Below are 57,671 nucleotides of genomic sequence, written 5' to 3' on the forward strand. Positions count from 1 at the left end.
CGGTTTAATTGACGGGATCTAAGTCCCACGGGGGCGGACGTTCTACCCTGGCTACTGTTATAATAAGGCCATATAAAAAATGGTCAACCAGAAAAATCTAACATTCTGGTTAACCTTATAATACGAAAGGGGGCGATTGCAGCACAGTGATTCGCCTTTTATATTATCGAAGTAAGCATTTCAGGAGTTAATTTATTGATAACATTAGACGGTAATAGTACATAAATGGGGGGTAACAATGAATATCCGAATAGTGAAAGGGTCAGATTATTATACCTTAGCACCACTTATAAATGAGTGGTGGGGTGGAAGGAATATGTCTGATATGTTACCAAAATTATTTTTTGACCATTTTAAAAATACAAGTTTTATTGCGGAAAAAAATGGGGAAATTGTAGGCTTTCTAATAGGATTTCTATCCCAATCTCAACCTAAGGAGTCCTATATTCACTTTGTAGGAGTTCATCCTGAATTTAGAAAACACAATATTGGGAAAGAACTATATAATCAATTCATTAATGTAGTAAAACAAAATGGACGTAACATTGTCCGGTGTGTAACATCTCCTGTTAACAAAGTTTCGATTGCTTATCACACTAAGATGGGATTCGAGATTGAAGAAGGCGATAAAAAAATTGATGGCGTCTACGTTAATACTAATTATGATGGATTAAATCAAGACAGGGTATTATTTATAAAACATCTGGAATAATTATGATTTCTTCTTCAACTATTGGGGGCCATAACTTAAGATAAGCAAATTGATCCGGCAGTTACCCTTCTTCAATTATTGGGCAGGTTAATGGAATAAGACAGTATTTAAAAAGGGGGAAAATAATTGTTTAATATATTCAACTTTATATAACCGTTAATAAGGGGTCCGCCCTCCAGAAGTGAAGCTAATTATACTCACTAATAAATCATAAATGGAGGTCATTTAATATGAATGGACAAAGAAGCAAAGAATTAGATAAGGTATTAGATTTCTTAGAACAAAATAGGCTATTTAATGGAGTTGTGCTTTTATCCGAGGAAGGCAAACCATTTTACAAGAGAGCGTTAGGGAAGAGAACTATCTCAGAACAACATTCCCATAATTCGGTCTTTGAAATCGCCTCAATTTCAAAGAGCTTTACAGCAATGGCAATTATGATACTAATTGAAGAAGAAAAACTAAAATTAGACGATAATCTAAAAGCGTTTTTCCCTTATCTTCCATACCAAAACATCACAATTAAAAATATGCTAAATCACACCTCTGGATTGCCTGATTATATGGAATGGTTTGAGACAGAGGGTAACTGGGACCAAACAAAAATTGCAACAAATATAGATGTAATTAAATTCTTAAAAGACGAAGAGCCTGATGTATTGTTTCAAGTAAATGAAAAGTGGGAGTATTGTAATACAGGGTATGTATTGCTGGCAGAAATCATAGAAATGGTTTCAAAAATGGAGTATGGAGAATTCTTAAAGACAAGAATATTCGAACCGTTAAATATGATGAATACATCAACACATTCTCAATTCCTAGATGATGAAATTGAATATTTTTCGTTAGGGTATATCTACGATTGGGAACAGGATTTGTATAGACTTCCGAATGAAATCGAAGAGCATAAATATGTGTATTTCCTCGACGGAGTTAAAGGGGATGGAGGTATAAAATCAACCGTTGATGATTTACTAAAGTGGGAGCATTCTATATATAATAATGAGTTGGTATCAGAACAATCAAAGGAAATTATTATTAACCCAAATTATCTTAACGGAGATGCTTCCATTAAATATTGTCCTGGTTTGCACAAGGACTTGGGAGGATATGGTCTTGGATGGAAAATTGAAGACCATCCTCAATATAAAAAGATTGTACTTCACGATGGATATTGGGCAGGGTATTGTTCAGGTTTAATTAGTTACAAAGATTGTGACAAAGCTATCATTATGCTAAGCAACCTTGATTTTACCACTGATGAATTAAACAAGATTCCGCATTTGTTAACCCTCACCTTAGAGAAAGTTTTGTTTGGTGGAGAAGCAGAACTGCAAGAGTTTGAGCAATTAATTAAACCTACTTATGTAGAATAAGCGAGAGCGATATTCCGTTAAAGGGGGCTTTAATGGAATAGAGCTACAAAAAAGGCCAAGAGCAATTTATAATGCTCTTGGCCTCTTTTCATATACTTTTTCATCAAGCCACACTTAAGTTGTCTCGGAACAACGACTATTTTTAAGTTGTTTTTTTACCTATCAAAAATTTTAAGTTTGAATTTTTGAATAAAAATAACTCCGGACTAATACCGGAGTTATTGAAAGGAGTAATTATCCTGATGTTGGGACTATAATAACCAAATAACATTTTAATTATTTATGTTATAACTTAAATACGCATGTCATAACTTTAATAGCCTTTAACAGGAACACAACAAGAGGAGGATAGTCTCTAAATATAGCAATTTATCTATGCGTGAAATAGTAATTAACGCAACTAACTAGATAAATAAAAAACGCCAAGGATGCCTTAAAGGAAGGGATCCTTGGCGTTTTTCGTTATTACACATGTTACCCAGTAAATTCCCATTAACGACAAAATAGTTGACATTCAAACTCACGGCTTTAATTACGATTTTGATCGGAAACATTTTCACGACGCCCATTATCAAAACGATTAATACACTTTGCATCTACATCTTTATTACCTTAAGGAAAATACGCATTAACAAAAACTAGTTGAGTTTTTTCTGAAACGTATTTTCATCTTGATTATAAAATTATTCTAATCAAACTTTTTTTCAAACATAAAGCATTGTCCAATTATTATCACAAAATTATAAAATGAATTTCCAGTAATTTATTATGTCTTCTATCCCTTGGCATCATAAGCAATTAGACGCACAACTCATACATGATGAATAACCATATAGAATAACCTATAAAATTAATCTGAATATTTTTCATTATTTCAGTATTGCATTTCAGGTTGACATCTTACGAATTATTGGTATTATTGTATTCGAATTCCAAGTTAAATTTTTGAAATTAAATTCCTGTTCTATTCTGTTAATTTACTTATCAATATTTTTATCTTGAATGAATTAATAGAATTGAATAAAAAGGTAAAAATCAATGGAGGTTAAATTATGTATGAGGAAATTATTAACGAAAAGTTAAATAGTTTAAAGAAGAGTGGACAGTATCGTGACTTTATCACTATTAATCGTATGAGTGGCCAATATCCTTTAGCCCAATTAAACGGAAATGAGAATGGTAAACCTGTAGTTGTTTGGTGTAGTAACGACTATCTAGGAATGTCCCAACATCCTGCAGTAACTGAGGCTATGCATGATGCAATTAAGATGTATGGTGCTGGTTCAGGTGGATCTCGTAATATTGGAGGGACGCATTATCAATATGCCCAACTAGAATCGGCTCTAGCTGAATGGCATGGCAAAGAATCGGCTCTTGTTTTCCCTACTGGTTATGGTTCAAATGATGCAACGTTACAATGCTTATTAAGACTATTTCCCAATTGTATCGTTTTTTCAGATGAACGTAATCATGCCTCTATTATTAATGGAATTCGAAGTACTAAAGTTGAGAGATCTGTATTTAAACATAATAATGTGGAGCATTTAAAAGAATTACTAGCTGCCCAGCCACTTGACCGTCCAAAAATAATTGCTTTTGAATCAGTTTACTCAATGGATGGAGATATTTCACCAATTGAAGAAATTGTAACTCTTGCTAAAAAGTATAATGCTCTTACTTTTCTAGATGAGGTACATGCAATTGGCATGTATGGACCTAGAGGAGCAGGTATTGCTGCAGAACTAGGCATTGCTGACAAAGTAGATTTTATTCAAGGTACTATGGCCAAATCGATTGGAATAATAGGTGGGTATATTACTGCTTCAGCTTCACTAATTGATGCTGTTCGTTCTTTTGCATCAGGATTTATTTTCACCACTTCATTACCTCCAGCAGTGGTAGCTGCTTGTCATGCTAGTGTTGAGCATTTGAAGTCATCTGATCAAGAGAGAATCGCTTTACAAGACAAGACAAAAGATTTAAGAGAAAATCTTACTAAATCAGGTATTCCAATAATGGATTCTAGTGAAACACACATTCTTCCAATTTTAATCGGAGATGCAAAGAAATGTAAAAAAGCTGCTAAAAGATTACTCGAGGAACATCATATATACATACAACCTATTAATTCTCCAACAGTAGATGTTGGTACAGAGCGTTTTAGAGTTAATGTTACACCTAACCATACTGAGGAACAGATACTACATTTAACAGATGCTTTAAAAGAAGTTTTCACTCATTTTGATATTCCTTTTTCAGATAGAAAAGAATTATCATACTTATGACAATCTTAATGTACATTTTTTGTTTATTAGTTTGGGGACTTAATTTTATTGCCGTAAAGATTCAAGGTACACCTGTAAGTTTAGAGTTATCTTTAACATACCGTTTAATTATGACAGCTATTCTATTTACTATTCTGGTGTGTTTTCTTAGACCTAAAGGAAAACCTTTGAAAAAAGATGTTCCATTTATTATTGTGTTTGGTGTATGTAATTTTGCATTAAGCTATTTATGTCTCTATTATGCGACCATTTTAAGTTCAGCAGCGATAGTTACATTAATATTTTCATTGAAAGTTATTTTAACACCGATTGCTCTTCGGATTTTTTTGAAAGAACAATTACATTTACGAATCTTAATTGGCGGAATACTTGGTGTGCTAGGTGTTATTGTTGTTATTTATCCAAGTTTAGATAATATTCATGGATTTAATGATGTAAAAGGAATTCTGATTGCAGTTCTTGGTACCATCATTACTGCCATAGGTGATGCTAGTTCAGCAAGAAATGCGAAGAAAAAAGTAAACCCAATCTATGCAAATGCGATTGGGTTTATAGCAGGAGGAATTCTCTTAGGAGCGGTTGTGTACTTTCAAGGACAAGAAGTTAGTCTACCGACATCTATTTCATACTTATCTGCTCTTCTATACCTAACAATATTGGCTTCCTTTGGAGCGTGGCTCTTCTACTTAAAACTTGTAGAGAAAATTGGTGGAGCAAAAAGTGGATACATGGTTGCTCTTTTCCCTGCTATTGGAGGAGTAGCTTCAGTAATAATAGGCGAATCTAAAGGATCCATTTACTTGGTAATTGGTTGCTTGTTTAGTTGTATAGGTGCTGCTATTGCATTAGGTTTAGGCACGTATTTTCGAAAGGTAATCTTGAATGAGAAAAATTCGGTTAATGTTTAATTAAAACAAAAGTCTAATTGTTACAAAAGAGTTGCACCATTTCGGAATCAAAAGCACTCAAAAATGAGCGTACATTATGCTTATTATGTACACTCATTTTTTTAAAATTAAACAATCTAATAGAAATAAATATATTATTATTAAATTGTCTACTATAGGGAGATAAGCGAAATGGAAATCTTTAAAGGTACGATTCTATTAATAATCGTTTTAGTTTTTTTCACATTGTTCAGTTATAGAGCTCCAAAAGGAATGAAAGCAATGGGAGCTCTTGCAAGTGCAGCAGTAGCTGCGTTTTTAGTAGAGGCCTTTCAATTGTATGTTGGTGGGGATTTATTAGGCATAGGATTTCTTGGCGAAGTTGGAACCGCTGCTGGGGGTATGGGTGGTGTCGCAGCTGCAGCCCTTGTAGCCCTTGCATTAGGTGTATCTCCTGTGTATGCGTTGATGCTAGGAATATCTTGTGCTGGTATGGGATTATTACCAGGCTTCATTGCAGGCTATCTCGTATCTTTTATAGTGAAAAAAATTGAAAGTAAGGTGCCAGCTGGTCTTGATCTTATTGTTACAATCATCGTTGCGGCACCGCTTGTACGATTAATTGCTGTGAATGTAAGTCCTATAGTAGATGCAACGTTACTCAATATTGGGGGCATAATTGCTGAGACAGCGAACAGTAATCCAATAATAATGGGAATAATTCTTGGTGGGGTGATCACAGTTGTAGCGACTGCACCTTTGAGCTCTATGGCACTTACAGCTATGCTTGGGTTAACAGGTCTACCGATGGCAATTGGCGCTTTAGCAGTTTTCGGATCTTCTTTCATGAACTATGTTTTATTTGATCGAATGAAATTTGGTAATAGAAGAACGACGATTTCGGTTGCAATTGAACCCTTAACACAGGCGGATATCATTTCCGCAAACCCTATACCTGTTTATGTAACAAACTTTATTGGTGGAGCAGCAGCAGGGATTGTTGTAGCATCGGCCGGCTTAATTAATAATGCACCAGGAACGGCAACACCTATTGCAGGTCTTGCTGTGATGTATGGATTTAATGATCCTCTGAAAGTAACGATTACAGCCTTTATTTGTGCAACAGTAGGTGCGCTAAGCGGACTTCTTGGGTCCATTATTTTTAAAAAATTTAAAATTCGGACTGTATCAGATTTAGAGAAGAAAAATTCGCAACAGGCTAAAGAAGTAGCTTAAACGTCCTATTTTGTTGTAAAACTTGATTCTTTCCAATATAGAAAAAAGAGTGTTGAAGAAGGTTAACGGGTGCGTGAACTCACACTTTGTTTCTTGTTATAAAGTCAATGGGTTTACTATTTTTATTTTTAATTTTTATACAAAACATATAGGATTCCCTTTACGGAGACAGCTCTTAATTTCAAAGCTATATTCGAACGAATATAGCTTTGAAATTACAAGTATAATACTATGTGATATGAATCTTGCAACTGTCCATCAGCAGATAAAACTGACTTAAAAACACGATAGCTCATTTCAAAGTATAACTAACACAGTAAAAATCATCACAATGTAAACAGGTATTTAAGTTGTAACATAAACTAACTTTTAATCATCAATATACCGCTCGTTAGTTCAAGTCTATAGGAAATATAGTTGTGATATCAGTGATAGCAGAATTAAATTCAATCCCGAAGTAACAACTCATGTTATAACATTAATTCAGATATTACAACTTTAATTCCTTTACACACACAATTAAAGGGGAGCTTTCTCCTTTTTTATAAAACTTTTTAATCTATGCGTGAAATAGTAATTAACGAAACTAACTAAATATATGAAAAACGCCAAGGATCCTTGATAGGGAGGGAACCTTGGCGTTTTTCGTTCTTACATACGTTACCCTGAAAATTCCCATTAACGAAAAAATCTATTCTCCTTAAATATTTTTAGAAGGGTTTTGGTAATTATATGGTAAACTAAATATTAGGAGAGTTCGGATATCAAATAACCAATTTAAACTTAACTAACTGAGTTTCGTCTAATTATGGAGGATATTACTGGAGAAGTTGTCAAGTTTGAAATATTAGGTATTCCAATTAAAAGGCGCTTGTAGAATAAATACGGATTTAAACATGTTCAAGTAAAGGGCAACCTTTTTTTGTGAAAGTTTTACTTGAGTTTGGCAGTTATTTTTAAAATCATTGTTATTAAGATAAAGTTTTGGATGGTGTGTTTCAATAATAGAGTCTTATCATCTAATAGGAGGATAAAATGCTCAAAAAATTCGCAAGACTTTTTCCAATACTCTTTTTTTTATCTACGAGTGTTATCCTCGTATGTCACTTACCTGCACTAATATTTAAAGATATACCTCCACCCGAGGATAAACCAATGATGCAATTACAAAAATCCATAGGATTTTACCCAGGTAACTTCTATTCGGAGATAAGAAATACATTGGTTGAAATCATTAATTGGAAAGAAATTTCCTACATTGCACAGGGAACCAATGTCGAGAGAAATGTTTTTCCTTACATAATTGAAACCTATACGTACTCTCTTACTCTTTTGTTTGTTTCGTTGTTAATAGCTTTACTGTTTGCTATTACCCTAACAACTTCCACTTTTTATTTCTCCAGCAAGGCTCAAAAGGCAGTTAAATTTGTTCTAAATTTACTTGAAGCCCTGCCGGATGTGTTTGTTGTTTTTTCGTTACAATTGGGTGCCATTTGGATCTTCAAGAACACTAGTTTGCTCATTACAGAGCCTTACGCTTTATCAGGTCAAAAAATTTATTTCCTTCCCATCCTTACTCTATCATTGATTCCAACGATTTATTTATATAAATCCACGTTAATGATGTATGAGCAGGAATTGAACAAACCTTATGTAGAACTTGGAATTGCTAAAGGATTAGACAAGCTATACATATTACTGCGTCACATTTTTCCTAATGTATTACTTTCCTTTTTCTATAACCTAAAGTATATCTACCTTATGATGATATCCAACGTGATAATTTTGGAATACATGTATAACATTTTCGGCTTATTAAAATTCATGATCAATCACCCAACCTACGAAATAATAACAGTGGGCATTCTTCTACTAACTATTCCACTGTTTGTTGCCTTTTTCTTAATCGACGCTTTGCTACCCAAAGGAGTGGTTTATTATGATCAAAAAGCTGTTCTATAACCTTAGTTTTATAAGCGGAGTAATTCTCCTACTTATAATAATTTCAACCAGCATCATCAATACTCAATATTATGATCAAAATACAATGGGAACACCTCAGAAAGAATCGGAATATGATAAGCCGGCCCCGCCCTCCTTAGAACATCTCTTCGGAACTAACGAAGGAGGGGAAGATATGTTTGACCGCATCTTAAGAAAGACAGTCCCCACATTAAAAATGGCTATATTTGTAACGATTGGACGAATGGGAATAGGTATATTAATAGGCTCACTTTATGGCATGTTTCAAAATTTAAAATCAATTGATATATTAATTGAAGGGTTTAACTTTGTCCCATCAACTTTGCTAGCATTCATTATTCTTAATGGCTTGCACTTTGTAGACTTTAAGTTTTTTATGGAAAACCCCGATTTTAGATGGAATTTCACAGCATATACTTTAATAATAGTAGGCATCCCCTCTCTAATGCAATTGGTTGGGAAAGAAACAAGGTTAGTCCTTCAAAACGAATTCATTACAAGCTCCAAAGTTTTAGGCGGCCGAAGATTTCATATTCTAAGTAAGCATGTTATTCCAAGTGTGAGAGGTAGGCTTGTATTACTATTCAATAGCCAATTAATTTCTGTCTTAACTTTAATGATGCATGTATCTATCCTTGGTTTTTTTATCTCAGGATGGACAGATACGATAGGAAAAAATTACTTTGAATTAATACTTTCACCGTGGCTCGTTTTCTTCCCAGTCCTTTTATTTGCTTTGTTAATTATTTCTATAACATTGATTTCCGGTGGAATAAGAGCTATATATGAAGGTGAATATCTAAGAAGAAAGGCTTCGAATTTTTAGAAACCGTCAAAAATAAGGACTAAAATGATAAGAATTAAAAAACCAGAAGTTGACCGAACTAGTCAATTTCTGGTTTTTTATTAAAAGTAAATAATCGATAGGAGTATGCAACTTAATACAACAATATTAAAAATTTTCAATAAATTGATTATAAGTATTGGTCTTAGTTAAGTTTTCCCAAGATTGTAACTGTATTGCTTCTTCGATAACTCCTTGTTTATTTATTAAAATTGCTCTTGGAACTCCTGAAAGTTGATATTTAGAAAATAAAAATGGTGAATGTAAATAGGAGTATTCAGACTCTTGTATTTTTTCTTTGTATAAAGGATCAAGATCTGAATTACTGATGAAGATCAAATTTCCTATATTTGACCTTAGGTTGTTCAATAAATATTTACACCCAGGGCAAGTAGCTGATACAAAAATCAAAATAATAGGGGAGGTCATGTTGGGACCAACTCTTATAGTTTTTTTTGATTGATCGATAGTTTTAAAAACTGGAGCAACAGTCCCGACCGGAATCCCTTTATTAAATACCACCCCTTTAGCCATTTGAATTCGGTTAGCAAAATTATTTAATCTTTTACTTAAGCAGTAAATCAACAACCCTTCGAGTATTACAATTATACATAACATTAAGTAACTATAAATAATCAATTTAGGCATTACTATTATTCCCAATTCTTTCAATTCGTTTTAAAAATCCACTTAAAGAACTCACGAAGAAATACAAAATTATTCCCTCAATTGTAACTGCTAGCCATAAAATCAAGTAACTAATAATCCAAAACTTCTCCACATTCAACACTCTCCTCACTATAGGGTTTTCAAGAATTTCCGTGTTTCAAAGACTTTTATTCCTAAACTATATAAAATTAATATTAATAAGATAAGGGAATTGATAACTATGTATTGATAATTTAGGTTGAATACAAAAAATCCTTTAGGCGCATTTTCAGATAATAAGGCCCACAATCCAGACCATAGTAAGATAGTTATCAAAGTTACATTACGAATTACCAGGTAATAAGAGATTTTATGATTTCCTAATACACCTGAGCATCCACAGTCGATTTCTGTTCTGCCTTTTCTTAGGTTAACTAGAATAGCTAGTGTATATATCATCAATAATATTGAAGAAATTACGAGTGATATTTTTAGAAAAGTTCCAGTTATAAGTAATATACCTAACAAAATTTCTAGTGTTATATCCATCCAACTAAAAAAGATCACATATTTAAGAGGGATGACTTGATAGGCATAAACACTTGAAATATGCTCCTGTTTTTTATACAACTTTGATAATCCAGTGGATACAAAAATATAACCAAATATTAAGCAAACAATTTTAAAAACTAAAAGTTCCATGATGTTTAACCTCCTCATTTGAAGAATCCATATTATTGAACATATTTGCTTGTAAGTTGTATAGACGGCGATATTCACTATCCCAGTTAAATAACTCCTTATGAGTGCCATCTTCAACAATCTCTCCATTTTTCATAACGATTATCCGATCTGCAAATTGACAGGCATACATTCTGTGAGAGATAAAAATCGTTGTTTTTTTAGAAGCAATCTCATTGAATTTTTGATATAAAAAAGCTTCCGTCAGGGGGTCAAGAGAGGCTGTGGGTTCATCAAGTATGAGTAGCTTAGCTTTCTTAATAAACGCTCTCGCTAATGCAATCCTTTGCCATTGGCCACCGGAAAGGTCGTAACTGTCTTTAAATATCCGGCCTAACCTGGTGTCATAGCTCTTTGGCAATTCGTTGATAAAAGAGTCCGCATCTGCCAACATTGCAGCGTTTTTAATATCGTTTTCTTCACTTTCTATATTTCCTAACTGGATATTTTCACGAACCGAAAAGAAATATTGAATAAAATCTTGAAAGATTACAGCTAGGTTTTTATAAAGGTCCTTTTTACTTATGTCCTTATTAGATATTTCATCGAAATATATTTGCCCTTTATCAACTTCGTAGAGACCTACAAGACATTTTATTAAGGTTGATTTCCCGGAACCGTTTTCACCTACTACAATTACTTTTTCGTTTGGATTAATTTGAAGATTAATATTTTTTAAAGTTTCTATTTTGCTCTGCGGGTAACTGAAAGTTAAGTTTTCTACTTTTATTCCTTTAGTTAGTGGGGGAAATGGCAACAATTTGTTTTCACTATTACTAGGTTCTTCTTCGAAATCTAAAAGTTTAATATAATCTTCGATAAATAATTTTTCACTACCTATTTTCGCTAGTAGTAGCGCTACCATGTTCATTGTTGTTTGCGATCTTTGAACGGATTGAAAAATGGCAACAAATCCACCAATTGCCAAAGAAAGTGCAACTGCTCTGTTTATGACGACTACTATCGATACAGCAAATAGCAGTGAAGAGATGATATTTACTATTAAATTACTTTTCAACTGAGAATAAATTAGGGATAAGAAATCGGTTGTATTTCCTTTAAACAACTTGGACCACTTTTTGAATAAAAAATCATATGTACTATTAATTCTAATCTCTTTGTTAGACTCTCTTGCTGTAAGTAGTGAGTATATGTATTGATGTTCTCGAGCAGAAGGAGTTTGATACCTCAACAGGTGAAATTGTTGCTTACCAAATTTCAAATGAAATAGGAAAGTGGGTACTACCGAGCATAAAATGATTAGTGATATGATCCAATCAAAGCTAATTATGTAAATAATCAATGAGAAAAGAGTTATGCAATGCCTAAAAAGCTGAAGTGAATTATTTACCGGTCTAACAAATCTATTTCCTAGATCCCCTTGAGTTCTGCTTAAATAATTATAAAAATTATGATCTTCAAAACTTGAGTATTTCACATTTTGAATTTTATCCATTAACCTCTCTCTCAATACATAGTCAACATTCACCTCTAATTTCCTATTTAAATATTCATCCACTTTATCACATGATACTGTCGAAATTATGACAACAAACTGGAGAAATAAATAATAAATAACATTTTGATAACTACTTCCTGTACCAGTTATGTATTGCTCAACTGCATTAATTAATCTTGCAAAGACAAATATCGATAGTAAAGGGGAAAAACCTTGAAAAATTTTAATCAATAACGATTTAAAAAAAGTATTTTTTTCTGTTTTCAAAATGAGGGATAAAGAATAGAAGACACTGTTCAGCATAAAAGACACCTTCCTGAAAAAATTACAAATTTTGAGTTAATTTATAATTTTATGACAATTTTACAAAATTTATGATATCATTAAATAGAGAAAAATGGAAGGGGGTGCGATTATTGAAAGGAATTCAACTTTACCCAATTTATTGTGATTGTGAGCGAATGAGCTGTGATTTTGGTGGATGTCCCGATGACAATGCATATGGTAACGCCTACCTAACTGCATATGATTGTAGAAATGGAGAAGTATGCGGAACAGTTAAACAAGAATGCGCATGCTAAATTTAAGGATACTTAGCGAAAAAGAAGTTAGTAGTTTACTAACTTCTTTTTTTGGTAGTAGGGGGAATTCAATGATGATTTTAGCTCTAGGAATTGTAAACTTGCTTTTATTATTAGGAGTATATAAAGAGTTAACTAGACTACAAAAAAAAACAAACAATATATCCACTTTTAAAAAAAATATCCAGTCAAGCGGTCCTGCGGTAGGAACCACTGTGGCTAAACTCAAATTAGAATCCATAAACGGAGAAAGTATAACAATTGGTGATAAGGATACTGTTTTATTAGTCGTGGATGTAAGATGTTCTTATTGCAGTCCAGACATTGATCAATTTATTAGCGCGTCATTTAATAATAAAAATATTAATTTTATGTTAGTAGTAAATGGATCACAAGAGGAAATAAAAAAATTAGCACCTACAAATGTACCAGATTCTTTTAATACATTGATTGCATCCAAAACTTTTTTAATGGACTATAAGGTTAAACTTTTCCCTACATTTATAGTCTTATCCTCTTCTGGAAAAGTAATGGGGCTTCCAAAGATTACTTCACAACTGGAAAATATGATTTCAACAAAAATGGTCAATTTCTTACAATAGCCGATTTTCCGCTTTTTCAAAACCTTTTGAGACATGAGAAGAGTTTGATGTTTACTACCAAGGGCTTGTTTGGCCACATCAAACCCTCACCAATGGGGCTGAATACTGGAATAACAGAAATAGAAACAGTATTGAACCCTGGGAAAACGGAAAAATAATTGAGATCAGAGAGTAATGCCCAAGCAATCATAGCCACTCCACTAATGACGGTATTCTCAGGAGACCGTTTTTTGTTAGATTCCGATACTTCACTTTTATTTTCAGTTGTGGATCGAGAAAAATGAATCGATCATTCTCATCCACAACGAAGTCTCTATATTGCTTGTAAAGCTCTTGGCGGCTGTGTGGGGTCATAAATTCCACTAATCCAGCGTATTTTCGTTCTTCAAAGTTTAGCCGTAATCCGAAATCACCTTTTCTTAACCCCGATATATAGACATTTTCATACTTGTAATTTATCACTTTCAACCAGTCTTGGGAGCGTTTATTAATTTGATATTTGAGTCTGCCTTTTTCATAACGATGCCCTCCTAATCATGCTGCTTGAATAATTCAAAGTATTGAACTCCTTTTCCCCCAATCCATTGGAATTTATTGAGTAAAGAAGTATCTTCAGCTATAACATAACGTCTTCAAGAACCTCTTTACTTTCTACTAACGGCAAGTTGGTGATCTTTTCCCTATTGAAATAGAGTATACGAAATGGTATGTGCGAACTTCTTTGACTTAAAGCGCTCCATTACGGCTTCGAAGTCTGGCCAAGTCCCACGGGGGCGGACGTTCTACCCTGGCTACTGTTATAATAAGACCATATAAAAAAAGGTCAACCAGAAATATCTAGAATTCTGGTTAACCTTATAATACGAATGGGCAGGATTAAGGAATAAACGGATAAGGAGGTAACTTGACTTTAAGATGGGGTGGTTTTATTTCAATTTCGCTAATAAAATTATGTTTTTTTCTTCACTCTTAGTTTTATAGAGAACCCTCAAGAAGGTGATAAACATGTTGCTGTACAGTCAAAGATAGCAGCAATTGTTTGTCTTGGGTTATCCCTTTTTATTCTTTTCTTATAATTGCATATGAACTCTAAATACAATCTTTTGCTTATGAGGACTTATCAGGAACGGGATGAGTTTTTTTAGTTTCAAATATTTTTTGAGACCACTGCTTGATTTTGAAATAATTTTTATTAAGCTAAATTGCAGATTAATAAAGCTTTTAAACAATAGTTAACCATTTCCTTTCCTTCTGTTAATTCCAAAGCTTGAGATAAGGTATTTATTGCAGTCTCACTTTTCGTGAACTTCAAAAAGGCAAATCCCTTTATGCCAACGAACATATTGCATTAGATTTATATCATTCAAATAAAATAGCCTACTTTCAAGGGACAGTACTAAACTATACAATTTGTCGTATCTTTGATTCGTTCTTAAAGAGTCCATCTCGTCTATTGATTCTTGAACATAGTCTAAATTTGGTGTATAGGGAACGAAGGATCCGCTTGTCCACAAGAGGATCGAGCGAATTAGGTCAACCCGTCGTGGCACAACCCAGGCGTAAAGCCTCAACGCGAAACCGTTCTGAAAGCGTCCCGCAGAGACCGAGTATTGGGCCCCGTGTGTCAACACGCTCTAAGGATAACGCCATCCGTACAACCACTGATTCACCGGCAGTGCGCCCGTCTACCCGACCGCAAAATTCAACATCCAGCCGTACCGAGGTGTATGGGGAGCGGAGGGAAGCCAAGAAGCTCACAGCTCCCATTCAGTTCGTCCTGGTGATGTTTATTGTGGTAGTCGTCTCGGTATTTGCGTTCGGGTTGTTAAGGGGAGACCCTACGGCCCAACGACCTGATCGTCCGGATCAGGAGCGCGGGGCAGGGACGGAGGTTTTCTATGAAAAAGAGGGAACAACCAGTACAAACACTGGTATTCTCCGCGGTCACTGATCTAACAGTACCAAAGATAAAAAGCACAGGGCTTATAGTTCTGTGCTTTAGGTGATTATATAATGATTAATTATTGGACTGGTTAATCGAACTAAATAAAATATTGTATTTAATTTCTCCAAGTATCCCCTCGTATGCCACCCCCCCTGTAGTAAACTTTCTAGAATAATTTTGTTTCCTATGAAACTTTTTACGAGTTTTTTTAGTCTAACGGTTAGAAAAGAGGTGAACATCTTGATTGAACAAATAATTAAAAAGGCGAGATCCGGAGATGAAAAAGCGTTTGAAGAATTACTTCGAATAGAGAGAGAGAGACTTTATCGTATGGCATACCTCTACGTGAAGAATGAAGATGATGCCCTCGATATTGTTCAGGAGACCGCATGCAGGGCTTTTACGTCTATTAAGAGATTAAAAAGACCTGAATACTTTTCAACTTGGCTGACCAGGATACTGATAAACTCTGCTCTCGATTTTATAAAAAAGAAGAAGAATGTAATCCCATTCGACGATATTAGCATCTTCCCCGAGGAGGAGGATACCTCCCTGGAGGATAATATGGACTTAGTAGAAGCCATTAATCGATTAGATGACCACTATAAAACAGTTGTCATTTTAAGATACCAACAAGACTTACCCTTAAAAGAAATATCATCCATTTTAAAGTGTCCGGAAGGAACAGTAAAAACTAGAATTCGCAGGGCTCTTAATCAACTAAAAAATGAATTAAAAAGGGGTGTCCCGGATGGACAATCTATCTAAAGATGTAAAAAAGGTGATGGAGCAAATAAACATACCTGAAGAGAAATTGAATCAATCTATTAAAGTCGGAGTCCAAAAAGCAAAAAGAGAAAAGAAGTTAAGAATTAAAAAATGGTCTTATGTTTGTAGTGTAGCTGTTCTGATATTTGGGCTTTTTCTTGGTTCGGCATCAGTCTCCCCTACAATGGCAAAAATTGCGTCTAAAATCCCTATATTGGGACAAATATTTTATTCCGATGCTGATGTAGGTTACCTCATTTCCGATAAACTTGAAGAAAACGGATATAAAAGTTCTATTCAGATTTCGAGTTCTAATAAAGAAATTAACATAAGAATAGAAGACCCTATGGACGATGAACAAAAACGAAAAAAGGTAGCAGGTATCGCTCAGAGCATCTTAGATGCCAAACAATATGACGCCTATTCAGTAACGGTTGCTAGTGACACAAACGCGCCTACAGAGGAGCCTATTAAGGACGAAGCTGTACAAAAAGAAAGCGCAAGATTTCAATCGATTGATGCAGAGCTACGAGAAGAATTAAAGCAAAGAAATATTGAAGTATGGAGCATTATGTCAATGAATAATTCTAATACTCTTGTTTTAAACATTCCTGATACAGAAACTAGAACAGAGGAGATAAAACAAATCGCAAACGAAATCTTCGAAAAAAATCAGATAACATCTATCTCACTTGATATAAAGAAAGTTAAATTAGATAAGAAAGAGCAAGAAAGTAGATGGGCTGAAATAGTACGTTTAATTCAGGGCGATTTAAAAGGGAAAAAAGAGTATAAAGTAAGAACTGTAGGTTTCACTGTAAATCCCAAGCCTACAATACTAGTGGATTTGTCTATTTCCAATGTAGATGATCGAGCAAAAAGATTTGCTAAGGAGCTCGAAACGGTTATCAATGATTCCTTGGATTCTGAACAGATTCAGCCAAAAGTTAAAAACGATAACTATAAAATAGAAATATACAATTCAAAAGGAAAAAAACTAAATTAAATTCATTTCTTAAAAGCTGAAAATCTAAATAGTGATTTCAGCTTTTTTTCTGTTTTTAAAATGAAACATGGCACAGATCGACAAAAATAGTAAAAATGACTCATATTATTATAAATTATACCAATTTAGTAAACAGAATGGTATATTGATAGGTGGATTTAACAATAAAAAGGGGGAAACGAAATGAAAAAAGCTTTAAGCACTATTGCAATCGTTACAGGTTTATTTGTCTCTACTTCCATGACATCACTAGCCGCACAAGGGGAGGAGAGTATTGCTGTTAAGCCTAGCGTAATGCCCGAAAACAATGAAGCTGTTCAAGTAATAGATTTAGAAACGATGGGGTTGTCAAAGGACACTCTGAATAGAATTGCTGTAAATGGTGATACACAAAGTACCATCCAAAGGGCGGCAGGGTGGCAATTGCTGGACCCATCACATACAGTGTGGCCAAATGCTGATAATGGAACTTGGAACACTACAAATTGGGATTACATATCACAATCGTACACTTCAGTAGATGGAGGAAATATTGGCTGGTCGGTTAGTAATTTATCTGGTGTTTGGCAAGGTGGAGGATACCTTCCTCCTACAGCAGCAAAGATTGAAGTTATGGTGTATGAAGATGACGGAATATGGTCAGACGATGACTATATTTCGAAGTTTAATGTATACCCATTTGATGGCGATCAACAAAAAATGTTTAGTGTGCCCGTTGGCGGATGGGCCGATGGGGCAAATGCTAAAGCAGAAGTTGAATTTCGATATACTTACAATTTCACAGCAGCTAATACCGAAGGTATTGGTCATGTCTGGGATTGATAACAGATCATATTAGTAATTAGACTTGGGTCACCGAAAGGCTTAGAGAAATAAAAATTCTCTAAGCCTATTTATTTTACGGTAGTCAATTTCATATCCTCACAGGGGATTTTTGCTCTTCACCTACGTATAGTATTTCTACTTTAGGGGGCCTTTTACTCGCCCTTTTAATCCAATGTTTATTTTCGTGCAGTTGTTCTCCAGCTTTCTCTTTGAACATTTAAATAGACATTTTTCAACAAACGGGGGCATTAGTTGAAGATGAGATCAACATAAGACCACACACTTTAGATATGTCTAATATGTGTTGGTCTATTAATACCAAGCGTTAAAGTCCTCTAACCTAAATATAACATTGGCTTTATAAGTATATGGATGATCGAGATGGTGATGGACTAGTAGGTGAGTAAACAGTTGCTATGTAATACAAATATAATGTCATATATGGTATTCCGTCTGAAAAATGCCAAGGATCCTTGTTATAAAAAGGATTTTGGCATTTTTCATTGTGTCATAAGTTACTCATAAAATCCCCATTAACGACGAAGCAGAAGATATTCTAGAGGTCAGTAAGCTAAGATTCTTATTCTTCCGTTAAAGGGCCATTTAATGGGTGAGAAATGTTCTTGGCTTAAATGAAATGTGGTCACACAATTTCGGTAAAGGTCAGGCAGTTTTAGTCTTCTAAAACTGAAGGGTTAAATCAAAGAGTCGAATGAGGAAGTAACGTTCTGAAAGGCTCTCCCTGCGTCGAGTAGCACACTGATTAGTAAGAAATAGTGTGTTATAAGCTCGGCTAATAGGCATGAGAATTCACCGTAACAGTTTTGCTGACGAAAGCCTACCCGAGGGGGAGGTGTGAATCATGGTGCTTGGGTTGAACAAATATGGTGAGAATGCAATGTAAATACAATAAGATACTGTATTGCTGACGAACTTCCGAATGTACGGGTCTAGAATGGCAGTACACAGAAATGTGTATATCACCAAATGTGAGGTTAGCTTTGGATGAGTAAGAATCTATTATATAAAAGTCCATCTTGTGTTACAGGCACATGCGATGCTAACAGGCTTATAGGAAGCACCTAAGTTTGTTCCATAATAGATATAACTCAACATTGTAAGCTGATAACGTGGAGAGCTTACTCTCGGTGAAGCGTTGGAAAGGAAAATAGTCGTGAGACTAGTGATTGTATAACTTTTCTTCATATCAGTGAAAGTGGTGGCACAGTACCGGTGAAGCGTGTAATGAACGCAGAGGGATAGCCACTAGACTAATAAAAGATTCATTCTCCATGTAAGGCAGTTCTTAAACGATTAATAAGGTTCTTGTAAGACTAATAGAGGTTCAGTTCCAAAAGGAGCTACCGACTTGTTAAAACGAAAGAAGCTGAGGCACAACGAGTATTATGACATGCAATCTCATTTTGATTCTTTGTAAGGGTCTAGAGTTAAAGCATAAGGAAACTTATGTCCCATCTTACGATGGGGTGAGTGGTGTAGAGTAAAATTCTGCCCTCTGAAATACGCTATACCGGACTACGGCGGTATCAAGCTCACAGGCTTAAAGGAAGCACCTGTTTCTAGTATGTATAGCTATGTTGAAAGGTACTTGGAAAACAAGGAACGTTGAAAGAAGAGCTGTCACTCTAAACGTTTGCTATAAGAGTCTCGAAAAGCATTTATCCTTGTGAGGGTAGGGGAACGACTGAAGAAGCTTTTGTAATGAAAGTGGAGGAACAGCCCCAAGTCTACTGAATGAAACGATTATTTTCCTATACGTGAATGGTGCCGGTCGGGTAAGAATGTGGGGACATCACTTCTATAAGGAGGGATGCCACAGTGCCAACACTGCGATACTGGGATTACTACAATATGACGGGGACATTCACGGAACTATATGAGAAAGCCCAGGAAGGAAACAGCTTTTCCTTCCTTTATAACGTCATCACTTCGAGAGAAAACATCTTACTCGCTTATCGTACCATCAAATCCAACAAGGGTTCAAATACACCTGGGACCGATGGAAAAACGATATCGGATATCAAGGAATTATCCGAAGATGAACTCGTCTTGAAGGTGCGTACAATACTGAAAAGCTATCAACCTAAGAAAGTCAGAAGAAAATGGATTGAAAAGGATAATGGGAAACGAAGACCGCTAGGTATTCCCTGTATTTTGGACAGAATTATCCAACAGAGTTTCAAGCAAGTTCTCGAACCCATTGCGGAGGCACATTATTATAAGCACAGCTATGGCTTTAGACCTCTACGGTCTGCCCATCATGCGATGGCAAGGACTCAATATTTGATTAGTCAAGCCTCACTTCATTTTGTTGTTGATATTGATATCAAAAGTTTCTTTGATAATGTAAACCACACACGTTTAATGAAGCAGCTTTGGAACTTAGGAATACAGGATAGGAAAGTATTAGCTTGTATTTCTAAAATGATAAAAGCAGAAATAGATGGAGAAGGAATCCCTGACAAAGGGACACCTCAAGGTGGAATTTTATCTCCCCTCCTCTCTAATATCGTGTTGAATGATTTAGATCAGTGGATTGCTGATCAATGGGAGTTCTTTCCCCTGCACAAATCATACAAATCAAAAGTTGGTGAACGATACGCAAAGAAACGAACTAATCTGAAGGAAGGATACCTCGTCCGCTATGCGGACGACTTCAAAATTCTTTGCCGGGATGGAAAGACTGCTCAAAAGTGGTATCATGCGGTCCGTCGTTATTTAAGGGAACGGCTCAATCTTGATATCTCGCCAGAGAAATCTAAAATCCTTAACCTACGCAAACAGGAGTCTGAATTTCTAGGATTTACGATACAAGCGAACAAAAAAGGGAAGAAACGAGTAGCCCATACCGGTGTTATTCAAAAGAAACAGAAACAAATCAAACAAGAAGCTAAAAGGCTAATCCGTCGGATTAAAGCTTCACCAACTTCCCAAAACGTTCTGCGGTTTAACAGTTTTGTATTGGGCATCCATAATTATTTTAAGCGAGCGACACATGTGAACCCGGTGTTCTCACGTCTGGCCTACGACTTAAAGCCGTTCATATACAATCGACTACAACCGGTTGGGAAGCAAGAACACCCAAGTAACCCGCCGCCTCTGTTTAAAAGATTCTATAGTGTAACCATGAAGACTTTTAAAGTAGCTGAAGTCTACCTTTTCCAACTAGGAATTGTTAAAACGGTTAACTCGTTAAACTTCAGTCCAAAGGTAACACCATATACGGAGGAAGGTCGGAACACGTTATATAAAAAACTTCGTCCTGATATCCAAAAGGAAATCAGTAAACTATTGAATTCCCACCTTCCTAACCGGTCAATTGAATACGCGGATAATAGAATAAGCCGATACAGTATGAAAATGGGGAAATGTGAAATCACAGGCTGGGATTTACAGGCATTTGAAGTGCATTGTCATCACTATCTCCCAAAGTCACAAGGAGGAAATGATAAGTTTCATAACCTGCGAATTCTTCACCAGGATATTCACCGGTTAATCCACCTAACAGACATGGAGAAGATAGAGTCAATCCTTAAAAAGCTCAACATCTCAAAGCCCATTTTGAACAAAATCAACCAATACCGGAAGGTATGTGAACAGGAAAACATCGTATTATCCTAATCGTCAATGTAACGAGGAACTTATAATCTAGTACATATCAGTAGATGGACCGCGAAGTGCTGGGAAACTAGCATGCTTCGTGCGGAGCAGGGGAAAAGCCGGAGATAACTTCAAACGCTTACCTATTGCTAACTTTAGTTCAAGAAGGACAACCGAATAAGAAATGAAATAAATTTAAAAAATTTGGGAAAATGGGAGGTTTTTTATGAATGAAGAGTTTGTAAAATCTTTATACAAAACCGTAATTGATGAAAATATTGAACTATACAAAGAATTATTTGAAACAACCAATCCTACTGGCTTAACTGATGAATACTTTGAAGAAGCTTTAGGGTTATATCAATCCCTTAATAAAGAGCACAAAGAGGTTTTCTTCAAAGTCATCGAACAAACAATGATTGATACAGTTTCAAATATACTTGGAGTAATTGACGGAAGTTCTACACTTCTAGAAAGTGCATTAGAGCCGAGATTACTTCTCGATTCAAAGGATACTGAAGGAGAACTTCAAGACTGTTTTCTTGAGTTCATTGAAAAGAATGAGTTAAATAAATAGTATTTATCACTTGTAAGCTTATTCAGTTAAAGAAGGCAATAGCTGAAGATCAGGGGGATTTTAAGTGGAAATATTAATGTCTATAGTAATTGGAATTATTATTATGTCTACGGTTTATTTAATCCTTTCTAAGAGTCTTCTTAGAATAATTATCGGCACAGGACTTCTAAGTCACGGGGTTCATCTTATGCTTATAACAATGGGAGGATTGCCAAAGGGAGCAGAAGCACCTCCTCTACTCGGTGCATAAATGATTAACAAGCAATACAATTAGAAGGTATGTACTGGGTAAGATATGAGTTCATATAAAAAAGGAGGGCTATTCAGAATGGAATTCAAATTTAGTGACTTTTCTATTGTTCTCCCTCCTTTCCATATTACAATCATTGCAATAATTATTATTTACTTATTAGTAAGATGGAGTAAGCAATTAGAAACACGTCGTTATACCGTTTTTATTTACTTTTTGATTAGCACAAGCATTGGTCCAATTTTTTCTCTAGGTACAAAAGAAGGGGTCTTTGAGCTATGGGTTCCTTTAGGATTTATAGTAGTTTTCATATACTTACTTCTTAGTAAAAGAAAACACCCATCCAAAATGAAAGCTAGTATTTTAGGACTTTGCGTAGCATTGTATCAGTTAATTCTCCATTACGTTGGTTAGTTTTTTTGTATTCAACTAAAGGGGGCTTTAATGGAAGAACGAACCTAAGTCAGTAAGAGTAAAAGAGTCGTCAATTGACGGCTCTTTTAAAATATTTCATTAAAAACCGGATCAAATAAAATCTTGTAGATACATCTTCACAAGCGCTCGGTACGATAATGTTTTGGATGGTATGATAAATCTTAAGGGAGTTAAAGTGCTCATTTTTGGATTTATACAAAACATTTCAAAGGGAGGGAATTTTTTGAGTCAAGACAAAAAAAATGACTTAAAAGAAACTGGAAAAGGACTTGCGCTGGAAACTGTTTTAAGCGTCGGCACGAAGGCTGCGGGTGACGCAGCCAAAGATTCGATCACAAGCATTGTAGGAGATTTACTTGTAGATACGGCAAGTTCGCTGGTCCCTGGAGTATCCGGAGCTGTTCAAGGTTATAAAAGGGCCCGTTTTGAAAGAAACATAACAACTTTTACGGATGAACTTCATACAAGGATAGAAGGCATTAGAGTTAATTTGGAAGAGAAAACCGATCAACAGAAGGAACAGATTGATCGACTGTTTCATTATGTTATGGACTACGTTATTGACGAACAACAGGAAGACAAAATTCACTATATGGTAAATGGTTTCGTTACTATTACTGAGCATGAGCAAATATCCGATGATTTTGTACTGACCTATTACGATGTGCTTAAAGAGCTCAGAGTAGTCGATATATCAGTTCTAAGGCTCATGTATTCCTCTCGGTACATATTTGACCAAGAGACGCGGGAAACGTTTCAGGATGTAATGGAGAGGCATGGAATTAGCTTTGAACAATATGAATCCGTAAGAAGGAATTTATTGAGAATAGGTCTGCTGACCACAAAAACTGATTTGAATATTACGGATGACCTCGAAGAGATCGTGAAGAAGTTCAAGGAATTGTATGCATACCTAGACAAAATGACAGACCCGAAAAATAAAAGATCGTTACCGAAATTAAAGGTGCCGAAGTTGAAATCCAAGGAAAATTTCGAACTGTCGAAGTTTGGGCGGGATTTTGTTAAATTTTTTGTAGGCTTGGATAAAGAATAAATAATGGCTGCCTTAACAGAATAGGAAGTCAACGACGAGGGATACTAAAAGAATACAGAGATAAGTTGATATTAGTTGAGGAAGTTTTGTTTATTAATATGTGCACTTATCCTTTTCTGTAGTATTCACTCTCCAACCATCAGTGCTGCACCGGAGCTATCTCCGGAGTGTCAAAAGAAGTTGGACGAGAGAATGGATGATTTCACCGACCTGATCATGGAGGACATCATTTCAAGTTTCGATTTGGATATTAATCAAAATAAACGTAGTGGTCGTTTTTTAGAAGTTCGGTTGGAGGATTTACATGCCGGCCATATGGTGTACGGTGGGAAATTAGATGATTCATACTACAATTCTCTTGAGAAACACTTTATGGGGGCTTTTCGAGGAGAACCGAGGCTTTTTGTTACAGCAAAAGAAGCTTACTTGTTATATAAAAAGCAAGACAACACAAACGTCATGATTCATTTGAAGTTAAAGGGCAATGAATGGAAAGAAGTAGACAGGAAAAAGAAAAAAGGCAATGAAGTAAAGTTACCACTATTAAAATGCTATGAGAAATACCTAAAAGAGAAGCATAAAAACAGTCGTTGAGACCATCTCAACGACTGTTTTTTATTTAATTTTATCAACTTCAAAAACTTATAAGACAAGCCCATAACTGCATATGTTAGTTGTGGAAAAAATTACGCATGAGTGAAAAAAAATAATCATGAGGAGAGTAAAGAAGACAAAGAAAAAAACACATCTTTTTAAATAACATATCCCATATCTTCAAGAACGGGTGCGTTAATCGAATAGCGCCGAAAAAAAGTCAAGAGCAATTTAAAATGCTCTTGGCCTTTTCATATACTTTTTCATCAAGTCACAGGTAAGTTGTTTGAGTCACACTTAAGTTGTTTATGTCATAACCGAGTTGTTAATGTCACACTTAAGTTGTCTCAGAACAGGTAGTCTTTTTTTTTATGGAGAAACGGAGTTAGGGGAGAGAAGCACGGACTCCACTCCGTTTCCTTATTAATGGTGATGCTGTAAATAAAAAATTCCTCCATTGATAATATCAATTGAAATGTTAGGTTCGTACTGTTCTTTTAATGCTTGCTGTTCCAAGAAATAGGATTCCGGCTTTTCTTCCTGGTCTCCATAAAAATGATTCAGTAATTGTAGGTCTTCCTGCCAGGTCTTTCTCGCCTGTTCCGCCCACTCAACTGGTTCTTTTTTGATTTCTTCATATAAAAAGGTTTGGATGCGGTTCACTCCACTCTTAGGTTTAATGATGGGTGTTAAAGTAAAAGAGAAATCCGGTATCTTCGGAGTGAGATTTCTGGCCAATAATGACGAATGAAAGTTTTCTTCGATGACTCCATTGATCAAGTTCAATCCGATGCTTCGTATGTTGTCTTTTTTGCGATTGGATTGATACGATATTTTAATATTTAACCCTAGCCAGGGATGAAGCGGGATTTGTTGACCACTTGGTATGTGTTGGTTTTCATATAACCGGATATAACCAGCCAAATTTCGTGTGGAATGAAAAATCTGGTGGAGCCGTGGTGATCCGAAGTGAATGGGCTCACCTTTGATATCTTCCGGTGCTTTATCTGGATTGGTGACGAGAGATAAAGTCATGGGATTTGGTGTTCCACCGGTTTTCTCAAGATAGTGCCAATAAAACGGACGATTCATTAGTTCTTTGTCCAAGTCAATGGTTAGCTGAACGGTCATATATCCATTTCCGTTCGCAACCAGGTCACACCCGTTGGCGACAAAGTATCGTTCAAGAAATCGATGAATTTCGTGCTGCTGCATTGGATTTTTCCTCCTTTAGTTGTTCAGCAAATTGAATCATGCTCGTTAAATTTTCCATTTTAATTTTCATTTCCCCTTCCGTCCTTGACGAAGAGAGGATATCTGTTACATGATCTTCGAAGTCTTTGAAATCGAGGCGGGTCAGGATTTCATCCAATTGACCGATCACTCGCTCAAAGAGATTAATTTTTTCATATAGAAGTTTCAGGATATGCTCTTCTACTGTGTTTTTAGTTGCGAAGTTATAGATATGAACATCCTCCGTCTGTCCAAGGCGGTGGACACGGCCGATCCGTTGTTCTAATCTCATCGGATTCCAAGGCAGGTCAAAGTTGATCACATGGTGGCAAAATTGAAGATTGATTCCTTCTCCTCCTGCTTCAGTGGCAATCAATACCTGCGCATGTTTTTGGAATAGCTCTCGCATCCAGTCTTTTTTCCCCCGTTTGAATCCTCCTCTGAATGGGACCGAACTGATTCCATGTTGTTTCAGAAACCATTGTAGATATAACTGTGTCGCGCGATATTCTGTGAAAATGATTACTTTATCATTTATCGATTGGACGATTTCCAGTGCTTTCTGTGCCTTGGAGTTCATGGTCACGTTTTCTACTTTCTTCATTAGAGTGCTGATCGTTTGTTCAAATGCAACTGAAGGAGATTCCTTCTTTTCCAGCATGTTTTTTAGTGTGTAAAATACAGCTTCGCGGGAACTGCACGCTTCTCTTTGCAAGGTCAATAGCGAGAAGGAACTGGAATTTGCCCAGTCATCATATCGTCCTTTTAAGAGGTCGATGCTGTTATATAAATCTCTCTCGGTTTCATTAAACTCAATCAATACGGTTTTTACATGCCGTTTAGTCCATTCAATTCCCGTATCTCCACGTCTATTACGAATCATCACTTTATTGATGAGGCTTTTTAGGTGTTCATCCTCCTGGAGGGTTCGATCCCCCTTTTTATATCTGTCTGAAAACCCTGATTCATTGCCGAGGTGTCCCGGCTTGAGAAGGGAAACAAGATGGAAAATTTCTTCTACCCGATTTTGGATAGGGGTCGCCGTCAGCAGTAAGCAGAATTTCTTTTTTAGGTTTTGGACAAATTCATAGTTTTTTGTTTTGTGATTCTTTAGTTTGTGAGCTTCGTCTATTATGACCAAATCATAGTCCTGGTCGTATACCTTTTCTCTATGGGGACTCCGTTTAGCCGTATCCATTGAAGACACTACGATATCACATTGATCCCATACATAGCTCTTACGCTGGGGTACGGCTGGAATGAAGAATTTACTGTTCAATTCGTAAGCCCACTGAGAAACAAGGGAAGAGGGGACCAGTATCAATACTTTCTTCACCAATCCTCTTATCATGTATTCTTTCAAGATGAGTCCAGCTTCGATTGTTTTACCCAATCCTACTTCATCAGCAAGAATCGCTTTCCCGTTCATGGTCTCCACAACTTGTCTTGCGGCCTCCAGTTGGTGGGGAAGCGGAGTGACATTTGCCAAATGTTTTGGAGCTTGTAGACCCTCAAAGTTCGGAATTGCAAGATGTTGTTCAAATTCGATGGCAAGCTTATATAGCTCCCAATTCCCCCATGGGCCATCGTTGGCGATTAAATTATCCAGTCCTTCTGCCCACTCTTCATCAAATAAAACCTCAACATTCATCTGAAAAACATCTCCTTATTTCTAATAAAAATGATTGCTCAAATCTCGTATTTAATGGTAGGATGAAAATAGATTTTCAAATGTTTTAAAAACTCGAAAATCCGAACATTCACATTTACAACATTTCTTCTGTATATTTCTAGTATGACCAATTGTTTCAAGGAATATTGGCGAATGATGACAAGGGGAGAGACTGTGCATACAGCGCCGAAGGAGCAAGCACGTTTAAGTGTGAATCTCTCAGGCAAAAAGACTCTTGTTGGACGCAACTCTGGAGAGTGTTTCTAAAATAGGAAACCACCAAAGGGGAAAGCCGTTCTTCGGTAAACTTTCAGGTGCAAGGACAGAGAAAACTTCTTTATGAAAAGGGGTTTTTCTGTCCTTTTTTCATGGGGAAAATTGGTTAAGGAAGAGTGCTTATAATGAAGAAAAAGGGGGAAAAGTCATGTCAGAGTTAAAACAAACACCTTTATACGAAGTGTACAAAGAGTATGGAGGAAAGACCATCGACTTCGGTGGCTGGGCTTTACCAGTGCAATTCTCAAGTATTAAAGAAGAACATGAAGCGGTACGTTCCCGGGCAGGGCTATTTGATGTTTCTCATATGGGAGAAATTGAAGTGAAGGGTGAAGGAGCTCTTGACTACTTACAGAAGATGATGACAAATGATGTCTCCAAAGTGAAGGACGGAGGCGCACAGTATACGGCTATGTGCTACGAAAACGGTGGGACGGTCGATGACTTATTAATTTATAAAATAAAAGATAATGATTATTTGCTCGTAGTTAATGCTGCAAATATAGATAAAGATTTTCAATGGTTGAAAGAACATGAGAAAGATGGCGTTGAAATCAACAACATCTCTGAACATATGGCACAGTTGGCGCTTCAAGGACCTCTTGCAGAAGAAATTTTACAAGGACTTGCAAACGAACATTCACTGAGTGATATCGGTTTCTTTAAATTCCAAACAGAAGTGAACATAGGTGGAAAACATGCCCTCGTTTCCCGTACTGGTTATACAGGAGAAGACGGATTTGAGATTTACTGTGATGCAGGTGATGCAGCTACAATCTGGCAGACCATCTTAACAGCAGGCAAGGAGAAAGGCGTCCTTCCATGCGGACTTGGTGCACGTGATACATTGCGTTTTGAAGCGAATCTGGCCCTTTACGGACAAGAATTATCTCAAACGATCACACCAATCGAAGCAGGAATCGGATTCGCTGTAAAAGTGGATAAAGTGGTTCCATTTAATGGCCAGGAAGTATTGAAACAGCAAAAGGAAGAAGGCGCATCAAGAAAAATCGTGGGCATCGAAATGATTGATCGTGGAATTCCACGTCATGGCTATAAAATGTATTCAGGTGAAGAGGAAATCGGTGAAGTCACAACTGGTACACAATCCCCAACTTTGAAGAAAAATGTTGGGTTGGCCTTACTTAATAAAGAGTTTACTTCTATAGATACGGAAGTACTGGTTGAAATCAGAGGGAAAAAGCTAAAAGCAAAAGTGGTACCAACACCTTTTTACAAAAGACCAAAGAAATAGGGAGGAATGACGGTCATGAAGCATCGTTATTTACCGATGACAGAGCAGGATCAAAGGGAAATGTTAGACAGCATTGGAGTAGACAGCGTTCACGATCTATTTGAAGATATTCCTGAAAAGGTTCGTTTCAAAGGGGATTACAACATCAAAGAAGCGAAGTCCGAAACGGAATTGGTAAAAGAACTGACCAAAATGGCGGCGAAGAATGCCGATTTAAAAAGTCATTCATCCTTTTTGGGAGCAGGGGTGTACGATCATTACATGCCGATCATCGTAGATCATGTCCTATCCCGGTCAGAGTTCTATACGGCCTATACGCCTTACCAACCGGAAATCTCTCAAGGGGAGCTTCAAGCCATTTTCGAATTCCAAACAATGATTTGTGAGCTGACCGGCATGGATGTAGCGAATTCATCCATGTACGATGGAGGGACTGCGCTTGCAGAAGCAGCTATGCTGAGTGCAGGTCAGACCCGTCGCAAGAAAGTATTGGTTTCAAGCACTGTGCATCCCGAATCCAGAGATGTATTACGATCTTATGCCAAAGGTCAATATATTGATGTGGTGGAAATCCCCCACAATAATGGCGTGACGGACGTGGAGGAACTGAAACGATTAATGAGTGATGAAATCGCTGCGGTCATCGTTCAGTACCCTAACTTCTTCGGAAGAGTAGAAGAGCTGAAAGCGATCGAAGAAATCGCTCATGCTGAAAAAGCGATGTTCGTAGTTTCGTCCAACCCACTTGCATTAGGAGCGCTTACTCCCCCTGGACAATTCGGTGCTGATATTGTCATCGGCGATGCCCAGCCATTTGGTATCCCGAGCGCTTTCGGTGGACCTCATTGTGGATACTTTGCCGTTAACAAAAAACTGATGCGTAAAGTACCGGGCCGTCTAGTTGGTCAAACGGTTGATGAAGATGGTATTCGTGGTTTCGTTCTGACACTCCAAGCCCGTGAACAGCATATCCGTCGTGATAAAGCGACGTCCAATATTTGCTCCAATCAGGCATTAAACGCGCTGGCAGCATCCGTCGCGATGACGGCTCTTGGAAAACAGGGTGTGAAAGAAATGGCCATGCAGAATATCCAAAAAGCACACTATGCAAAAGAAGCCTTTAAAGCAAAAGGATTCACGATCGCTTTTGATGGTCCAACTTTCAATGAATTTGTCGTAAAAGTAAATGTACCGGTTAAAGAAATCAATCAGAAGCTTCTTCGTAAACAAATGATAGGTGGATACGATTTAGGACTGACAGATGAGAACCTATCACAGCACATGCTGGTTGCGGTTACTGAACTGCGCAGCAAAGAAGAAATCGACGCATTCGTAGCAGAATTGGGGGATTGTCATGAATAAGAAAGATCAACCTCTTATTTTTGAATTATCTAAAGAAGGCCGTGTAGGCTTTAGCTTACCTGAAATAGATGTACCACAGGTGGAACTGGGAGATATCATTCCATCTGATTATATCCGTACGGAAGCACCAGAACTTCCTGAGGTTTCAGAACTGGATATCATGCGACATTATACGGCACTATCGAAACGTAATCATGGTGTCGATTCCGGTTTCTATCCTTTAGGATCGTGTACGATGAAATACAATCCGAAGGTGAATGAGAATGTTGCACGATTGAATGGTTTCGCTCATATCAACCCTCTTCAAGAGGCAGAGAGCGTACAAGGTGCCCTTGAATTGATGTATGATCTTCAAGAGCATTTGAAGGAAATCACCGGCATGGATGAAGTAACCCTTCAACCTGCTGCCGGTGCTCATGGAGAGTGGACTGGTCTTATGATGATCCGTGCCTACCATGAAGCAAAAGGTGATACCCACCGTACGAAGGTCATTGTACCCGATTCCGCCCATGGAACGAATCCTGCCAGTGCGACGGTTGCTGGTTTTGAAACCGTAACGGTTAAATCGAATGAAAATGGTTTAGTAGACCTGGAAGACCTTAAACGTGTAGTGGGAGATGATACAGCTGCTCTCATGCTGACAAATCCAAATACTCTTGGGTTATTTGAAGAGAATATCCTTGAAATGGCTTCGATCATTCATGAAGCAGGTGGAAAACTGTATTATGATGGTGCCAATTTAAATGCAGTATTATCTAAAGTAAGACCAGGGGATATGGGATTTGACGTCGTACATTTAAATCTTCATAAGACATTCACCGGTCCCCATGGCGGCGGTGGTCCGGGAAGTGGTCCTGTCGGAGTGAAAGAAGATTTGATCAAATACCTGCCAAAACCAATCCTTGTGAAAAACGGTGACCAATTCGAATTCGATTACAACCGTCCTGATTCCATTGGCCGTGTCAAACCTTACTATGGTAACTTTGGAATCAACGTGCGGGCCTATACGTACATTAGAACCATGGGACCTGATGGTCTGAGAGCCGTTACGGAAAATGCCGTTCTGAATGCAAACTACATGATGCGTCGATTGGCACCTCATTTTGATCTTCCGTTCGATCGTCATTGTAAACACGAATTTGTTATCAGTGGAAAACGTCAGAAGAAGCAAGGCGTTCGTACGTTGGATATTGCGAAGCGTCTATTAGACTTCGGGTATCACCCACCAACCATTTACTTCCCATTAAATGTGGAAGAGTGCATGATGATCGAGCCAACGGAAACTGAATCAAAAGAGACGCTTGATTCATTCGTTGATGCCATGATCCAAATTGCCAAAGAGGCAGAAGATACACCTGAGATTGTTCAGGAAGCTCCACATACCACGATCGTGAAGCGTATGGATGAAACACTGGCAGCAAGAAAACCAGTCCTTCGTTATATGAAGGAAAGCTAATAGAAAGAACGAATCCCCGTAGCTCTTCGCTATGGGGATTTTTTAGTACGGATATACTTAGAGAGGAAAGATTCGATTGATGCTTTAATCTGATGCACATTCTTTCCAATGAAAAAAAGGATTGCTCTATGGCAATCCTTTTCCTTTTTGCTATTTTTTATGTTTGACTTTACCAGTCCACTTCTTAAAGCCGCCTTGCAATTGGTGAAGATCTCTGTACCCTTTACGGTGTAGCATTTGAGCTGCTCGTCCGCTGCGAAGCCCGCTTTGGCAATAAAGATAAACGGGTTGATCAGAACGGATTTCCTTTTGTCTCATTTTAATTTGAGAGAGCGGAATATTTCGTGCACCAAGTACGTGACCGTTATCAAATTCATTCGCTTCACGAACATCTATCAACTGAGCTTTACGATATCCTGCTCGAAATTCTTCTTCATTCAATGTATTTACAATTCTCTTTTGATAGAAGAACGTAAATAGTGAATAAATGATAATGCCACCTAATACGACCAAAAGAATATATAATCCTTCCATCATTCATGCTCCTTTCTACAAATGCGCTATCTTCTATTATATTCATGAAAGCCTTGAGAATCAAAACAAATTTATTATTTTAAAAGCAAACACTTTCCAATCTGTTTTTCTTTGTTTTTTGAATTGGATTTGATAGACTAGTAACGGACTTAAATGAAATGGATTATATACATAATAAAATATCAAAAGAGAAGATGTAAATGAGGGATAATACATGAAAAAAGAAACATGGAGATTCATCGATTCAGGGCATTGTTCCCCTTCTTATAATATGGCCCTTGATGAGGCGCTGCTTGATTGGCATAGTGAAGGGAAAATTCCTCCCACGATTCGTTTTTATGGGTGGGATCCTGCTACTCTCTCGATCGGTTACTTTCAAAAAGTTGAAAAAGAAATCAACCTGGATGCGGTCAAGGAGCACGGTCTTGGTTTTGTGAGAAGACCGACCGGAGGCAGAGGGGTTCTGCATGAACATGAATTAACGTATAGTGTGATTGTATCAGAGGAACATCCTGAAATGCCTAAAACCGTAACAGAAGCGTATCGAGTCATCTCAGAAGGGATCTTAAAAGGATTTCAAGGTCTTGGACTCGAAGCATACTTTGCTGTTCCAAAGACTGCAGAAGAACGAGAAGGATTAAAAAATCCCCGTTCAGCAGTTTGTTTTGATGCACCAAGTTGGTATGAGTTAGTCGTAGAAGGAAGAAAAGTAGCTGGAAGTGCCCAAACCCGTCAAAAAGGAGTTATTCTCCAGCATGGGTCCATCCTATTGGATCTTGATGAAGATAAGCTTTTCAGTCTGTTTAAATACCCATCTGACAGAGTGAAAGAGCGGATGCAGCGTGCATTTAAGAGCAAGGCTGTAGCTATGAACGAAATCAGTCCTGAAATAGTGAACATGGATATGGCAAAGGAAGCCTTCAAGAAAGGTTTTGAAGAAGGGTTGAACATTCACCTCGAACCGTATGAACTTTCTGAAGAAGAGACACAATATGTTGTGGACTTGGCGAAAACTAGATACGAATCCGATGAATGGACCTATAAACGCTAAAAAAATATTTTGTAGGAAAAAAGCGATGCTTGTCGCTTTTTTCCTATTTCACCAACTATTATGTATCTTTGATTTATATCAAGGTCTAAATTAATAGAATTAGGTGATGGTTTAGGATGTTTTCTATTATTTTCTCTTGTTTTCTATTTTTATTGGCTAATTATCCGTTTGACAAACAATGGACCTATTGACCTGAAACACAATATGTGGTGTGTCGAATAATTTTTAACACACAATATGTTGTGTTTATTTATTGCTTTTCAATTTGAGCTATGGTATCGTATTATTTGAAAACAAACATCACCGTAAATAACATATACAGAAACATTTGAGATAGAAGGAGTTGTCTTTATGACTGTTGCGTCGAAAAACACGATGAAAGTAAACATCGAAAGATTAAACCAGGATATTGGATTATTTCCTCAAGTACATCCTATAACCCCAGAAATGACTACTACACACAAAGGTGTATCCCGTCTTGTCATGATTGATCGCTATTCTTTCAAAGACACTGAAAAGATCACCCTTTCTGACGGAGACTTTGTTGTTCTCACCATCAAGGAAGATCCTAAATTCCCTGCAAGAGGATTAGGTTACATCACAAGCATTGATTGGGAAACCAAGAAAGCAGATGTGTGGATCGAGGAAGAATACAGAAGTGCCATCGACAAACCGGAAGAAATCGAAGCGGGAATTGTCTCAAGGCCACTTGATGTAATTGAAAAACCTTTGGAAGTCTATTACGAACAAATTGCAAAGCGTAACGCGACAGGCTTGGCAGCAGTGGAAGAAACTCCTGAAAAAAGACAAGTTTGGTTTGAAAAGTTCTATCATGAATTAGTGAATCTGAATTTCGTTCCAGCAGGTCGGGTGCTATACGGTGCCGGTGCAGGGACGGACGTAACGTATTTTAACTGTTACGTCATGCCTTTCGTGCAGGATTCTCGTGAAGGGATTTCAGAGCACCGCAAGCAAGTGATGGAGATCATGAGTAGAGGTGGGGGAGTCGGAACGAACGGATCCACTCTTCGTCCCCGTAACACTCTTGCAAAAGGTGTGAATGGGAAATCCTCAGGCTCTGTGTCCTGGTTGGATGATATCGCCAAATTGACTCATTTGGTAGAGCAGGGCGGTTCAAGACGTGGGGCACAAATGATCATGTTGACAGACTGGCATCCCGATATTATAGAATTCATTATTTCTAAAATGCAAAACCCACGTATCTTGCGTTATCTTCTTGAAAACACAGAAGATGAAACCATTAAAAAAGCAGCGCAGGATAAATTGAAATTCACTCCTCTGACTGAACAAGAGGAAGCGATGTATCAAGGGATTCTAAACTATAAACAAATCCCGGGTTATGGTGGTTTTGATGCGAAAATCCTTAAGAATGCGGAAGAAAAGCTCCGTACTGGTGGGACGTACAGCGTTCATAATCCGGAATTCTTGACAGGTGCGAACATTTCGGTTTGTTTAACAAGCGACTTTATGGAAGCGGTGGAAAATGACCTCGTATATGACCTCCGTTTCCCTGATGTTGAAAGCTACAATAAAGAACAGATGAATTACTATAATGAAGAATGGCACAAAGTCGGAGATGTCCGGGAGTGGGAGAAGCTTGGCTACAAAGTGCGCACTTATCGTAAGATCAAAGCGAAAGAGCTTTGGAACCTGATTAACGTTTGTGCGACATACTCTGCAGAGCCTGGTATCTTCTTCATCGATAACGCGAATGATATGACGAATGCCAAAGCGTATGGTCAAAAGGTAGTCGCTACTAACCCATGCGGCGAGCAACCTCTTGCTCCTTACTCTGTGTGTAACTTGGCAGCAGTCAATCTTGCTCAGTTTGCGGATACAGAGACGAATACGGTTGATTTCGAGAAGTTGAAACGCACGGTTGAAGTAGGTGTTCGTATGCAAGATAATGTCATCGATGCGACCCCTTACTTCCTTGAGGAAAACAAAACGCAAGCTCTTGGTGAACGCCGAGTGGGCCTTGGAGTAATGGGTCTTGCCGACTTGTTGATTTACTGTGAGAAAGAATATGGCTCTGAAGAAGGAAACAAGCTTGTAGATGAGGTGTTCGAAGTAATCGCAACAACCGCTTATCGTGCCTCTGTTGATTTATCAAAAGAAAAAGGAAGCTTTCCATTCCTTACTGGGAGCACGGATGAAGAAACGAACCGTTTGCGAAAAGCATTTGTTGAAACAGGATTTATGAATAAAATGCCTGAGGATCTCAGAAATGATATTCAACAATACGGTATTCGTAACTCACATCTATTAACTGTGGCACCTACCGGGTCAACAGGAACGATGGTTGGTGTATCTACAGGACTTGAGCCTTATTTCTCCTTTACGTATTACAGAAGTGGACGCCTTGGTAAGTTTATTGAAGTGAAAGCAGATATCGTAGAGGATTACTTAGCGAGAAATCCTGAAGCAGATGCCGATCATCTTCCAGAATGGTTTATTTCGTCCATGAGTTTGGCTCCACAAGCTCATGCGGATGTTCAATGCGTCATCCAGAATTGGATTGACAGCTCGATTTCGAAAACCGTCAATGCTCCACGTGGGTATACGGTTGAGCAAGTAGAAAAAGTGTATGAACGTCTTTATAAAGGTGGAGCTAAGGGGGGAACCGTGTACGTTGATGGAAGCCGTGATTCACAGGTCCTCACCCTAAAGGCAGAAGAAAACAGTTTTGATGATGAAGAGCACGAACAAATACAGACCGATATATCTCCGGAAAAGAAACCAATAGTCCTGCTGGATACAATCCAGGATGTACGTTCGACAGACGTAACGATTGGTTCTGAAGTAGGAAACACATGTCCTGTTTGCCGTAAAGGTACGGTTAAAGATATGGGTGGTTGCAACACTTGTACAAATTGTGGTGCTCAGCTAAAATGTGGATTATGATAATTGAAGATCGATAGGAGGGGACGGGTTCCCCTCCTATTTTTTTATTCTAAAATCCTTCATTGTGAATTAAAGATGTAGTAATAGACAATGAAGGAGTGGAGCCTATGGACATCGATGGCGTGTTTTCAGGTGGAGGAATAAAGGGGCTCGCAATGATTGGTGCGTATCAGGCAATAGAAGAGAAGGGATACAGGTTCAAAAGGCTTGCAGGAACTAGTGCTGGAGCAGTGGTCGCCTCTTTTATTGCTGCAGGCTATTCAAGTAGTGAAATACTAAAAATCATGGAAGGTATCGATTTGAAAGAGCTTTTGGATTCTAATGCAATAATATCCATTCCCATCATAAAATGGTTTCGGGTGTATTATCGTTTAGGTTTATACAAAGGAGTTGCCCTTGAAAATTGGCTGGAAGAAAAATTGAAAGCGAGAGGAATCTATACGTTTGCAGATCTCCCTCCGGATTCGCTCCGTGTCATAGCTTCAGATTTATCAAACGGCAGATTATTGGTGCTTCCTGATGACCTGGAGAAGTATGGTATAGCGAAAGAAACGTTCCCTGTTGCAAGGGCGATTAGAATGAGCGCGAGCATACCCTACTTTTTTGAGCCTGTAAAGTTACGATCTTTAGAAGGGGTCAGTTTTATGGTAGATGGTGGAGTTCTTAGTAACTTCCCCCTCTGGTTATTCGACAGGGAAAATGTGCAGAATGTGAGGCCTGTGTTAGGAGTGAAATTAAGTCACGATCTAATCGAAAAACCGAAAAAACAAATCAACAATGCAATTGACTTATACGAAGCGCTCTTTATAACCATGAAAGATGCCCACGACTCCAGATACATTTCGAGAAAGGTAGAGAAAAACATCATCTTTATCCCCACTGAAGGGGTACTCACAACCGAATTCGAGTTAACGCTCGAAAAGAAAAAAGAGCTTATCCAATTCGGGAAATCGAGAGCTGAAGCTTTCTTGCAACAATGGCCGTATTAAAAAAAACAATCGGGCTTCTAAAAAGAAGCCCGATTGTTTTTTTTATTCTTTTTTCCTTCTATTACGGTTAGTTTAGCATTGGATTTTTTTCGCGTCGCACGTTTTTTTGAAACGTTTGATACGCGGGTCTTACTTGGAGATTGCTTCTTATGCCGCTTCTTTGATTGCTTGGCTGCTTTAAGAAACGCTCTTTGCTCATTACTATTCTCAGTACGTCTCCCACTGAACCATCTGCGGTATGCAAAATAGATGATCCCGATGACGGCTGCTGTTACAAGTAATCGTTTTGCAAGCCCTAGAGGATTTCCGAGCAGGGAAGTTCCAAGACCTATCATAGCCAACAAGATTAGAGTGAAAACAACGATATTACGAGCGTTCAACAAAGCCACCTCCTTACATGACGATCCATCTTAAATCTTACTTATACTATTATTTTAGACAATTCCTGTGTTCTTTAACCGTATTAACTGTTATTTTATACGTTTATTTGAGTGAATAAGGTGTATCATTTTTCTGAAACTTTGAAAGATATTATCTATTTTACTAAAAATTGAAGAAAAGCACTAGGGGAAGACGCTCATTAACCTATTTCCTCCCTCAACATCTTCATTTTCATTTATATGAGGGTCAGCTGAAAAATTAGTCAATCCATGCAATTGTTTAAATCTATGGGACATACTACGAATGGAGGTGTTACAGATGGGCGAACAAAAAGGACAACATGAAAAGGTGCAGGATGGGACGGAAGAAAGCAAAGAAAATCCCCGTTTAGAACAAAACCAGAGTGAAAAACCACTTTCTTTCATGGCAATGGTTGTAGTGACAGGTTTTATTGGCGGAATGCTTTGGAGTTCGATTGGTTACATTTGTTACTTCTTTTCCTTTACCAAAATCGAGCCAAATATTATTTTTGAGCCGTGGGCAGTGGGCGACTGGGTAGATAGATGGATCGGTGTCATTCTATCCATCATTGCCTACGGGATCATTTCAATCGGAGTGGCACTCATATATTATGGTCTGTTAAAAAAGTTTAAATCCATGTGGGTCGGCGCTGCATATGGAATCGCCTTATATCTGGCATTTTTCCTGCTCCTTCATCCACTATTTCCAAGCATTAAATCCCTTAAAGCGATTGATTATCACACATTGATCACCACCTTCTGCGTGTATGTTCTTTATGGAGTATTTATCGGATACTCGATTTCATATGAAGAAAACGAATTAAGACACCAGGATGAGAAAGAAAAATCAGGGGAAGTCTCACATTGAAAAATCCTATTTATCAGACAATTATGTAGGTATAGGTAAAAGGTTTATGTTAGAATGTTCTTGATGAACATTCTATTTTTTTAGGAGTTTACATATGAAGAAAATCTTGCTTTTAAACGGTCCGAACTTAAATAGGTTAGGGAAGCGTGAACCTGATATATATGGACACGTCACCCTTGCTCAGCTCGAGAAAAAGCTTGCAGAACAAGCGGAATATGAAGGCTTTCAATTGCTTTCAGCCCAATCGAATCACGAAGGGGAATTGATTGATCACATCCATCAGGCAGAGGATGAAGGATATGGGGGAATCATCTTGAATCCTGGAGCCTTTACCCATTACAGCTATGCGATCAGAGATGCAGTGGCTTCCATATCTGTTCCTGTTGTGGAAATTCATATATCGAATATTCATGCCCGTGAAGCGTTCAGACATCAGTCTGTGGTAGCGGCTGAAACAATCGGCCAAATCGTCGGGTTGGGTTTGTTTGGTTACGAGCTGGCTTTACAAGCGATCATTAAGAATATTAAGGGAGTGGAATTAAATGAAGATTGAACGATTACGAGATACCTTTTCACATAACAATTTGGACGGAATTCTATTAACGAGTACGTATAATCGTCGCTACATGACGAATTTTACAGGTTCATCAGGTGTTGTCCTAATTTCGAAGGAAAAAGCCTTATTCATAACGGATTTCCGTTATATTGAACAAGCAACAGAGCAGGCTGCTGATTATGAGATTGTTCAGCATACAGGACCGATTCATGAAGAAGTGGCGAAACAAGCAAAGAGCCTAGGCATAAACAAGCTTGGTTTCGAAAAAAATGATATGACCTATAGCGCCTATGAGACCTACCGTGGTGTGTTGGAAGCCGAAATGGTTCCAGTATCAGGGTTAGTGGAAAAGTTACGCTTGATTAAGACATCTGAAGAGCTTAATATAATTAAGGATGCGGCAGATATTGCCGATGCAGCATTTAAGCATATATTAGATTTTATCAAGCCGGGTGTGACAGAGTTAGACGTTTCTAACGAATTAGAATTCTTCATGAGAAAAGCAGGAGCAACATCATCCTCTTTTGATATCATTGTGGCCTCAGGTAAACGCTCTGCTCTGCCTCATGGTGTGGCAAGTGATAAAGTCATCGAAAAGGGTGATTTTGTAACGTTGGATTATGGAGCATACTATAAAGGTTATTGCTCAGATATGACACGTACTTTATCTGTCGGGGAACCGAGTGAGAAATTGAAAGAGATCTACGATGTCGTTCTCCAATCACAGCTTCTCGCCATGGAACAAATTAAGCCTGGCATGACAGGCAAAGAGGCGGATGCGATCGCTCGTGATTACATAACAGAAAAAGGTTATGGGGAGTATTTCGGACACTCGCTAGGACACGGAATTGGCCTTGAAGTACATGAAGGACCAGGATTGTCTTCACGCTCTGATGTGGTGCTTGAGCCTGGTATGCTCGTAACGGTTGAACCAGGTGTCTATGTACCGGGTGTTGGCGGTGTACGTATCGAAGATGATACACTCATAACGGAAGATTCCAATGAAACACTAACACACTCAACGAAAGATCTAATCATTCTACCATTTTAGTCCTGATAAAGGCCTACTAGACAATAGGAGGAATAAATATGATTTCAGTAAATGATTTTCGTACAGGTTTAACGATAGAAGTCGATAACGGGATTTGGCGAGTAATCGATTTCCAACACGTTAAACCAGGTAAGGGGGCGGCATTCGTTCGTTCTAAGCTTCGTAACCTGCGTACAGGTGCAATCCAGGAAAAAACGTTCCGTGCAGGTGAAAAAGTAGGGAAGGCTCAAATTGATAACCGTAAAATGCAGTATCTTTATGCTAATGGTGACATGCATGTATTCATGGACAACGAAAGCTACGATCAAATCGAACTTCCGGCAGCTTCCATCGAGTATGAATTGAAATACTTGAAGGAAAACATGGAAGTGTCCATCATGATGTACGGTGCAGAAACCCTTGGAGTTGAACTACCGAACTCAGTAGAACTGAAAGTAACGGAAACGGAACCAGGAATCAAAGGTGACACGGCTTCCGGTGGATCGAAACCCGCTACTGTTGAAACAGGGTTAGTGGTTAACGTACCGTTCTTCGTGAACGAAGGTGACACATTAATCATTAATACAACTGACGGATCATATGTATCACGTGGATAATTTAATCTAAAAAGCCTGAGCGAGATTACTCTCGTTCAGGCTTTTTTTGTTTTTGATCAGTGGGGAGTCTTAGATCTTTCCTATTCGCTACCACTGTTATTGTATATCTGCCGAAACTCTCATAAATCTTCCATTAGTCATATTTTTACACACTTTTTCAACTCTTCATCCCCCATTTGCTCACCTCAAATCTTCTAACTCTACTGTCATAATCTTATTTCACTAGAATACATTGTAATATCGGGAAGCATGGACAGAGGATTTCATTCCTTTGTCAACAACCTGAAGTGGAACATGATTAGGAGGTTCTTATATGCAAGAAGTTATAGCCTTATTACCTAGCACTATTTCTGATAAAGTCCTGACCCTTCCACATGATTTGCTTGACTGTATTGAAGAGATAAGGGTACGCACCAGCCGAGTGTTGGAAGTTACGGCCAGAGGCAAACCTTATTTTCTTTCTTACACCGTTACTGAGGAAGATAGTGAACAACTCATAAACAAATTATCCCGTCATTCATTTTATACATTAGAAGAAGAATTGAAGAGAGGCTACATTACGATCGAAGGTGGGCATCGTGTGGGACTTGCCGGTAGGGTAATTCTTGAAGGTGGAGTCGTCAAGGGGATTCGGAACCTTTCGTCCTTCAACATCCGGATTGCAAGACAAAAGCTTGGCATAGCCGGTTCCATATTTCCATATGTTTATGATAAAGGGTGGAAACAGACGATGTTGATCGGATCCCCTCAGACAGGGAAGACGACTTTGCTTCGGGATCTCGCCAGAATGATTTCAACTGGTGTCCCTGAAAAAAACATCCCTCCCTATAAAGTGGGGATAGTCGATGAGCGTTCTGAAATCGCCGGTTGTGTGAATGGGATCCCTCAGCTTATGTTCGGTCCTAGGGTGGATGTGTTGGATGCTTGTCCCAAGGCTGAAGGAATGATGATGTTGATTCGGTCCATGAGTCCTGATGTCCTGATTGTAGATGAAATCGGACGGATTGAAGATGGTCAAGCTATTCAGGAAGCAGTGAATGCAGGTATCACTCTTGTGATGACAACCCACGGATCCACTTTCGAAGAGGTTAGAAAAAGACCTGTGATCAAGGACATTGTAAATCTGAACACGATAGAGAGGTTCATTGAATTGAGGAGGGGGAATGATCCTGGAAAGGTCCATGAAGTGTGGAATGAACATGGTCAATCTCTTCTGAAAAAAGTGAGTGTGACATAAATGATTAAACTAATTGGTGCTGTTTTTATCCTTCTTTCAACTTCCTGGGCAGGGTTTGAAGCGTCTAAATATTTAACAGAAAGACCAAGGCAGCTTCGGTTGTTGAAGGTGGCCCTACAGTCATTAGAAGCAGAAATCACTTATAGCCATACACCTTTGCATGAAGCAACAAGGAAAATTTCCAAGCAATTGCAAAAGCCCGTCTCCTGGTTTTTTGAAACGTTTTCGAAGAAATTGACAGAGCAGGAAATTTCAGTGAAAAAGGCATGGGATGAAAGCTTGAATGATATTTGGAAGTTAACGGCTTTTAAGACAGGCGAGTATGAAATCATGAAGCAATTCGGAGAAAACCTTGGTAAACACGATATGTTGACCCAGCAGAAGCATATTCAATTGGCACTTAAACATTTGGATAGGGAAGAGACGGAAGCTGTGGAAAAACAACGAAAATATGAAAAAATGACTAAAAGTCTAGGGTTTTTATCAGGATTGCTGTTAATCATTCTGTTGCTTTGATGAACGGATGGGTCACTCCAATCGCTTGCTGGAATATTGTTTAGAAACCGGGAGGGAAGCGGATATGGGAATCGATGTCGACATTATATTCAAAATCGCAGGGGTAGGAATTGTAGTGGCCTTTTTGCATACGATTTTAGATCAAGTGGGGAAAAAAGAATACGCCCAGTGGGTCACATTATTTGGCTTTATATATATTCTTTTCATGGTGGCCTCAATAGTTGATGATTTGTTTCAAAAGATTAAATCGGTCTTCTTGTATCAAGGATAAGGGGGGCGTCCACGATTGAGATCATTCAAATTGTAGGGATAGCGCTGGTCGCAACTTTTCTTGCGTTGATTGTGAAAGAACAGAAACCTAATTTTGCTTTTTTGCTCATTGTATTTACCGGATGTACGATTTTTTTATTTTTGATCGATCAAATATACACTATCATCCATATGATTGAAAAACTTGCTGCAAATGCCAATGTAAACATGGTATATGTGGAAACCATTCTCAAAATTATCGGCATCGCTTACATAGCAGAGTTTGCATCTCACATTACGAAAGATGCCGGACAGGGAGCACTGGCAGCAAAAGTAGAACTCGCCGGGAAGATACTCATATTGGCCATGGCCGTCCCCATTTTAACCGTGATTATCGAAACAATTATTAAAATGATTCCAACTGGATAAGCGAAATAGTATGAGGTGGAAAATATGTTGCAACTAAATCGTATACTCGTCATAGCATTCATTCTCTTTTTCACAGGAGCATCTAGTGGACAGGCTGAAGAGGGGGATGGACAGAGCCCCCCTGATTCGAAGGTTCAACAGCACATGATTGATCAACAATTAGACCGATTAGGAATCGAAGAATTAACAGGTTATTGGAATAACATTGTGGATGAATACGGTGGCTTTCTTCCTGAGAGTCAAAAGGGAAGTTTGATAGATTTTATCAAAGGCGACAAAGAATTTTCGTTTAAAGCGTGGTTTACCGGAATGTTTAAATTTGCCTTCCAGGAGCTTGTGATGAATGGAAAGCTCCTTGGAACTTTGATCATGCTGACTATCTTTAGTATGTTTCTTCAATCCTTACAGAATGCTTTCGAAGGAGGAAGTGTCAGCAAGGTGGCTTACAGCATCATATTTATGGTGTTAATCATCATCGCTCTTAATAGCTTTCATGTAGCAATTGATTACACAAGGGATGCGATCTCCACTATGATCCACTTCATCATCGCACTCATCCCTCTGTTGCTTGCCCTGATTGCGGCATCGGGAGGAGTGGTATCAGCAGCGTTTTTCCATCCTGTGATCATCTTCCTCATGAATACGAGCGGTTTACTAATCCAAAATGTTGTCCTGCCCCTTCTATTTCTTTCGGCACTCTTGAGTATCGTGAGCACACTTTCAAGTCACTATAAGGTAACGCAGCTCGCTCAGCTGTTGAGAACATGGAGCATCGGGCTTCTGGGAGCTTTTATGACTGTCTTTCTCGGGGTGATTTCCGTTCAGGGGGCAACGGCTGCCGTAACGGATGGGATAACGATCAGAACGGCCAAATTTGTTACTGGGAACTTTGTTCCTGTGATCGGAAGGATGTTCACAGATGCAGCGGATACTGTCATCAGTGCATCTGTACTTTTAAAGAATACAGTCGGTATTGCAGGAGTGGCCATCGTCCTGATTATTGCAGCCTTTCCGGCAATCAAAATTCTAATGATCGCGTTTATTTATAAGTTAGCTGCTGCCCTCCTTCAACCCCTTGGTGGAGGTCCGGTTATTGAATGCCTGGATACGATCGCAAAGAGTGTCATCTATGTGTTTGCTGCCCTGGCCATAGTATCTTTCATGTTCTTCTTAAGTATTACGGTCATTATCGCTGCAGGAAACATTACGATGATGATGCGATAAAGAGGGAGGAGAACCGCCATGTCATTTCTCACCGAATGGATTACAAATATTATTATCTTTGTTCTATTGGCCACCGTCATTGACATGCTTCTTCCAAGCTCCAATATGCAGAAATATGCCAAAATCGTAACGGGATTATTATTGATCACCATCATTCTGACGCCACTATTTAAATTAATGTCAACCGATTTTGATCAAGTCGTTGATGCAATAGACATAAATGGAGATTCAAAGAATAATTCAGTGGAAAATTTAATAGAAATGAAGAAAAAAGAAATACAAGCCTCACAACGTGCATATATTTTAGAACAGATGGCTGTCCAAATGAAACAACAAGTGGAAAAGGAGATGATGGATGAACATAGTAAGATCATTGAGAAGGTTGTAGTAAAAGCTGACAACTTAGAGAATGTCCCGGAGAGTATCACAGAAGTAACAGTATTTGTGAAGGATAAACAAGAGAACACCACGATTGAGACGATTCAAAACGTGGAGATCGATACGGGAGCTGAAAATAGAAAGAAAACACCGGGAGAGGATACATCCCAAATGACCTCCTTACTTGCCAAGCAATGGAATCTTACTCCAGACAAAATAATCATCTCACTTGAAGGGGGGACAGGAAAAGCGAATGAACTTTACTAAAGGTCCACTAAGCGCATTGAAGGAATGGCTGTCAAAGGAAAACGCGAATTCCCCACCCAAGAATCAAAAAGGAAAGAAGCTGCATTACTTTCTCATTGTACTTCTTATAGGTGTTGCCTTTATGCTCATCAGCGATCTGTGGAGCAGTGATCGTGGTCCTGAGGTTGCAGAGCCAGTAAGCGGAGGAACACAGGAAGAAATCGCTACTTTCGGATCGAACCAGAAGGAAATGGATGGTTCGATGATTGGGTACGAAGATCGATATGAAAATCAATTAAAAGAAGCACTCGATCAAATTGTCGGGGTAAGCGATGTGCATGTTGTCGTGAATGTGGAAGCAACCGAGTCCAAGATATATGAGAAGAAAGAATCCAACCAGGTTCAATCCACCGATGAAGAAGATAAAAATGGTGGGAAACGGTCGGTAGAAGATAAGTCTCACGAAGAAGATCTTGTCATCGTGAGAAACGGTGATAAGGAAGTCCCCATTGTCAAAGAAACCAAAAAACCTAAAGTGAGCGGTGTCCTTGTTGTCGCAAAAGGGGCCGATAATATACAAATCAAAAAATGGATCATAGAGGCTGTTACCCGTTCCTTAGACGTTCCAAGTCACCGGGTATCGGTACTGCCCAAACAATAAGGGGGAAATGATAGATGTTACTTAAAAAACAAACGGTTTGGTTATTAACGATGTTAAGTCTAGTGATCGTGCTTTCAGTTTACTACATTACATCTCCAACGCAACAAGCGACAGATATGGCGTATCAAGAGAAGGATGGGAAAGAGCAAGCGAAGGACGGGGATAAAGAAACCATGTCAGGTACAGATATGGAAGTCGTTACGGATGCTGCTGGAAATGAAATGTTTGAAGCATTGCGAATCGAAGTATTAGATCAGCGTGAACAACTTCGTGAAGATCTCGAAGCAAAGGTAGCGAACGCTGATGTATCAGCAGAAGATAAGAGTGCAGCATATGAGCAGATGGAAAACCTTCGCGAGTTGGCCATGACGGAATCCGTACTCGAAACCATGATCAAAACGATGGGGTATGATGATGCGTTGGTTAGAGCGAATGGAGAAAATATTCGAATCACAGTGAAATCCGATAAAGAACACTCTAAAGCAGATGCAAATGAAATTATCCGTCTGGTGATGAGTGAAGTAGGGCAAATGAAGCCAGTAGCGGTTGAATTCCAACCAGGAAACTAATATCTGAAAGCGCCGTCTAAGGAATCCTTTAGGCGGCTTATTTATTTAGTAACGATTTTTTCATAAGATTTGTTGCTGTTTCAGAGTTGAAAGGAATAGTTGCTTTACATGTAGTTAGAGTGAATTTACTAAAAGATACCATGTGTGTATTCACACTTGATTTGACCCGCTGAATCCCTATAGGAAATATGTTTTATTCAGATAAATAAAAAATCCTTTTCTATTATTTTATTTTTTGTGTAAAAAGGTCTACAATAGAGGGTAGGTTTGTATGCGCTTTAATTAATAGTAGGAAACGCATATTGAATTTATATAAGGTATTATCGTATGATATTAGTAGCTAGTCATAATTTTTTAAACTATAAGAGGGGTGTCAACAGTGTTGAAAATTCAAGAAATTCGCGAAATAATCAAACTCGTAGATCAGTCTAGTGTTGATGAGTTTACATACGAGCATGATGGTTCAAAAGTAAAACTCAAGAAAAATAATGGTGTAACAGTGTCTGCACAACCACAAGTGGCTCAAGCAGTCGAAGAAGTGAAGCCTGCCGCTCAAGCAGTACAACAAGCACCTGTACAGGAATCAACACCTGCTGTAAATACAGAGGAAAAGCAAGCTCCTCAAGCAAAAGTAGAGGATTCAAACTTACATAAAATCACGTCCCCTATGGTAGGAACGTTCTACCAATCTTCTTCTCCGGAAACAGGACCATATGTAAAAGTCGGAGATAAAGTCGATGAAAGTGCTGTAGTATGTATCGTAGAAGCAATGAAACTTTTTAACGAGATCGAAGCTGAAGTGAAAGGTGAAATTGCAGAAATCTTAGTAAAAGACGGTCAATTAGTTGAATATGGACAGCCATTATTCTTGGTTAAACCTGAATAAGGAGCGAAAATAGATATGATAAAAAAGGTATTAATCGCCAATCGAGGAGAAATTGCCGTACGTATTATCCGTGCGTGCCGAGACTTAGGCATTGAAAGTGTAGCCGTTTTTTCAGAAGCCGACAAAGAAGCGCTTCATGTGCAGTTAGCAGATGAAGCTTACTGTATCGGACCGACAGCATCGAAAGACAGCTATCTGAATTTCACAAATATCATTAGTGTGGCAAAGTTGACAGACTGTGATGCCATTCATCCTGGTTATGGATTTTTAGCAGAGAACTCTGACTTTGCAGATCTTTGCCGTGATTGCAATATCATCTTTATCGGACCTTCGCCTGAAGCGATCTCGAAAATGGGGACGAAAGATGTGGCCCGTGAAACCATGAGGGAAGCGGGTGTTCCGATCGTACCAGGTTCAAAAGGTATCGTGAAGAATTCAGAAGATGCGGTTCAGCTTGCAGAATCCATGGGATATCCTGTTATTATCAAAGCCACTGCCGGTGGTGGTGGAAAAGGGATACGTGTGGCGAAAAGTGAGGAAGAGCTTGTTAAAGGGGTAACCATTACCCAACAAGAAGCCATGACTGCATTCGGTAACCCGGGTGTATACATTGAGAAGTATATCGAGGACTTCAGACATGTTGAAATCCAGGTGATGGCTGATAACTTTGGAAACGTGATCCATCTTGGAGAGCGTGACTGCACGATTCAGCGCCGCCTTCAAAAACTGATAGAAGAAACGCCCTCTCCTGCTTTAACAGAAGAAATTCGTGTTAAAATGGGGGAAGCAGCAGTAAAAGCAGCCAAAGCTGTTGATTATACTGGTGCTGGCACGGTAGAATTCATATATGACTACGTCAATCAATCGTTCTACTTTATGGAAATGAATACCCGTATCCAAGTAGAGCACCCTGTAACAGAACAGGTAACAGGAGTTGATTTGATTAAAGAACAAATTAAGGTGGCTTCAGGAGAAAAGCTCTCTCTTACCCAAGAGGAAGTTACATTCGACGGTTGGGCAATTGAGTGCCGTATTAATGCGGAGAACCCAGAAAAGAATTTCATGCCTTCAGCCGGACGGATTGAAATGTACCTTCCACCGGGCGGGATTGGCGTAAGAATCGATTCAGCCGCATATCCTGGTTATATGATTCCTCCGTATTACGATAGCATGATTGCGAAAGTGATCACCTATGGAGCGACTCGGGAAGAAGCCATTGCAAGAATGAAGCGGGCTCTAAGTGAATTTGTGGTAGAGGGTGTATACACAACCATTCCGTTCCATCTAAAACTATTAGAACATGAAACCTTTGTTGGTGGGGAATTCAATACGAAGTTCTTAGAGAAATATGAAGTAATGAAATCCTAGTGTGAATTCAGGAGGTGCCATACATGGCGGAAAATCAAAACCTTTTACAAATGTCTCACGGAAAAGATGGTCTTGGGAAGATCGAAATCGCACCTGAAGTGATTGAAGTAATTGCAGGTATTGCTGCTTCAGAAGTCGAAGGCGTATCTCAAATGCGCGGAAACTTCGCGACAGGTGTAGTGGAGCGTCTCGGAAAGAAAAACCACGGTAAAGGTGTAAAAGTGGAACTGGCAGAAGAAGGCATCATCGTAGATGTATACTGCATCATGAAATTCGGTGTAGCCATTCCTACAGTCGCTCAAAAAATCCAAGACAACATTCGTCAAGCCCTGTTGAACATGACTGCGCTCGAAGCAGATGAAGTCAATGTTCACATCGTAGGCGTTCAATTCGAAAATCAGAAGTATGAAGCTGAAATTGAAGATGAAATGTAATGGGGGGAACGGTCCTTTAAGGGCCGTTCTTTTTTTGTACGTAGAGAAGTGACAAATGATCGCTCATTTGCTTTCCGGTTTAAAGTCGATAATAAAAGTGAAGCAGTCGATAATATATCATGAAAAGTCGATAATATATTCGGAAAGTCGATAATATGTCATGGAAAGTCGATAATATGTGTACATAAGTCGATAATAAACTCTCGTTAAAACTCTCGCAAAGGCAAAGAACGCCTTCCCGGCCCATTCATCTTATGCTTGTCAGGCCAACCCAGTCGGCTCCGCTTTTCTATATGTCCAGCTCCGGGGCTTAGAGGCTCGAGGTCATATGGCGAACCATCCAAAAAGGCAAAAAGCGCCTTTCCGGATGGTTCGCCATATGCTTGTCGCCTCTTTCAAATCCCCTCCGCTTTTCTTTCAGAATATTGATTTTTTTACATAGACGTGCGTATTGCCCTTGATTTGTGCTATTATCAAAGGTATGAAAATTGATGGAGTAAAAGGAGTAAATATAAGATGAAGAGAAGAGTTGCGCGTGAAAAAGCCTTACAAGCATTATTTCAAATAGATATGAGCGGGATGGAGCCTGATGTTGCTTTAACGAACGTGTTAGAGGAAGAAGCGAAGATGGATGCTTATCTACAACAGCTTGTTTTGGGATTTGTGGAAAATCAGGAACGTATCGACGGACATATTCGTGAAAACCTGGAGAAATGGTCGTTTGACCGCCTGGCGAAAGTGGATCGGAACATTTTACGTTTGGGAGTGTACGAACTCCTATTTGTGGAAGATGTTCCGAATAAAGTCGTCATTAACGAAGCAGTTGAAATTGCAAAGATCTTTGGAGATGATCAATCCAGTAAGTTTATTAATGGAGTGCTTTCAAAGGTAAGTCAATCTTAACAATGTTAGGGGTGAGTGATATGTCAGATTCAATCATTGATGGCAAACTCATTGCAAATTATTATCGAGAACAATTAAAGAGTAAAATTGTAAATCTGAAAGAAAAAGAGGTTACTCCAGGCCTGGCCGTGATTCTGGTAGGGGATAACCATGCTTCCCAATCATATGTGAAAATGAAGAGAAAAGCATGCAGTAATCTTGGGATTCATTCAGAGCTTTATCAATATGAATCCAGTCTAACTGAGGAAGAACTCCTTCATAAAGTAGTGGAGTTAAATGAACAGAGCCATATCCACGGGATACTCGTTCAACTTCCTCTTCCTGATCATATCAATCCGATCACGGTGATTGAAACGATTTCTCCCTCGAAAGATGTGGATGGATTTCATCCTATTTCTATCGGGAAAATGGTGACAAATCAAGACACTTTCTATTCCTGTACGCCACTTGGAATCATGAAGATGCTTGAATTTGAGGAAATTCCAGTTGAGGGTAAACATGTTGTGATTTTAGGGAGGAGTAATATCGTCGGAAAGCCGGCAGGTCACTTATTCCTGAACCGGAACGCGACGGTTACGTACTGTCACTCTAAAACAAAAAATATGTCTTCCTACACAAAACAGGCTGATATTCTCGTTTCTGCGGTAGGGAAAGCGAATTTGATCGGTGCTGATGATATTAAAGCAGGTGCCGTCGTAATCGATGTCGGGATGAATCGTGATGAAAATGGTACTCTATGTGGAGATGTGAATTTCCCCGAAGTAAAAGAGAAAGCTGGGAAAATCACACCGGTACCAGGTGGTGTAGGCCCAATGACGATCACAATGTTATTGTATAATACAGTGAAATCTGCAGAATGGGCCCTTTCGAATCGCCAAAATGGTTGAAAAATAGTACACTATAGGTAACAAAAAACGGAAAGGGACTTCAGTTAACCACTGGTCCCTTTCCGTCTTCCTACATAATAAACCTTTCAAGTGCGGGGAAGGAGTCATTGGGCATGGAACTCGATCAATCCCGTTATTTAACGGTACAAGCTCTGACAAAATACATAAAACGAAAATTCGATAGAGATCCCCATTTATCCAACCTATTTATACGTGGGGAAATTTCAAACTTCAAAAGGCATTCCAGCGGGCATATGTATTTCACTTTGAAAGATGAAAAAGCCCGAATCTTGAGTGTTATGTTTTCCAGTAACAACCAAACGTTGAAATTTATGCCTGAAAATGGGATGAATGTGTTGATTCGTGGGGATATATCTGTATATGAGTCAGGTGGACAATATCAGATTTATGTAAAGGAAATGCAACCGGATGGAATAGGTGAACTCTATTTAGCATATGAACAGCTGAAAGAGAAGCTTGAAAAGGCAGGTTATTTTGACCAAAGTCGCAAAAGGATGATCCCGAAATTCCCGAAGCGGATTGCCGTCGTAACCTCTTCAACAGGTGCAGCGATACGTGATATCATTACAACCATTAAACGACGTTATCCGATTGGTGAGATCCTTGTATTTCCAGCCTTGGTCCAAGGCGATCAAGCGGCGAGTTCGATTGCAGGGGCGATGAGCAAGGTAAATGACTTAGGAGATATTGATGTATTGATCATTGGCCGTGGAGGCGGATCAATTGAAGAATTGTGGGCATTTAACGAAGAAATCGTAGCGAATGCTATTATGGAGTCAAAGGTTCCTGTTATTTCTGCTGTCGGTCATGAAACGGATTTCACGATCGCTGACTTTGTAGCCGACCTTAGAGCACCAACACCGACTGCCGCTGGTGAATTAGCGGTTCCACACATAGAAGACCTGTTAGAAAGAATTATGAATCGTAAATTACGTCTCATAAAGTCCTTTAAGACAATGCTTCAAAGTGAACGATCACGCTTAAATGGTTTAACAAAATCGTATGCTCTAAGAAATCCTCGTAACCTGTACCAACAAAAAATTGAAACTGTCGATCGACTGACTGATCAATTACAGAGAAATATCAGTTTACATGTAAAGCAAAACCGGGATCAGTTGACAGGCCTTCATTCAAGGCTACAACGTGTTCATCCAACACAGATTATCACACTTCAACAGGAGCGGGTTTTATTTATGCAAACACGCCTTGAGAAGCAATTTAAACAAGTCCTGAAAGAAAAGAACCATCGTTTTAGTTCAGCTCTGTCCACAATGCATGCGTTAAGTCCACTGAAAATAATGGATAGGGGATACAGCCTGGTTTACGGAGAAGAAGGGAAATTGATTAAATCATCTCAACAGGTCAAAACAGGAGATCGTGTCGAGATTAATGTCAGAGATGGGAAAATCCATTGTGAAGTTGAATCCGTTGAGGAGCGTGGAAATAATGGCAAAATCTAAAGAAGAACTATCATTTGAAACAGCGATGGATCAGCTGGAAGTAATTGTTGAAAAATTGGAAGAAGGAGAAGTTCCGTTAGAAAAAGCGCTTGAATTCTATCAAAAGGGAATGGACCTTTCTAAATATTGTCACGATACGCTTCAGAAAGCTGAAAACCAATTAACCAAAATGATGACAGATGAAGGGGAAAAAACCTTCGATCTGGATGAGGGGGAGTAATGTGTGAATCCTCCCACTGATTTGAAAGAGTTTCAACAACAATATGGAGAACTGATTACCAGTCATATGGTGGGAACTGTACAAAATCTATCTATGCCCTCCATCTTAAAGGAAGCCATGACCTATTCACTTCAAGCAGGCGGGAAGAGAATTCGCCCCATCCTTCTATTAGCTACGATTAAAGCATTTAACAAAAATCCGATGCTTGGATTGAATGTAGCCTCTTCCCTTGAGATGATTCATACCTATTCTTTGATTCATGATGATCTTCCGGCGATGGATGATGACGATTTAAGAAGAGGAAAGCCTACCAATCATAAAATGTTTGGAGAGGCTATGGCGATTTTAGCAGGAGACGGTTTGTTAACGTATAGTTTTCAAATTATTGCAGAAGATATGGAACTCTCAAGCAATATGAAGATAAAACTCATAGCACTTTTGGCTAAGTGCGCTGGACCACAGGGCATGGTCGGTGGACAAGTTGCCGATATTGAAGGGGAAAATAAGCAACTCTCAGTAAAAGAACTTGAAAACATACATGTCCATAAGACAGGGAAACTACTCACATTCAGTGTGTTGGCAGGCGGCATTATTTCACAAGCTACAGATGAAGAATTAGGATACCTGGAACAATTTGCATACCATATTGGACTAGCCTTCCAAATCCAGGATGACATCCTGGATATTGAAGGATCTGAAGAAATGATAGGAAAGCCTGTCGGGAGCGACGAATCGAAGCATAAGAGTACATACCCGAGACTACTGATGATAAAGGGAGCCAAAGAAAAGCTTCATTTCCATTTGGACGAGGCGTTAACTTCACTTAATCATTTGACAGTAGACTCCAGTCTCCTGTCAGAAATTGCCCAATTAATAGTTGTCCGGAACCATTAACCCATTCTTTGTTTGAGCAAAATATTTAACATATGTTATAATAAAAATAGAATTAATTTTGGGGTGGTGCAGTATTCTAGTCAGTCCACCAATCCTGAAGGTGGGCCTAAAAATCCACTAAAGGGCACATCGATGAAGTTCCTGGAATTGGCTTGAGGCGCCCAGCTTTGGGTCATATCTGGGAGTAAGGCTTGAGGGCGATCCACAATGGCATGTGGGCGTTGACCCGCGAGCCGCGGAGGCTTTGTTTCTTATGCTGGCATTAAGCATATGCAATAAGAACAAAGTATGAACCTGCGATGTGATGATTCACTAGCAGCGTAGCCTGCCTTGAGTGAAGAGAGAGGGGATTATGGTTACAGGGTACACATCAGTTGGCCATTGGTATGTGCTTTTTCGCCCATATGAAATCCTCTTTGCAAAAGAGGCTAAGGATTGCGTTAAGGACTGTTGAGGAAAACTCCTAGACTGTTCATATTCGGACATATAAAGAGGATTATAGTGCGGACTAAGTGGTAATCCAGTCTAGCTTGTGGTGACGCGGCTAAGTCGGGTTTAATGGGAAACCGCCGGTATGGCAACATCCGGTACCCGATTGGGAAAACCTACTGGACCTAAGCTGCAATTTTTACTCTTTATATGACCCCCTAATTACATAGACTAACCTATTTACACAGTAGAAACGGTGTGTTAAAACGATAATGAATGAAACGATGAAAAACTCAATAAAGTGGAGTGTCAGCATTGCCGTTATCACATTTGTGTTAGCGGCTATTTTTTCAGTTACATCAAACATGGTATTAAATGGGGTCGCGTGGTTTACAGGGCTGGTTGTTGTCTTGATCATCGTCTTTATCGGGATCTTCTTTGATATGTTGGGAATCGCGGCAACTGCGGCTGATGAAACCCCCTTTCATGCCATGGCGGCTAAGAAGGTTTACGGTGCACGATATTCGATTAAGATAGTGCGTAACGCGGACCGATTCGCAAGCTTTTGTAATGATGTGATCGGTGATATATCAGGGATTATAAGCGGGACGGCTTCGGCCATTGTCCTGATTCAATTCGCGATTTCTTTTCACCTCGAAGGTGGGTCTTTAAAAGAATACATAGTGAGCGTTACCTTAACAAGTATCATTGCATCATTGACCGTCGGAGGCAAGGCGCTTGGAAAAACGTTTGCTATCACCTATTCTAAGGATATAATATTTAGAGTTGGTAAAGTTCTACAATTTCTAGAGGACCGATTCCATATTACGTTAATCAAAGATAAAAAAGACAAAAAAGATAAACATAAGAAAAAACGTTACAAACGTGAGAAACAAAATATTTAGTGATGAAAGTGAGTGGACCCCATGGATTTATTATCAATTAAGGAGCCTTCTTTTCTTAAAAGTATGTCAAATGAACAATTAGAAGAGCTCAGTCAAGAGATTCGCCAATTTTTGATAAAGAACCTATCAAAGACTGGCGGTCATATTGGTCCAAACTTAGGGGTGGTCGAATTAACCGTTGCCCTTCATAAGCATTTTAACAGTCCAAAAGATAAAATCCTTTGGGACGTTGGTCACCAATCGTACGTTCATAAAATCTTAACCGGCCGTGCATGTCAGTTTGACACGTTGCGTCAATACAAAGGGTTATGTGGGTTTCCTAAGCGAAATGAAAGTGAACACGATGTATGGGAAACGGGGCATAGCTCTACTTCACTGTCTGCTGCCATGGGTATGGCAATCGCGAGAGATGTTAAAAAAGAAGATTCATTCATCATCCCTGTAATCGGAGATGGTGCCTTGACGGGTGGAATGGCGCTTGAAGCATTAAACCACATTGGTCATGAAAAGAAAGACATGATTGTGATATTAAACGACAATGAAATGTCCATCGCTCCAAATGTAGGGGCCCTTCATAGCGTACTTGGACGCTTACGCACCGCAGGTAAGTACAATTGGGTGAAGGATGAAATGGAATATATCCTCAAGCGCATTCCGGCAGTTGGTGGCAAATTAGCCAGTACTGCTGAGCGGGTGAAAGATAGCTTGAAGTATCTATTTGTTTCAGGCATGTTTTTTGAGGAGTTAGGATTCACTTATCTCGGACCAATTGATGGTCATGATTATAATGATTTGTCCGAAAACATTCAATATGCCAAGAAAACCAAAGGTCCGGTCCTTCTACACGTGATTACGAAAAAAGGAAAAGGGTTTCAACCGGCTGAGTCAGACAAAAAAGGAACTTGGCACGGTACAGGCCCTTATAAAATCGATACAGGGGACCTGATTAAACCAGTGAACACTCCCCCTTCCTGGAGTGGCCTTGTAAGTGAAACGGTACGCAAGATTGCCCGTGAGGACGAGCGGATTGTCGCGATTACACCTGCTATGCCGGTTGGGTCTAAATTACTCGGATTCGCAGAGGAATTTCCAGATCGGATGTTTGACGTTGGGATAGCTGAGCAGCATGCGACAACGGTTGCAGCAGGACTTGCTACCCAAGAAATGAAGCCGTTCTTAGCCATTTACTCAACTTTCCTTCAAAGAGCATATGACCAGGTGGTTCACGATATCTGTCGCCAGAACCTAAATGTCTTTATCGGTATTGATCGTGCCGGGTTAGTGGGAGCAGACGGAGAAACCCATCAAGGTGTATTTGATATCGCCTTTTTAAGACATTTACCAAATATGGTGATTATGATGCCAAAAGATGAGAATGAAGGCCAACATCTTGTCAATACAGCCCTTCACTATAATGACGGACCAATTGCATTACGCTATCCCCGTGGAAACGGATATGGAGTACCAATGGATTCAACTCTGAATACCATTCCAATCGGTACATGGGAAGTATTGAAGCAAGGGGAAGATGCCGCAATATTGACATTCGGTACTACGATTCCAATGGCGATGGAAGCAGCAGAAGAACTTGAAAAGCAAGGGCTCTCCGTACGAGTGATAAATGCAAGGTTCATCAAGCCGATGGACGAAACTATGCTGAAGAGTATTCTTGAAGAAGAAATGCCGGTGTTGACGATCGAAGAAGCTGTGCTTCAAGGTGGATTTGGTAGCGGTGTACTTGAGTTTGCTCAGGAACAGGGCTATCATGAAGCGGTGATCGACCGCATCGGAATACCTGATTACTTCATCGAGCACGGTAGTGTCAAGGAATTACTGAATGAAATAGGTATGACGAAAGAAAATGTAATGGACCGGATATTAACAATTACACCAAAAAAACAAAAAAGGGCTTAAATGATGAAAGTAAAAAAACAACGCATAGATGTACTTCTAGTAGAACGTGGATTAATTGATACAAGAGAAAAAGCAAAACGTGCCGTCATGGCAGGTCTTGTCTATTCCAATGAAATGAGACTGGACAAACCTGGTGAAAAAGTGAATGAAGACATCCCCTTGACAGTCAAGGGGAAAGTGATCCCGTACGTTAGCCGTGGTGGTTTGAAGTTAGAAAAAGCTCTACAAGTGTTTGAAGTGGACGTAAAAGAAAGAGTGATGATTGACATTGGAGCATCAACTGGCGGATTTACAGATTGTGCGTTGCAAAATGGGGCGAAGATGTCCTATGCACTTGATGTAGGCTATAATCAGTTAGCTTGGAAGCTCAGGCAAGACGAGCGCGTCGTGGTGATGGAGAGAACGAATTTCCGCTATGTCACCCCTAGTGATCTAGATGGAGAAATGCCGAGCTTTGCATCCATAGATGTATCCTTTATTTCTCTTTCTTTGATTTTACCCGTACTGAAAACATTGTTGGTACCTGGTGGAGATTGTGTTGCTCTAATCAAGCCCCAGTTCGAAGCCGGTAAAAATCAAGTAGGGAAAAAAGGAATCGTACGTGATCCGGACGTTCACAAAATGGTTATCGAAAAAATCATGACGTTAGCCTTAAATGAAGGCTACCATATTGCTGGATTGTCTTATTCACCTATAACAGGTGGAGATGGAAATATTGAATTTCTCATTCATTTGAAATGGTCAGGTGATGAAGGGGCAGGACAGTCCTTCTTAACCACCACACCGGATGAAGTCATTGAGGATGCGCATAGTCAGTTAAAGACGAATACACAATAAGGAATGAGCTACTCTTCTAGGAAGGGTAGCTTTTCTTATATGCTCTGTGATCATGCCTTAAAAAGTGATTGAGAAGGAAAGTTGATAAAAAAGTGGACGATGTCGATAATAAATTCAAAAAGTCGATAATATATCATACAAAGTCGATAATAAAAGGAACGAAGTCAATAATAAATCGTGAAAGTCGATAATATACCAGTAAATGCGAATTCGCCTTATGCTTGTCACCCCAGATCAAGCCCCTTTCGCTTTTCTTTTTTATTGTACTTCCATTCAAAATAGGCTAACATAAGCGTAGAGGTATATTTATACAGGCTTTAATCAAATGTAAGAGGTGTATGTTCTATGAT

The 57,671-nt window shown here is 38.8% G+C and carries 55 protein-coding genes, 1 pseudogene and 2 riboswitches (1 of these 58 running past the window's edge); of the genes and pseudogenes, 48 read left to right on the forward strand and 8 right to left on the reverse strand.

Annotated features, from left to right (window positions below; all coding sequences use genetic code 11):
- The first annotated feature begins 238 nt into the window (after positions 1-238).
- From FGG79_RS00005 to FGG79_RS00035, 7 genes are all read left to right on the forward strand, one after another.
- The gene (locus FGG79_RS00005; RefSeq protein ID WP_098350496.1) at positions 239-712 is read left to right on the forward strand and encodes a GNAT family N-acetyltransferase; all 474 of its coding nucleotides are present in this window, start codon (positions 239-241) and stop codon (positions 710-712) included.
- A 230-nt stretch (positions 713-942) separates the two neighbouring features.
- Positions 943-2,088 (forward strand): serine hydrolase domain-containing protein, encoded by a 1,146-nt coding sequence (locus FGG79_RS00010; RefSeq protein ID WP_138775401.1) that lies wholly within the window; start codon positions 943-945, stop codon positions 2,086-2,088.
- 1,052 nt (positions 2,089-3,140) lie between these two features.
- A complete protein-coding gene (gene hemA / locus FGG79_RS00015; protein ID WP_138775403.1) occupies positions 3,141-4,373 on the forward strand; it encodes a 5-aminolevulinate synthase in 1,233 nt (410 codons plus the stop codon).
- Positions 4,370-5,281, forward strand: a complete 912-nt coding sequence (locus tag FGG79_RS00020; RefSeq protein WP_138775405.1) for a DMT family transporter — start codon at positions 4,370-4,372, stop codon at positions 5,279-5,281. Before hemA ends, FGG79_RS00020 begins: the two co-directional genes overlap by 4 nt.
- 171 nt (positions 5,282-5,452) lie before the next feature.
- Positions 5,453-6,496, forward strand: a complete 1,044-nt coding sequence (locus FGG79_RS00025; RefSeq protein WP_138775407.1) for a PTS sugar transporter subunit IIC — start codon at positions 5,453-5,455, stop codon at positions 6,494-6,496.
- Between the two features lie 1,158 nt (positions 6,497-7,654).
- Entirely contained in the window at positions 7,655-8,458 is an 804-nt protein-coding gene (locus FGG79_RS00030) for an ABC transporter permease subunit (protein ID WP_171050725.1), read from the forward strand.
- Positions 8,436-9,305: an ABC transporter permease subunit gene (locus tag FGG79_RS00035; RefSeq protein ID WP_138775410.1), complete on the forward strand. Its 870-nt coding sequence runs from the start codon at positions 8,436-8,438 to the stop codon at positions 9,303-9,305. The genes FGG79_RS00030 and FGG79_RS00035 overlap by 23 nt, the downstream gene beginning before the upstream one ends.
- Positions 9,306-9,431: 126 nt before the next feature.
- Here FGG79_RS00035 and FGG79_RS00040 read toward each other — a convergent pair whose 3' ends face one another.
- The 3 genes from FGG79_RS00040 to FGG79_RS00050 form a co-directional block, all read right to left on the reverse strand.
- Positions 9,432-9,971 (reverse strand): thioredoxin domain-containing protein, encoded by a 540-nt coding sequence (locus FGG79_RS00040; RefSeq protein WP_138775412.1) that lies wholly within the window; start codon positions 9,969-9,971, stop codon positions 9,432-9,434.
- 150 nt (positions 9,972-10,121) lie between these two features.
- On the reverse strand, positions 10,122-10,673 hold the full coding sequence (locus FGG79_RS00045; RefSeq protein ID WP_171050726.1) for a MauE/DoxX family redox-associated membrane protein: 552 nt from the start codon (positions 10,671-10,673) through the stop codon (positions 10,122-10,124).
- Positions 10,654-12,474 carry an ABC transporter ATP-binding protein gene (locus FGG79_RS00050; protein ID WP_138775417.1) on the reverse strand — a complete coding sequence of 607 codons (1,821 nt, stop codon included), beginning with the start codon at positions 12,472-12,474 and terminating at the stop codon, positions 10,654-10,656. The genes FGG79_RS00045 and FGG79_RS00050 overlap by 20 nt, the downstream gene beginning before the upstream one ends.
- A gap of 349 nt (positions 12,475-12,823) precedes the next feature.
- On the opposite strand from FGG79_RS00050, the gene FGG79_RS00055 reads away from it, so the two are divergent.
- Positions 12,824-13,354, forward strand: a complete 531-nt coding sequence (locus FGG79_RS00055) for a TlpA family protein disulfide reductase (RefSeq protein WP_138775419.1) — start codon at positions 12,824-12,826, stop codon at positions 13,352-13,354.
- A gap of 186 nt (positions 13,355-13,540) precedes the next feature.
- Here FGG79_RS00055 and FGG79_RS00060 read toward each other — a convergent pair whose 3' ends face one another.
- Positions 13,541-13,816: a hypothetical protein gene (locus FGG79_RS00060; RefSeq protein ID WP_171050727.1), complete on the reverse strand. Its 276-nt coding sequence runs from the start codon at positions 13,814-13,816 to the stop codon at positions 13,541-13,543.
- 1,081 nt (positions 13,817-14,897) lie between these two features.
- Here FGG79_RS00060 and FGG79_RS00065 point away from each other — a divergent pair.
- The 10 genes and pseudogenes from FGG79_RS00065 (at position 14,898) to FGG79_RS00115 (ending at position 24,429) form a co-directional block, all read left to right on the forward strand.
- Positions 14,898-15,305: a hypothetical protein gene (locus FGG79_RS00065; RefSeq protein ID WP_138775423.1), complete on the forward strand. Its 408-nt coding sequence runs from the start codon at positions 14,898-14,900 to the stop codon at positions 15,303-15,305.
- 225 nt (positions 15,306-15,530) lie between these two features.
- Complete coding sequence (locus FGG79_RS00070; RefSeq protein WP_346764011.1) at positions 15,531-16,067, forward strand: sigma-70 family RNA polymerase sigma factor; 537 nt, start codon at positions 15,531-15,533, stop codon at positions 16,065-16,067.
- Positions 16,051-17,073: a DUF4179 domain-containing protein gene (locus FGG79_RS00075; protein ID WP_138775427.1), complete on the forward strand. Its 1,023-nt coding sequence runs from the start codon at positions 16,051-16,053 to the stop codon at positions 17,071-17,073. Before FGG79_RS00070 ends, FGG79_RS00075 begins: the two co-directional genes overlap by 17 nt.
- Positions 17,074-17,256: 183 nt before the next feature.
- Positions 17,257-17,895 carry a hypothetical protein gene (locus FGG79_RS00080; RefSeq protein ID WP_138775429.1) on the forward strand — a complete coding sequence of 213 codons (639 nt, stop codon included), beginning with the start codon at positions 17,257-17,259 and terminating at the stop codon, positions 17,893-17,895.
- Positions 17,896-19,737: 1,842 nt separating this feature from the next.
- Positions 19,738-21,540 carry a group II intron reverse transcriptase/maturase gene (ltrA, locus tag FGG79_RS00090; RefSeq protein ID WP_171050728.1) on the forward strand — a complete coding sequence of 601 codons (1,803 nt, stop codon included), beginning with the start codon at positions 19,738-19,740 and terminating at the stop codon, positions 21,538-21,540.
- 205 nt (positions 21,541-21,745) lie between these two features.
- Positions 21,746-22,096 (forward strand): transposase, encoded by a 351-nt coding sequence (locus FGG79_RS00095; protein WP_138775431.1) that lies wholly within the window; start codon positions 21,746-21,748, stop codon positions 22,094-22,096.
- Between the two features lie 64 nt (positions 22,097-22,160).
- Positions 22,161-22,319: pseudogene (locus FGG79_RS00100) on the forward strand (NADH-quinone oxidoreductase subunit K); the annotation flags it as partial.
- Between the two features lie 105 nt (positions 22,320-22,424).
- Positions 22,425-22,760: a hypothetical protein gene (locus FGG79_RS00105; RefSeq protein WP_138775435.1), complete on the forward strand. Its 336-nt coding sequence runs from the start codon at positions 22,425-22,427 to the stop codon at positions 22,758-22,760.
- A 244-nt stretch (positions 22,761-23,004) separates the two neighbouring features.
- Positions 23,005-23,835, forward strand: a complete 831-nt coding sequence (locus FGG79_RS00110; RefSeq protein ID WP_138775437.1) for a hypothetical protein — start codon at positions 23,005-23,007, stop codon at positions 23,833-23,835.
- 180 nt (positions 23,836-24,015) lie between these two features.
- Positions 24,016-24,429 (forward strand): hypothetical protein, encoded by a 414-nt coding sequence (locus FGG79_RS00115; protein WP_240794164.1) that lies wholly within the window; start codon positions 24,016-24,018, stop codon positions 24,427-24,429.
- 423 nt (positions 24,430-24,852) lie between these two features.
- On the opposite strand, the gene FGG79_RS00120 is transcribed toward FGG79_RS00115, so the two are convergent.
- Positions 24,853-25,644 carry a YqhG family protein gene (locus tag FGG79_RS00120; RefSeq protein ID WP_138775441.1) on the reverse strand — a complete coding sequence of 264 codons (792 nt, stop codon included), beginning with the start codon at positions 25,642-25,644 and terminating at the stop codon, positions 24,853-24,855.
- A complete protein-coding gene (locus tag FGG79_RS00125; protein ID WP_138775443.1) occupies positions 25,613-27,313 on the reverse strand; it encodes a DEAD/DEAH box helicase in 1,701 nt (566 codons plus the stop codon). The genes FGG79_RS00120 and FGG79_RS00125 overlap by 32 nt, the downstream gene beginning before the upstream one ends.
- Positions 27,314-27,487: 174 nt before the next feature.
- Positions 27,488-27,579, forward strand: a riboswitch (glycine riboswitch).
- Between the two features lie 3 nt (positions 27,580-27,582).
- A riboswitch (glycine riboswitch) is annotated at positions 27,583-27,662 on the forward strand.
- 96 nt (positions 27,663-27,758) lie between these two features.
- Between FGG79_RS00125 and gcvT the strand changes: the two genes are divergently transcribed.
- From gcvT to gcvPB, 3 genes are read left to right on the forward strand one after another with little or no spacing between them, the layout of a single operon-like run.
- Positions 27,759-28,865, forward strand: coding sequence for a glycine cleavage system aminomethyltransferase GcvT (gcvT, locus tag FGG79_RS00130; RefSeq protein WP_138775445.1), 1,107 nt, complete (start codon positions 27,759-27,761; stop codon positions 28,863-28,865).
- Between the two features lie 15 nt (positions 28,866-28,880).
- Positions 28,881-30,227, forward strand: a complete 1,347-nt coding sequence (gene gcvPA / locus FGG79_RS00135) for an aminomethyl-transferring glycine dehydrogenase subunit GcvPA (protein WP_138775447.1) — start codon at positions 28,881-28,883, stop codon at positions 30,225-30,227.
- Complete coding sequence (gene gcvPB / locus FGG79_RS00140; protein ID WP_138775449.1) at positions 30,220-31,683, forward strand: aminomethyl-transferring glycine dehydrogenase subunit GcvPB; 1,464 nt, start codon at positions 30,220-30,222, stop codon at positions 31,681-31,683. Before gcvPA ends, gcvPB begins: the two co-directional genes overlap by 8 nt.
- A gap of 150 nt (positions 31,684-31,833) precedes the next feature.
- Here gcvPB and FGG79_RS00145 read toward each other — a convergent pair whose 3' ends face one another.
- A complete protein-coding gene (locus tag FGG79_RS00145; RefSeq protein ID WP_138775451.1) occupies positions 31,834-32,217 on the reverse strand; it encodes a rhodanese-like domain-containing protein in 384 nt (127 codons plus the stop codon).
- Between the two features lie 214 nt (positions 32,218-32,431).
- Here FGG79_RS00145 and FGG79_RS00150 point away from each other — a divergent pair, with 214 nt between their 5' ends.
- The 3 genes from FGG79_RS00150 (at position 32,432) to FGG79_RS00160 (ending at position 37,182) form a co-directional block, all read left to right on the forward strand.
- Positions 32,432-33,268 carry a lipoate--protein ligase family protein gene (locus FGG79_RS00150; protein WP_138775452.1) on the forward strand — a complete coding sequence of 279 codons (837 nt, stop codon included), beginning with the start codon at positions 32,432-32,434 and terminating at the stop codon, positions 33,266-33,268.
- A gap of 351 nt (positions 33,269-33,619) precedes the next feature.
- Positions 33,620-36,193, forward strand: coding sequence for a vitamin B12-dependent ribonucleotide reductase (locus tag FGG79_RS00155; RefSeq protein WP_138775453.1), 2,574 nt, complete (start codon positions 33,620-33,622; stop codon positions 36,191-36,193).
- Between the two features lie 107 nt (positions 36,194-36,300).
- A complete protein-coding gene (locus FGG79_RS00160; RefSeq protein WP_138775454.1) occupies positions 36,301-37,182 on the forward strand; it encodes a patatin-like phospholipase family protein in 882 nt (293 codons plus the stop codon).
- A 17-nt stretch (positions 37,183-37,199) separates the two neighbouring features.
- Here the strand turns inward: FGG79_RS00160 and FGG79_RS00165 are convergent, their stop codons facing one another.
- Entirely contained in the window at positions 37,200-37,562 is a 363-nt protein-coding gene (locus FGG79_RS00165; RefSeq protein ID WP_240794165.1) for an SA1362 family protein, read from the reverse strand.
- 319 nt (positions 37,563-37,881) lie between these two features.
- Between FGG79_RS00165 and FGG79_RS00170 the strand changes: the two genes are divergently transcribed.
- From FGG79_RS00170 to ahrC, 24 genes are all read left to right on the forward strand, one after another.
- Positions 37,882-38,451 carry a YqhR family membrane protein gene (locus FGG79_RS00170; RefSeq protein WP_138775455.1) on the forward strand — a complete coding sequence of 190 codons (570 nt, stop codon included), beginning with the start codon at positions 37,882-37,884 and terminating at the stop codon, positions 38,449-38,451.
- Between the two features lie 94 nt (positions 38,452-38,545).
- Positions 38,546-39,004, forward strand: coding sequence for a type II 3-dehydroquinate dehydratase (gene aroQ, locus FGG79_RS00175; RefSeq protein WP_138775456.1), 459 nt, complete (start codon positions 38,546-38,548; stop codon positions 39,002-39,004).
- Positions 38,994-40,058 (forward strand): M24 family metallopeptidase, encoded by a 1,065-nt coding sequence (locus tag FGG79_RS00180; RefSeq protein ID WP_138775457.1) that lies wholly within the window; start codon positions 38,994-38,996, stop codon positions 40,056-40,058. Before aroQ ends, FGG79_RS00180 begins: the two co-directional genes overlap by 11 nt.
- 38 nt (positions 40,059-40,096) lie before the next feature.
- Positions 40,097-40,654 carry an elongation factor P gene (efp, locus tag FGG79_RS00185; protein ID WP_138775459.1) on the forward strand — a complete coding sequence of 186 codons (558 nt, stop codon included), beginning with the start codon at positions 40,097-40,099 and terminating at the stop codon, positions 40,652-40,654.
- A gap of 313 nt (positions 40,655-40,967) precedes the next feature.
- Positions 40,968-41,891 (forward strand): stage III sporulation protein AA, encoded by a 924-nt coding sequence (gene spoIIIAA, locus FGG79_RS00190; RefSeq protein ID WP_138775461.1) that lies wholly within the window; start codon positions 40,968-40,970, stop codon positions 41,889-41,891.
- Complete coding sequence (spoIIIAB, locus tag FGG79_RS00195) at positions 41,892-42,407, forward strand: stage III sporulation protein SpoIIIAB (RefSeq protein WP_138775463.1); 516 nt, start codon at positions 41,892-41,894, stop codon at positions 42,405-42,407.
- Between the two features lie 64 nt (positions 42,408-42,471).
- Entirely contained in the window at positions 42,472-42,678 is a 207-nt protein-coding gene (spoIIIAC, locus tag FGG79_RS00200) for a stage III sporulation protein AC (protein ID WP_034758004.1), read from the forward strand.
- Positions 42,679-42,692: 14 nt separating this feature from the next.
- A complete protein-coding gene (spoIIIAD, locus tag FGG79_RS00205) occupies positions 42,693-43,085 on the forward strand; it encodes a stage III sporulation protein AD (RefSeq protein WP_138775465.1) in 393 nt (130 codons plus the stop codon).
- Positions 43,086-43,109: 24 nt separating this feature from the next.
- Complete coding sequence (gene spoIIIAE / locus FGG79_RS00210; protein ID WP_138775467.1) at positions 43,110-44,309, forward strand: stage III sporulation protein AE; 1,200 nt, start codon at positions 43,110-43,112, stop codon at positions 44,307-44,309.
- Positions 44,310-44,327: 18 nt separating this feature from the next.
- On the forward strand, positions 44,328-44,954 hold the full coding sequence (gene spoIIIAF / locus FGG79_RS00215) for a stage III sporulation protein AF (RefSeq protein ID WP_138775469.1): 627 nt from the start codon (positions 44,328-44,330) through the stop codon (positions 44,952-44,954).
- On the forward strand, positions 44,941-45,594 hold the full coding sequence (gene spoIIIAG, locus FGG79_RS00220; RefSeq protein WP_138775471.1) for a stage III sporulation protein AG: 654 nt from the start codon (positions 44,941-44,943) through the stop codon (positions 45,592-45,594). Before spoIIIAF ends, spoIIIAG begins: the two co-directional genes overlap by 14 nt.
- 14 nt (positions 45,595-45,608) lie before the next feature.
- Complete coding sequence (locus tag FGG79_RS00225; protein WP_138775473.1) at positions 45,609-46,163, forward strand: SpoIIIAH-like family protein; 555 nt, start codon at positions 45,609-45,611, stop codon at positions 46,161-46,163.
- A 379-nt stretch (positions 46,164-46,542) separates the two neighbouring features.
- Positions 46,543-47,049, forward strand: a complete 507-nt coding sequence (gene accB, locus FGG79_RS00230) for an acetyl-CoA carboxylase biotin carboxyl carrier protein (protein ID WP_138775475.1) — start codon at positions 46,543-46,545, stop codon at positions 47,047-47,049.
- Between the two features lie 15 nt (positions 47,050-47,064).
- Positions 47,065-48,417: an acetyl-CoA carboxylase biotin carboxylase subunit gene (gene accC / locus FGG79_RS00235; protein WP_138775477.1), complete on the forward strand. Its 1,353-nt coding sequence runs from the start codon at positions 47,065-47,067 to the stop codon at positions 48,415-48,417.
- Positions 48,418-48,440: 23 nt separating this feature from the next.
- Positions 48,441-48,851, forward strand: a complete 411-nt coding sequence (locus FGG79_RS00240) for an Asp23/Gls24 family envelope stress response protein (protein WP_138775478.1) — start codon at positions 48,441-48,443, stop codon at positions 48,849-48,851.
- A gap of 516 nt (positions 48,852-49,367) precedes the next feature.
- Positions 49,368-49,754, forward strand: coding sequence for a transcription antitermination factor NusB (nusB, locus tag FGG79_RS00245; protein ID WP_138775480.1), 387 nt, complete (start codon positions 49,368-49,370; stop codon positions 49,752-49,754).
- 20 nt (positions 49,755-49,774) lie between these two features.
- On the forward strand, positions 49,775-50,641 hold the full coding sequence (locus tag FGG79_RS00250) for a bifunctional 5,10-methylenetetrahydrofolate dehydrogenase/5,10-methenyltetrahydrofolate cyclohydrolase (RefSeq protein ID WP_138775482.1): 867 nt from the start codon (positions 49,775-49,777) through the stop codon (positions 50,639-50,641).
- A gap of 113 nt (positions 50,642-50,754) precedes the next feature.
- Positions 50,755-52,122 carry an exodeoxyribonuclease VII large subunit gene (xseA, locus tag FGG79_RS00255; protein WP_138775484.1) on the forward strand — a complete coding sequence of 456 codons (1,368 nt, stop codon included), beginning with the start codon at positions 50,755-50,757 and terminating at the stop codon, positions 52,120-52,122.
- Entirely contained in the window at positions 52,109-52,342 is a 234-nt protein-coding gene (gene xseB / locus FGG79_RS00260; RefSeq protein WP_138775486.1) for an exodeoxyribonuclease VII small subunit, read from the forward strand. Before xseA ends, xseB begins: the two co-directional genes overlap by 14 nt.
- A gap of 3 nt (positions 52,343-52,345) precedes the next feature.
- Positions 52,346-53,236 carry a polyprenyl synthetase family protein gene (locus FGG79_RS00265; protein ID WP_346764012.1) on the forward strand — a complete coding sequence of 297 codons (891 nt, stop codon included), beginning with the start codon at positions 52,346-52,348 and terminating at the stop codon, positions 53,234-53,236.
- Between the two features lie 701 nt (positions 53,237-53,937).
- Complete coding sequence (locus FGG79_RS00270) at positions 53,938-54,570, forward strand: CNNM metal transporter family protein (RefSeq protein ID WP_138775488.1); 633 nt, start codon at positions 53,938-53,940, stop codon at positions 54,568-54,570.
- A 21-nt stretch (positions 54,571-54,591) separates the two neighbouring features.
- On the forward strand, positions 54,592-56,484 hold the full coding sequence (gene dxs, locus FGG79_RS00275) for a 1-deoxy-D-xylulose-5-phosphate synthase (protein WP_138775490.1): 1,893 nt from the start codon (positions 54,592-54,594) through the stop codon (positions 56,482-56,484).
- A gap of 3 nt (positions 56,485-56,487) precedes the next feature.
- Positions 56,488-57,321, forward strand: a complete 834-nt coding sequence (locus tag FGG79_RS00280; protein WP_138775493.1) for a TlyA family RNA methyltransferase — start codon at positions 56,488-56,490, stop codon at positions 57,319-57,321.
- A 348-nt stretch (positions 57,322-57,669) separates the two neighbouring features.
- Positions 57,670-57,671, forward strand: partial view of a transcriptional regulator AhrC/ArgR gene (gene ahrC / locus FGG79_RS00285; RefSeq protein WP_138777482.1) — a 2-nt sliver only. The gene runs 448 nt beyond the window's last position; a 2-nt sliver of its 450-nt coding sequence is all that appears in the window; only part of the start codon is in view: it crosses the right edge, with 2 bases visible at positions 57,670-57,671; the stop codon falls past the right edge of the window.

It is taken from the genome of Bacillus sp. BHET2 (assembly GCF_005938125.1).
Classification (GTDB): Bacteria; Bacillota; Bacilli; order Bacillales; family Bacillaceae_B; genus Rossellomorea.

Coding starts and splice junctions, on each gene's coding strand:
- FGG79_RS00005 (WP_098350496.1), top strand. CDS start 239: ATGAATATCCGAATAGTGAAAGGGTCAGATTATTATACCTTAGCACCA.
- FGG79_RS00010 (WP_138775401.1), top strand. CDS start 943: ATGAATGGACAAAGAAGCAAAGAATTAGATAAGGTATTAGATTTCTTA.
- hemA (WP_138775403.1), top strand. CDS start 3,141: ATGTATGAGGAAATTATTAACGAAAAGTTAAATAGTTTAAAGAAGAGT.
- FGG79_RS00020 (WP_138775405.1), top strand. CDS start 4,370: ATGACAATCTTAATGTACATTTTTTGTTTATTAGTTTGGGGACTTAAT.
- FGG79_RS00025 (WP_138775407.1), top strand. CDS start 5,453: ATGGAAATCTTTAAAGGTACGATTCTATTAATAATCGTTTTAGTTTTT.
- FGG79_RS00030 (WP_171050725.1), top strand. CDS start 7,655: ATGCAATTACAAAAATCCATAGGATTTTACCCAGGTAACTTCTATTCG.
- FGG79_RS00035 (WP_138775410.1), top strand. CDS start 8,436: ATGATCAAAAAGCTGTTCTATAACCTTAGTTTTATAAGCGGAGTAATT.
- FGG79_RS00040 (WP_138775412.1), bottom strand. CDS start 9,971: ATGCCTAAATTGATTATTTATAGTTACTTAATGTTATGTATAATTGTA.
- FGG79_RS00045 (WP_171050726.1), bottom strand. CDS start 10,673: ATGGAACTTTTAGTTTTTAAAATTGTTTGCTTAATATTTGGTTATATT.
- FGG79_RS00050 (WP_138775417.1), bottom strand. CDS start 12,474: ATGCTGAACAGTGTCTTCTATTCTTTATCCCTCATTTTGAAAACAGAA.
- FGG79_RS00055 (WP_138775419.1), top strand. CDS start 12,824: ATGATGATTTTAGCTCTAGGAATTGTAAACTTGCTTTTATTATTAGGA.
- FGG79_RS00075 (WP_138775427.1), top strand. CDS start 16,051: ATGGACAATCTATCTAAAGATGTAAAAAAGGTGATGGAGCAAATAAAC.
- FGG79_RS00080 (WP_138775429.1), top strand. CDS start 17,257: ATGAAAAAAGCTTTAAGCACTATTGCAATCGTTACAGGTTTATTTGTC.
- FGG79_RS00095 (WP_138775431.1), top strand. CDS start 21,746: ATGAATGAAGAGTTTGTAAAATCTTTATACAAAACCGTAATTGATGAA.
- FGG79_RS00105 (WP_138775435.1), top strand. CDS start 22,425: ATGGAATTCAAATTTAGTGACTTTTCTATTGTTCTCCCTCCTTTCCAT.
- FGG79_RS00120 (WP_138775441.1), bottom strand. CDS start 25,644: ATGCAGCAGCACGAAATTCATCGATTTCTTGAACGATACTTTGTCGCC.
- FGG79_RS00125 (WP_138775443.1), bottom strand. CDS start 27,313: ATGAATGTTGAGGTTTTATTTGATGAAGAGTGGGCAGAAGGACTGGAT.
- gcvT (WP_138775445.1), top strand. CDS start 27,759: ATGTCAGAGTTAAAACAAACACCTTTATACGAAGTGTACAAAGAGTAT.
- gcvPA (WP_138775447.1), top strand. CDS start 28,881: ATGAAGCATCGTTATTTACCGATGACAGAGCAGGATCAAAGGGAAATG.
- gcvPB (WP_138775449.1), top strand. CDS start 30,220: ATGAATAAGAAAGATCAACCTCTTATTTTTGAATTATCTAAAGAAGGC.
- FGG79_RS00145 (WP_138775451.1), bottom strand. CDS start 32,217: ATGGAAGGATTATATATTCTTTTGGTCGTATTAGGTGGCATTATCATT.
- FGG79_RS00150 (WP_138775452.1), top strand. CDS start 32,432: ATGAAAAAAGAAACATGGAGATTCATCGATTCAGGGCATTGTTCCCCT.
- FGG79_RS00155 (WP_138775453.1), top strand. CDS start 33,620: ATGACTGTTGCGTCGAAAAACACGATGAAAGTAAACATCGAAAGATTA.
- FGG79_RS00160 (WP_138775454.1), top strand. CDS start 36,301: ATGGACATCGATGGCGTGTTTTCAGGTGGAGGAATAAAGGGGCTCGCA.
- FGG79_RS00170 (WP_138775455.1), top strand. CDS start 37,882: ATGGGCGAACAAAAAGGACAACATGAAAAGGTGCAGGATGGGACGGAA.
- aroQ (WP_138775456.1), top strand. CDS start 38,546: ATGAAGAAAATCTTGCTTTTAAACGGTCCGAACTTAAATAGGTTAGGG.
- FGG79_RS00180 (WP_138775457.1), top strand. CDS start 38,994: ATGAAGATTGAACGATTACGAGATACCTTTTCACATAACAATTTGGAC.
- efp (WP_138775459.1), top strand. CDS start 40,097: ATGATTTCAGTAAATGATTTTCGTACAGGTTTAACGATAGAAGTCGAT.
- spoIIIAA (WP_138775461.1), top strand. CDS start 40,968: ATGCAAGAAGTTATAGCCTTATTACCTAGCACTATTTCTGATAAAGTC.
- spoIIIAB (WP_138775463.1), top strand. CDS start 41,892: ATGATTAAACTAATTGGTGCTGTTTTTATCCTTCTTTCAACTTCCTGG.
- spoIIIAC (WP_034758004.1), top strand. CDS start 42,472: ATGGGAATCGATGTCGACATTATATTCAAAATCGCAGGGGTAGGAATT.
- spoIIIAE (WP_138775467.1), top strand. CDS start 43,110: ATGTTGCAACTAAATCGTATACTCGTCATAGCATTCATTCTCTTTTTC.
- spoIIIAF (WP_138775469.1), top strand. CDS start 44,328: ATGTCATTTCTCACCGAATGGATTACAAATATTATTATCTTTGTTCTA.
- spoIIIAG (WP_138775471.1), top strand. CDS start 44,941: ATGAACTTTACTAAAGGTCCACTAAGCGCATTGAAGGAATGGCTGTCA.
- FGG79_RS00225 (WP_138775473.1), top strand. CDS start 45,609: ATGTTACTTAAAAAACAAACGGTTTGGTTATTAACGATGTTAAGTCTA.
- accC (WP_138775477.1), top strand. CDS start 47,065: ATGATAAAAAAGGTATTAATCGCCAATCGAGGAGAAATTGCCGTACGT.
- FGG79_RS00240 (WP_138775478.1), top strand. CDS start 48,441: ATGGCGGAAAATCAAAACCTTTTACAAATGTCTCACGGAAAAGATGGT.
- nusB (WP_138775480.1), top strand. CDS start 49,368: ATGAAGAGAAGAGTTGCGCGTGAAAAAGCCTTACAAGCATTATTTCAA.
- FGG79_RS00250 (WP_138775482.1), top strand. CDS start 49,775: ATGTCAGATTCAATCATTGATGGCAAACTCATTGCAAATTATTATCGA.
- xseA (WP_138775484.1), top strand. CDS start 50,755: ATGGAACTCGATCAATCCCGTTATTTAACGGTACAAGCTCTGACAAAA.
- xseB (WP_138775486.1), top strand. CDS start 52,109: ATGGCAAAATCTAAAGAAGAACTATCATTTGAAACAGCGATGGATCAG.
- FGG79_RS00270 (WP_138775488.1), top strand. CDS start 53,938: ATGAATGAAACGATGAAAAACTCAATAAAGTGGAGTGTCAGCATTGCC.
- dxs (WP_138775490.1), top strand. CDS start 54,592: ATGGATTTATTATCAATTAAGGAGCCTTCTTTTCTTAAAAGTATGTCA.
- FGG79_RS00280 (WP_138775493.1), top strand. CDS start 56,488: ATGAAAGTAAAAAAACAACGCATAGATGTACTTCTAGTAGAACGTGGA.